This window comes from Gaetbulibacter sp. PBL-D1, from assembly GCF_050509525.1.
Lineage (GTDB): Bacteria > Bacteroidota > Bacteroidia > Flavobacteriales > Flavobacteriaceae > Gaetbulibacter_B > Gaetbulibacter_B jejuensis.
Genome location: NZ_JBNWKB010000019.1, coordinates 1 through 57671 on the forward strand (window position 1 = coordinate 1; position 57671 = coordinate 57671).

The window sequence follows — 57671 nt, forward strand, 5'->3', positions numbered from 1 at the left end:
TGGAAACTCTTAGCTTTAAAAAAATTGTATCCATTTCAACCGTTTGTAATGAAATTATCACGTTTTTAAAGAAGTTTGAAGAGTATTATCCTACTTTATCCACTCATGCGTCCCACATTGAAGTTACTAAAGAGTTAATCAACCAAATCAATGTAATTGTTGATCGATTTGGTGATGTAAAAGATAAAGCATCACAAGAGCTCTACACCATTAGGCAATCTATAAACAATGTAAGAGGAAAAATAAACCAAAGTTTTACTAGTGCGCTTAACAGTTACAGTGCTTTGGATTATCTAGATGATATCAGGGAAACCGTTATTGAAAACAAACGTGTACTTGCTGTTAAAGCTATGTACCGACGTAAAGTAAAAGGTAGTATTCTTGGTAACAGCAAAACAGGAAGTATTATTTACATGCAACCTGAAGCAACGTTTCAACATACCAGAGAGCTCAACAACCTTGAGTTTGAAGAACAAGAAGAAGTTGAAAAAATACTAAAAGCACTTACTGAAGCTACACGACCTTACGTTCAACTTTTGGAGCAATACCAAACCTTTTTAACTAAAATTGATGTGGTTGCTGCTAAAGCAAAATATGCACAAAGTACCAATGCGTTGTTGCCAAATATCAATACCAATAAAACCTATATTGCTAAAAACGCGTACCATCCACTACTCTATTTATCTAATAAAAAGGAAGGTTTAAAGACTTTTCCGCAATCTATAGAACTGCAACCTGAAAACAGGATTATTGTTATTTCAGGTCCAAATGCTGGTGGAAAAAGTATCACTTTAAAAACCATAGGACTGCTTCAAGTTATGCTGCAAAGCGGGATGCTTATTCCTGTTCATGAAAAAAGTGATGTGTGTTTGTTTGATAGAATTCTTACTGATATTGGTGATAATCAATCTATTGAAAATCATTTGAGTACCTATAGCTATCGCTTAAAACAAATGAATTACTTTTTAAGAAAGTGCAATAAAAACACCTTGTTTTTAATTGATGAGTTTGGTACAGGAAGTGATCCTGAACTTGGTGGCGCTTTAGCTGAAACCTTTTTGGAAGAGTTTTACCATAGAGAAGCCTACGGAATTATTACAACACACTACTCTAACCTAAAAATTTTGGCAAACGAATTACCGTTTATGCAAAATGCCAATATGCTGTTTGATGAAAAAACTCTGGAACCGATGTTTAAACTGGTTTTAGGTCAAGCAGGAAGTAGTTTTACGTTTGAAGTAGCGCAAAAAAACGGAATTCCGTATAGTTTAATCAACAGAGCTAAAAAAAAAATTGAACGTGGTAAAGTACGTTTTGACCGAACCATTGCTAAGCTTCAAAAAGAACGTAGTAAACTTGAAAAGACAGAGCGTTCATTAAAAGAAAACGAACAGAAAAAGCAAAATGAAGCTGATAAGCTAGAAGAAATCAATGCTAGAGTTCAAAAGAAACTAGAGAACTATCAAGAGTTATATGATAGTAACCAGCGCTTGATTTATTTAGGACAAAAGGTAAACGAACTTGCTGAAGGTTATTTTGAAAACAAGCGTAAACGTCAACTTATGGACGAACTTTTTAAGCTTGTACAGATAGAAAATTCTAAGCGCAAGAAGATTTCAGCAAAGCAAAAACGTGCTGAAAAGAACAAAGAACAGCAAGTTAAAAAGGAAGTTGAAAAGAAAGTAAACGTTATACGACAAAAGAAAAAAGCAGCTAAGAAAAAGGAAGTTGTGGTTGAAAAACCAAAACCTGTTTTAAAAGTTGGCGATAGAGTTCGTATGGAAGATGGTCGTGCTATTGGTAGTATTGATACTATTGAAAAAGGGAAAGCAACCGTTAACTATGGTATGTTTACTACCAATGTAAGTTTGGACTTATTGGAGTTGGTAGAAGCTAAGAAATAATAAAATACTGTCAATTCGAGTATGCCAACACTTAGTGTTGGTATGTATCGAGAATAAGGATTTTACGTTTAAAGAAGTTCTCGATACAATTTTTTCAAAAAATCACTCGAACTGACTTTTGGAACATAGAGTGATTTAACTCAATTTTTTAAATTCACTACTGTAAGATATTGTACTTTTGTATTGTGAAATACAACTTACCAGAACATAAACAATTAATTCTTTTTGATGGTGTTTGCAACCTTTGCAATAGTTCCGTTCAATATGTTATTAAACATGATAAACACAATACGTTTATGTTTACTGCATTGCAAAACAATACAGGACAAGAAATCATAAAGGATTTTAATATAGATACGTCTAAGATAGATTCTATTTTATTGTTTTCACACGAAAAAGGACTGTATTACAAATCTACTGCTGCTTTAAAAATAGCATCTCAATTGGGTTTTCCTAGAAACTTGATGGCTGTGTTTTTAATCGTTCCTACGTTTATTCGTAATTGGGTTTACGATTTTATTGCCAAAAACCGTTACAAATGGTATGGCAAACAAGAGGCTTGCATGATACCTACTCCAGAGTTACAATCTAAATTTTTAAAATAAAAAAAAGCCCACTTAATCAAGTGGGCTTTTTCTAACAATTAACAACTAATTAAAAACTAATTTAACTCTAAAAATTACTTTAATAACTAAAGGGAATCAATTATAAAAGTTTGATTTATAGCACATTATTTTAATATTGTAAATGTATACGTTACGTGTTAGGGAGCATAAAAATATCGATATAAAGCCTAAAAAATTTGTTCAAAAAGGCATAATTGTAAATAATGTCTATGAACTGCATAAGTTTAATTATCTGTTTGTTAACTAACTCAAAATAGGATTATACTCAAAGAAAGAAGCCTTAAACTCAATAGAGGTTTTAATTTTCGTGGTGTGGTAATAGTTTTACTTAACAAAACTAAATCATCTACAATCATGAAAAACATTCTACTATTATTCTTTATAGTTTCAACTCTTGGCTATGCTAACAAGAAAAATACGTCTTCCACTATTAAAGAAGTCACAGTGTACTTAAATGGAGCACAAATAACACGAACAACTACTGTTAGTCTTCCTGTTGGTACAACCGAATTTGTTTTGGATAATCTCTCACCTAATATTCAAGAGAGTAGCATTCAAGTTTCTGGACTAAAACAAGCCTCTGTACTTTCTATTAATTATGGCATCAATTATTTAACCAAAAAAAATTATACCAAGACGATAGATTCATTACAAACCCAAAAAGATGTATTGTATGATAAAATTCAAATAGAAGACCAATTGATTTCTGGGTATAACGAAGAACTTTTTATAATTCAAAATAACCGAAAATTAAGTAGTGATACTGAAACAGTAAGTTTGGAAAAAGTTAAGGCTTTTGCTAATTACTATCGAACTCGTATTACAGAGATAAATGCGCTTATTTATAAATCTGAAAAACAAAAAAAAGAATACAATGCGTCAATTTTATTAATTCAAAAGCAATTACAAGAGCTTAATGTAGATGATAAAGTGCAAACAGGTGAAATTAGTTTAAAACTCAACTCAGCAGTAACAGAAAAACTAAATTTGATAATTAAATACAATGTAACAAACGCAGGATGGTTCCCTATTTACGATTTAAAAGCTGAGAAAATTGATGCGCCAATTAACCTGCAATATAAGGCTCATGTATATCAAACAACTGGTATTGATTGGGATGATGTAAAACTTACACTTTCTACCAGTGACCCAACAACAAACAATTTAAAACCAGATGTAAACACTAAATTTTTAAATTTTATAAGTCCTTATAGTAATTATCAAAATCAACGTGCAACAAAAAATTATAATTACAAGTACAACCCAATGGTAAAGACTATTTCAGGTACCATAACTTCTTCTTCAGATGGTTTACCACTTCCAGGAGTTAGTGTTATTGAACAAGGTACTACAAATGGTACTCAAACTGATTTTGACGGAAACTACATGTTGAGGGTTACAGGAGAAAGCAATGCTGTTGAATATTCATATGTAGGTATGCAGAGCGAAGTCTTACCAATACATTCAAGCACGATTAATGTTTCAATGCAAGAAGATGTTGCTCAACTTGATGAAATAGTAGTTACTGGTTATGCAAGTACAAGAATACGAGGTAATAATTCGGTTAAAAAAGATAAAGATCCTCTATATATTGTTGATGGAGTTCCAATGGACGCAAAAGACTTTAATCAGCTAGACCAAAACAGTATTTCTAATATTAATATTTTAAAAGATGCAAGTGCTACAAGTATTTACGGTTCTAGAGCTGCAAATGGTGTTGTACTAGTTACCACAAAAAGAACGACTAGTAATGGTGATTTTATTGATGAAGGTATTACAAATACACGATTTGAAATTCAAAAAAATTATAGCATTACTTCAAATGGAGATATAACAGTTATTGAGATTGACACGTATTCAATTGATGCAACATATTCTTATTTTACTGCTCCTGTGATAAACGAAAACGTATTTTTAACTGCAAAAATTGGCAATTGGGAACAGTATAATCTTTTACCTGCTGAAGCCAATGTGTATTTTGAAGGTAGCTATTCAGGAACAACCAACATTAACCCTTACGCTACAACTGACAGTCTTACAGTATCTTTAGGAGTTGATCCTAATGTTGCAATAAAACGTTCTCAAAATAAAGACTTTAAAAAGAACGCTTTTATAGGCAGTAACAAGATTATCACTAAAAATTATGATATTGAATTAAAGAATAACAAACCTACTTCAATTGATATTGTTGTACTTGATAGAATTCCAATAAGTCAAAACAAAGACATTAAAGTAGATGATATTGAAACAGGCACTTCAAATTATGATAAGGACAAAGGAATTATGGAATGGAAGCTTAAACTGTCTTCAAACGAATCTAAAAAGCTGAATTTTGGATATACTTTGAAATATCCAAAGCATAAACGCATTAATATGTGACAAAAAATAAGCCTCAAAACGAAGCGACATCAGTTTGAGCCTAACTTCAGTTAGTTGGGAACTGCTCAAATTCTTTTGTAAGGCATGTCTAACCTTACACAGGTATTAGGGAAACTAATAGATGTTTTTGTTTTGAGGCTTTACTTCAAACTTTTTAAAATAAAATCTAGGTTTTTATTAGCGACATCATCGTTAAGATAAGCATCAGTAAAGTGTTTTGAGGTATTAGCTAAACCTAATTCTTGAAGTTTTTTTATGGTATCAATATATTCTAAAGACACTTTTCCTGTTAATAATACATCCAAATCCTTACCAGCTTTAGCGTATTTATATACTTTTTCTAAACCTGTTAAATATAAATGGTCTTTAGTAAAACCTCCTCCTCTATGCACTCGCAAGGTTATTGAAAAGGCTTTGTTTTTGTTGAGTTTATATTGACTATAAAGTAAATCGAACGTATCAGCAAACGAATAGCCTTTTATCAAGCTATCTACAGCAATAATTCTATATGCTAGTTCCTTTAGTCGTGTCAAGGTTAAACATCCTGACTTGTATTCAGAAAACACTGCTAAACCTTCTTGGGTTTCAACATTGTTTGGCAATCCGTTAGAAAAGACTTTTAAAGGTTGGTTTAACCCATTAAAAGTGGTTACCATGTGTACTCCAATTTCGTGGTTTGCCAATACTTTTAATTGATTTTTGCTGAACTTATGGTTTTTACGCAACACTAACGTTTGTGTATTGTTAATCACCATTGCTGCTGCTGAAATGTTAGTTGACAGCTTTAAGTTGTATTTAAAATCATAACGCTTTGCAAAGTCTTCAAAATACGCTTTTGCTTCATTGGCATCGTACATAGGAAGCATATCTTCTTCAAAGTCGGTATCATCAAAACGCAGAATAAATTTAGCGTTGTCAATATCCTTTTCAGTTGGTGTTCCAAAACTTTTTAAGCTGTTGAAATAGAATTTTCTACCTTGGTTAATGGTTTCAATACATTCAATCAAACCAGAATATTCATAAATTATATCTTCATATAATTGACGAATATCATCATCTTCAATACGCTCTAAACGCTGTGAGTAAAATAAACGATGTAGCTTGTAACCATTAAACTTTAATTTTGGGTACTTAAAGTTAGGTTCATACTTGTATTTAGAAGCAAAAAACTGTTTTTTTTCACTTTCAATATTCAACGGATTGATATAATTGAGCAACTCTATTTTTTTAACCAAGCGGTTTAGGTTTGCATCAATATCAAAAAGACTTTGGTATTCTTCAATTAAGGTATCGTCAAGCATCATTTAGAATAAGTATTATAAAACTCTGCAGCATGTTTTGGTAATCTGGTTTTAAGCTCTTGTGCTACTGTCGAAACAACTTCAGGATAAATAATTTGGTCATACTCATCACAATACACCTTGGCTATTTCGGTTGCCAAAACTAAGGTATTTTTAAAGTTATTGGTAATATATTTTAAGAAATATCCATTGCCTTGAAACGTGTCGTTGATTTTAGATGTAGATGGGATATTCTTAGGAAATTTAATTTCTGAAAGACTTTGTCTCCAAGCTTCAATAGATGGTTCAAAACGATTATTGTCCACATTACTTGTACCCAAATTCCAAGTAGGCACTTCCCTATCCCAACGTTGCCAGTTGTAACTGTGCATGTCGTAAACCACACAAACACCAAATTTTTCTTCGAGCTTATTGATAAGCGCATGTACTACTTTGTAAAAAGCAGCATGCTTATTCAAACTTTTAGTTTTTTGGGCTTCAGGAAGTGGTGTGTTCCATAGTTGTTTTCCCCAAGCAGTTTCAAAAACAGCGTCTTCTGAAGTTCTATTCAAATCATATTCAAATCTAGAGTCGCAACCAGCAATAACAATTGGATGTGAAGCTATCATGTTTTTAGTTTCAGGATCTTCTTCATACCATCGTTCATATTCGGTATGTAAACAATTGTCCCAAAGTTCTTTTCTGAACTGATGTCCATCGTGTACAGCTCCACAAGCGTAATGCACATATTCATCAATTTTTATGGTGAAAGAATAATCTTCTGCTACAGCATGAAAACACTTTTCAAGATTGATATTTTCAATGATTTTTTCTACAGATAAACGTTCCATATTATTCGTCTTCGGTTAAACTTCCCCATTCAGTCCAAGAACCATCATAAATTGATAGGTTTTTATATCCTGATAATTCTGCTCCAAGAGCCAAAACACAAGCTGTAATACCAGAACCACAAGTAAAAGTAGTTTGCTTATGTTCGCTTAAAACAGCCTTGAAAATAGCCTGTAATTGTTCAACATCTTTAAAACAACCGTTTTCAAGTAAAGACGTATAAGGTATGTTGAAAGAACCAGGAATATTGCCACTTCTTAAACCAGCTCTAGGTTCAGGTTCTTCACCACTAAATCTAGCATGTGAACGTGCATCAACGATAATATGGTTGTCTTCACCAACCTCGTTAACTACATCGTCAAAAAACTTTATAAATCCTGCATTGTAACTTGCTGTAAAATTTCCAGGTTTGCCTGAATAATCAGCTTTTGTTTCTAGTGGATAATTATGTTTAATCCATTCTGGTAGTCCACCATCTAAAACCGCAATATTATTAAAACCAAAAGCTTTAAACATCCACCAAACACGAGCGCTTGAGTAAATACCTTTGTCATCATACACTACAATACAACTATTATTATGTATTCCTAATGCTTGTGCTTCAGTAGTAAATTGCTCTACAGAAGGAAATGTATTAGGAAACGACGCATTAGTGTCGCTAAATTTTTGTTTAATATCAAAAAAACGTGCAGAGACAATTTGTGTTGAAGAATTACTATCAGAATTTGCTTCAGTAACTTTTCCAATAGTAGCATCCAAAACAATAAGATTTTCATTCGCTAAATGTTGGTTTAGCCAATGAACAGACACTAAAGGCTTTGGAACGTGTAGCATATACTAAGCGTCTTCTACAGTTTTTCTTAATCGCGAACGACGGTTAAATGCCTCCAGATTATCGAGGACTTTACTCTCAAGGAAATCAATAACCTTTTCTTCAACTTTGGTTTTGTTTTTATACACTTTATTGATGTAAGTTATGCCTCCAGGAGACATCACATTTACTTCAACTAGTTTTCCACCAATAACATCAATACCTACAAAGTATAAACCGTCTTTAACTAGTTTTGGTCCAATTTGTTTACACAAAGCTTTTTCAGCTTTAGTAAGTATATGTTTTTGAACGCTTCCACCAGCAGACACATTAGAGCGATGATCGTCGGTTCCAGGAACGCGTTTCATGGCTCCAACAGGTTCTCCATTGAGCATTAAAATTCTAACATCTCCTTGATCTGCACCTTCTATATAATCTTGAAGAATGACATAGTTTGAAGTTCCATCAGAATTTGAAATATAGAAATCTAACAATGAATTGATATTACTCATTGCTGATCTTTCAATAAGAATAACACCAGAACCACCAAATCCATTTAGTGGTTTTAATATCATTTTATCGGCTTTTGATTCCTTGATTTGCTTAATTAAATACCTTTTGTTTTTTGATACGTGTGTATTAGGAATAATGTTACTATGCGCATCACCAAAAGCAGCAGTATATAACTTGTTATTTGCTTCTCGCATACCTTCTAAAGAGTTAATGATAAACACATCATCTTTAACTGAATCCAAGAAGTTAAGCATTATAGGATCCAAAGGCGGATTCGCTCTAAAAAAGATAGCATCAAAACCTGCGAGTGGCAACATTTCTTCTCGTAATTCGGCTTTTTTATAAAATGCTTTTAATGATGAGGGCACTTTATCCATTCTACCTACAACTGTACAAAAAGCATTAGTAACACTATTTCTAATCGTTAAATTTGCAGGCGAACACAAGGCAACACCATGACCACGTTTTGCACATTCTTTTATTAAAGCTAAGCTTGTATCGTTTTCTGGATCAATATTTTCCCATGGATACATTAAAAAGCAAACATTCATAGTTTTGATTTTGGTAAGTTAGACTATTTTAAAAGTAGCTATTTTATTTAACATGTTCGTAATGGTCGTCCCAATTTTTAGGCTTAGGCTTGTGCAATTTACCTAATGACTTAGCAACCATCATTGAAACAGTAGCGTCTCCTGTTACGTTTACAACTGTTCTACACATATCTAAAGGCCTATCAACAGCAAAAATAAGCGCTAAACCAATAGGTAATAATTCAGCAGGGAAACCGACAGATTCCAATACAATTACTAACATTACCATACCTGCACTTGGTACAGCTGCACTACCTACAGATGCAAGTATTGCAGTAGCGATGATTACTAATTGATTGGTTATAGTTAATCCTTCAGGCCATACAACTTGCATGATAAAAACTGCTGCAATACCTTGATACAAACTAGTTCCATCCATGTTTACAGTTGCACCAACAGGCAATACAAAACCTGACACCTCTTTATCTACTCCAATATGCTCTTCAACACGTTCCATAGTAACTGGAAGCGTTGCAGCACTACTACTTGTTGAAAAAGCTAAAAGTTGTGCTGGTGACATCTTGTTTAAAAACCAGATAGGTGATTTTTTAGTGTAAAGTTTTACTAATATCAAATAGAAGACAATCATGATAAATAACCCAACAATTACACATAATGCATAGTTGAGAAGTTTAAGCAAAATTTCGGTATCATCAAATGCAACAATTACATTTGCCATTAAAGCTAAAACAGCATAAGGAGCAAATAGCATAATTAAATCTACCATTTTCATGACTACTTCGTTGAGTGAGTCAAAAAACCGAACCAAAGGTTTAGCTTTCTTTTCAGGTATAAGTAGTAAACAAATACCTACAAACAACGCAAAGAAAATTACCTGAAGCATTTTAGCTTCACCTAAAGCTGTAAAAATATTACTCGGAAATATATCTACAAGCGCTTGTAAAGGACCAGCATCTTGTTGTGCTGAAGCTTTTGTTAGTTTATCAGTGACACCTGCGTCATTTTCGTATTTGAGTTTAATTTTTTCGAGCGTATCGGCAGACATTCCTGCTCCTGGTTTTACCACATTTACAATAGACAAACCAATAACAATGGCTACTACAGTTGTACACAGATAAATAGCAATTGTGCGTAATCCCATAGATTTAATCTTAGAGATATCTTTTAAATCTGATACACCTTTAATTAATGATGCAAGTATTAACGGAACAGCAATAAGTTTTAATAAGTTGATAAAAATAGTTCCAAAAGGCGCAATCCAATCGGTTACAAAATCTTTTCCTCCTGAAATGGAATTCATAATAAATCCGAGAATGACACCTAAAATCATTCCTATTATAATCTTCCAGTGTAATGCTATTTTTTTCATCTTATTCTTCTTTTTTATCAGTAAAAATTACCAATTCACAATTACAACAATAATTGAAAACAGTAAAATATAAAAAGCCAAACCACAAGCCCTTGCCTCAGCTGATTGTTTTATCTTTTTTTCAAACCCAAACTTTTGAAACCTTTCTTCCTCAACTTTGTTAAAAGTATTAGTATCTAACGCACTTTTCTTCGATTGAAATGGGAAAAAGAAAAATGTGAGCCATTCTTCTCTTGTTAAAGGAGTTGTTTTCCTTTTTTCTTTATAATTTTCCTCTAGGTCTTTCAACTTTAATTTCTAATCAAAATCATTATGAGACTCCTGCTTTCGCAGGAGTGTATAATCCGCCAACACCAATGCAGCCATGGCTTCAACAATTGGAATTGCTCTTGGAACTACACAAGGATCATGTCTTCCTTTTCCGTGCATTTCTACCATTTCACCTTCACTATTAATGGTGTCTTGATTTTGCATTATAGTTGCAACTGGCTTAAAAGCAACTCTAAAATAGATATCCATTCCATTGCTTATTCCACCTTGGATACCTCCAGATAAGTTGCTTTTTGTGCTTCCATCAGCATTAAATAAATCATTATGCTCACTCCCTTTCATTTTTGTGCCACAAAATCCACTTCCGTATTCAAATCCTTTTACTGCGTTTATGGATAACATGGCTTTACCTAATTCAGCATGAAGTTTATCAAACACAGGTTCTCCCAAGCCAACAGGAACATTTTGAAGCACACAAGTTACAGTGCCACCAATGGTGTCACCTTCTTTTCTTATGGCTTTTATTTTAGTAATCATTTGTTCTGCAACAGCATCGTCAGGACAACGCACTGTATTACTTTCGGTTTTACTAAAATCTAAATCCTGATAAGGTTTTTCTAAATAAATATCACCAACTGAAGATGTGTAAGCATTTATTTTTATGTCTTTTAAAATTTGTTTTGCAATAGCTCCTGCTACTACTCTACTTGCAGTTTCTCTAGCAGAACTACGTCCTCCACCACGATAATCTCTTGTGCCATATTTTTGGTCGTAAGTATAATCGGCATGACTTGGTCTGTAAGTATCTTTTATATGCGAATAGTCTTTTGATTTTTGATTGGTGTTGTGAATTGTAAAACCAATAGGAGTTCCTGTAGTTTTACCTTCAAAAATACCTGATAAGAACTCTACAGTGTCAGGTTCTTTACGTTGGGTAACAATGTCTGATTGTCCTGGTTTTCTTCGGTTTAATTCATTTTGAATTGCATCAAAATCTAAAGTTAAACCTGCTGGACAACCATCAATAATACCACCTATTGCTACTCCATGAGACTCACCAAATGTGGTAAGCTTAAATAATTTTCCGAAGGAATTTCCTGCCATATACATTTATTTTACGCTAATGTAAATGTAATATTACAGAAACAAAAATTGAATTTCATAAAGACTGCCTTTAGCTAGGGAAATTTAATAACATTCTCTTAACCATAAACTCACGGTTAATTAATTGGCTCTTAAACATTAAGTAATATATAAATGTGTTATTTGCATTTAAAACCTAGTATTTGCCTTGAAGATTAAACGAAAAGTAGAAGTAGCTGTAATTTCTGATGTACATCTAGGAACTTATGGCTGTCACGCTAAACAATTACTTACCTACCTTAACAGCATTCAGCCTAAAAAGTTAGTGCTAAATGGCGATATTATTGATATATGGCAGTTTAGTAAACGTTATTTTCCTAAGTCACATCTAAGAGTGATCAAAAAAATAATTGACATGGCTTCAGATGGTGTAGAAGTTATTTACATTACAGGGAACCATGATGAAATGCTACGTAAATTTAGCGATACCAAAATTGGAAAAATTTCTATAGTTGATAAAATTGTATTAGAGCTTGACGGAAAAAAAGCTTGGATTTTCCATGGTGACGTATTTGATGTGTCTATTCAAAACGCAAAATGGTTAGCGAAATTAGGTGGTTATGGTTACGATTTATTAATTCTTCTCAACCGCTTTACTAACTGGTGTTTAGAACGAATGGGTAAAGAAAAATACTCATTATCTAAAAAGATTAAAAACAGCGTTAAACGTGCTGTAAAATACATTAATGATTTTGAAGAGGTAGCTTCAGATTTAGCTATTGAAAACGGTTATGACTATGTTATTTGTGGTCATATTCATCAACCTAAAATGATTATTAAAGAAAATAAACACGGTAAAACTACCTATTTGAATTCTGGTGATTGGGTTGAGAATTTCACCGCTTTAGAGTACCAATTTAAACGTTGGAAAATATACAATTATAGCAAAGACAAACTCTCTCCATTCTTTGCTGATGAAGACATAAAAGACATGGAAGTAAAAGACTTAATAGCTGCTATAACTATCGTTGACCAACACAGTAAAAAGTAGTTTTATTTTAATAAAGCTTCTTTTAGTATAGTTACCGGATGTAATGCTTCTCGAGAAGTTCCATCTTTTATTTGATGTCTACAACTAGTTCCATTAGCTGAAATAATCACATCTTTAGACGCTTTTTTTACAGCAGGAAACAAGGTTTGGTTACCAACTTGCATACTCACTTTGTAGTGCTCTTTTTCATAACCAAAACTTCCAGCCATTCCACAACAACCACTAGGAATAATAGTGACTTTATAGTTTTTAGGGAGATTTAAAACTGTAAAACTAGAAAGTTGATTTGCCAATGCCTTTTGATGACAATGTCCATGAAACTTTATGGTTTTTGCTTCTAAAGTAAATTGCTCAGGTTTTATATTACCCAATTCTACTTCCTGTTGGATAAACTCTTCTACTAAAAAGGTGTGTTTTGCAATTGCTTCAGCAGATGTTTTATCGTCCGCTAATTTTATATATTCATCTTTAAAAGTTAATATAGCTGAAGGTTCAATGCCTACTAAAGGTGTGCTTTTAGTAATTAATGAATTAAAGTGTTTTATGTTTCTATTAGTCAATATTTTAGATTCTTCTAAAAACCCTTTTGAAATATAGCTTCGTCCACTTTCTAAAGTGTCGATTATAACCACTTTATAATTCAAAGTTTCTAAAAGAATTTTAGCATCAAGAGCGATATGAGATTCTAAGTAATTAATAAATTCATCTACGAAAAGATAAACCGTTTTTATAGGTTTATTAGTAGTATTCGTTTGATGCTGTTGTAGCTTAGAAAACGGCTTGGTAACTTTTGGCAAACTTCTATCTGCATGAACACCAATGCTCTTTTTAATGATACTTGATGTGAATTTCTGCTGAAATAATGCATTGGATAACTTAGGAAATTGAGCAGCTAGTTTATTGTACTTAGTGGATTGTGCAAAAAAACGGTCTTTAGATTTAAATCCGTTTGCCTTTTGATATTGATACTGAAACTCAGCCTTTAGAGTAGCTACGTCCACGCTACTTGGACATTCACTAGCACAGGCTTTACAGCTCAAGCACAAATCGAACACTTCTTTCAATTCATGATGATTAAACTTATTTACTTTATCCGATTGTGTTAAAAACTCACGCAACGCATTAGCTCTAGCTCTTGTGGTATCTTTTTCGTTTTTAGTAGCACGATAACTTGGACACATTGTTCCTCCAAATTCAGGTAATTTTCTACAATCACCAGAACCATTGCACTTTTCAGCTTCTCGTAAAATGCCTTCTGATGCTGAAAAATCCATTAGTGTTTCAACCATTGGCTCTTTTCTGTCAGGAACATAACGCAGAGATTCGTCCATTGGATACGCATCTACAATTTTTCCAGGATTAAAGATATTATTTGGATCAAAAACAGATTTGATACGTTTTAATAACTGGTAGTTGTCCTCGCCAATCATCATCGGGATAAATTCAGCTCTTACAATACCATCTCCATGCTCTCCACTCATAGAGCCTTTATATTTCTTCACTAATTTTGCTACATCAGTGGTTATTTTTCTAAATAAAATAACATCTTCAGACTTTTTAAGATTTAAAACTGGTCTCAAATGCAATTCTCCTGCTCCAGCATGTGCATAATAAATAGCTTTTTGTTTATAGCTATTCATTATTTGTGTAAACTCACTAATGTAATTTGCTAAATCGGGAAGCGCAACAGCAGTATCTTCAATACATGCAGCTGACTTTTTATCACCAATCATATTACCCAACAAACCTAAACCTGCTTTTCTAAGTTCGTTGGCTTTATCAATAGCGTCATCCATTAGAATAACATTAGCATAACTTAAACCTGTTAATTCTATAGTTTTTATTAGAGCTTCTACTTGTTTTTTAGCTTCATCAATGGTATTTGCTCTAATTTCGCACATTAATATAGCCTCAGGATCATCTTTAATAAACTGCCTGTTAGCTTGTTGAACTTTGTTATGCTTTGTTAAATCCAATATGGTTTTATCTAGCATTTCGCAAGTGTACAAGTTATGGTTCATAGTGGCTGCAACTGCATCAAGACAACTGTTTATAGTACTAAAATGTGCAGCTACCATTATACTTTTGGTTGGTGGTAGCTCGTCAAGTTTTAAAGTGATTTGCGTTGTGAATGCCAAAGTACCTTCACTACCCGAAAGTAATTTACACATATTAAAAGGGTATTCGCCTTCAAAAAGTTCGGTATTTATAAGTTCGTCAATAGCATAACCAGTATTGCGACGATGAATTTCTGGTTTTGGGAAATTAGCTTTTATATTGGCTCTAACAATTTCAGGTTCTAATTCAGAGAACATACTTTTGTAAATATGACCTTCTAAAGTATTTAATGTCATTTTAGTGTTAAACTCATTTTTGGATATATCTCCAAAAACCACTTCGCTTCCATCACTCAACACAGTATGTAATTCTACAACTTTATCTCTTGTAACTCCATATTGAATAGAGGTTGTCCCTGATGAATTATTACCAACCATTCCTCCTATCATACAACGATTGGATGTTGATGTATTAGGACCAAAAAAGAGTCCGTAAGGTTTTAGATAGTTGTTAAGCGCATCTCTAACCACTCCTGGTTGAACAGTAACTGTTTTGTTCTCTTTATCAAGAGAGATAATTTTTGTGAAATACTTGGATACATCAACAACAATACCTTTGCCAACACATTGTCCTGCTAATGATGTTCCTGCGGTTCTAGGTATTAATGAGGTGTTATTTGTATTGGCATAAGCAATAAGTGTTTTAATGTCTTGTACTGTTTTTGGGTATGCAACAGCAGAAGGTTTCATGCGATAAACAGAGGCATCAGTAGCATAAATAGACGTTGTTAAATCGTCTAAAAACAACTCACCATCTAGTTGGTCTTTTAGGCTCTTTAGCATATTCTTAACATCTTAATATTTATTTTTATCGTATATATACTATGCATGCTCTTTTTGCTTATATTTATTATTCAACTAAAATAAACATTAAGTAGCTGCGTTAAAACTTTAAAACTTTAAAATTTATGAAAAAATTATTTTTATTAGCCATTGCATTTATTGGCTTTACTACATTATCGAATGCGCAAGATATTTCTCCAAACGCTATAGGTCTTAGACTAGGTGATAGTGACGGATTTGGAGCAGAAGTTTCTTACCAAAGAGGATTAGGTGATAATAACCGATTGGAGTTTGATTTAGGTTGGCGAAGCGGAAATGGATACGACGGTTTTAAACTTGCTGGTTTATACCAATGGGTTTGGAATATAGATGGTGGCTTTAACTGGTATGCTGGTGCTGGTGGTGGAGTTGGTTCATACAGCTTCGATAACAATGATTTTGATGATGAAACGTTCATCTTTGCTGCTGGTGATATAGGTATTGAATATAATTTTGATATTCCTTTACTATTGTCACTTGACTTTAGACCAGAGTTAGGCTTTGGAGACTATAGAGACGATGTTGATTTTGATATAGCCTTAGGTATTAGATATCAATTCTAATAATTAAGAAACTACTTTTATAAAAAAACCACCTTGCAAAAGGTGGTTTTTCTTTTTTACAGTACCATACATTTTTGCAAGGTATCTTTATATATTGCTTCGTATTGCGGAACTATTTTATGAATATCAAACTTGGCAGCTTCTTCCCTAGCGTTTTGCTTAAATATTGCTAAGCGTTTTTCATCACTTAAAATATGAACTGCATTTTTACTCATACTTTCCACATCATTTACATTACTTAAAAACCCTGTAACTCCTTCAATATTTACCTCTGGAATTCCACCTGTATTACTAGAAATAACAGGAACTCCAGACACCATAGCTTCAAGAGCAGCTAACCCAAAACTTTCAGTTATTGAAGGTAGCAAGAACAAATCACTAAAACACAAAATTCTATCAACTTCGTTACTGTTACCGAAGAAAATAACCTTATCACTTATTCCTAACTGTTCGCATAATTGTTCAGCAGGTTTACGCTCAGGACCTTCTCCTACCATCATTAGTTTAGCAGGAATTTCCTTTTGAATATTATAAAACACCTTTACAACATCAGTAATTTGCTTTACAGGCCTAAAGTTACTAATGTGGGTAATTATTTTTTCGTCTTCATTAGCCATCATACCTCGTTGACAATCGGTAAACGTATGCTTGTATTTACCAACATCAATAAAGTTTGGAATAACTTCTATATCATTTTTTATATCAAATAATCTTAAAGTGTCTTCTTTTAAACTTTCAGAAACCGACGTTACAGCATCAGATTTATTGATACTAAATGTTACTGCAGGCTTATAAAATGGATGGTTACCAACAAGCGTAATATCTGTTCCGTGAAGCGTTGTTACAATAGGAACATAAATACCTTCTTCTTGCAACATCTTTTTAGCCATGTAAGCTGCATAAGCATGAGGAATCGCATAATGCACGTGTAGTATTTCAATACCATGAAGCTTTACCATATCTACCAACTTGCTAGATAATGCTAACTCATAAGGTTGATAATGAAACAATGGATATTCAGGTACATTTACTTCATGAAAGTGTACTTTTGTACTTAATAATTCTAATCGTACAGGTTGACTGTAAGTGATAAAATGTATTTCGTGACCACGTTTAGAAAGTTCTAAACCAAGTTCGGTAGCAACAACTCCACTTCCTCCAAATGTAGGATAACAAACAATTCCTATTTTCATTTTTATTCTATAATCGCTTCGTAAATTAAACGTTGTATTTCTGTTCTAATATTTTCTCTTAAAAGCAAGTTTTTTCCAGCTCTAGGATAGGTTCTATTTGCTAAAAAGATATAAACTATTTCTTCTTCAGGATCTGCCCAAGCATAGGTTCCTGTAAACCCTGAATGCCCAAAACTTTGTAAGGATAAACAACCACAGGTTGGACCTTCTTCACCTAATTGTGGTTTATCAAAACCAACACCTCTCCTGTTATCTCTATGACAATAGTAACATTTATTGAACTTATCTAAAGTTTCAGTTTTAAAGTATCGCTTACCTCCATAAAAGCCTTTTTGTAAAAACATTTGCATGATTTTGGCAACATCATTAGCATTGCTAAAAATTCCTGCATGACCACCTACTCCATTTTGCATTGCTGCTCCCATGTCATGTACATAACCATGTACTTCTTGATATCTGTAATAGTCGTCAATTTCAGTAGGAACTATCTGTGAATTACTAAAAAGTTGTGACGGATTGTATGTCGTATAATTTGCTCCCAATGATTGGTAAAAGTGTTCTTGAACTAGTTCATCAAGAGGTTTGTCATAATAGCTCTCAATATATTTCTTTAAAATATAATATGGTAAATCGCTATACCTATACCTTTGTCTTGATAGTAAATCGCTATCCTTTATGATTTTTTGTATAGAATCAGGATAATCGTGACGTAAATAAACTTCTTCTGCTACTTTAATACTAAAGTTAGGACTGTATTTTCTTCGGTAGTATTTAGCATCTGGTTTTTTTGTGACGCTATCTAATGTGGCTGCATAAAATGGAACCCAAGGTTTTAATCTTGCATAATGCGATAGCATTTCTTTTATGGTAATGTCAGATTTATTCGAACTTTTATACTCAGGTAATATTTTAGATAGTTTAGTATCTAACGATAGTGCTCCTTTTTCTTCTAACTCCATGAGCAATGGTAGTGTTGCCAAAATTTTGGTTAAAGAAGCTACATCATACAAATCTTCAAATTTTACTTTGTCATCTCCTTCGTATCTATGTTTTCCAAAGTTTTTGTTGTAAACCACTTTTCCTTTTCTGGCAACTAATAGCTGTATACCAGGAGTCATTTGATTGCTAATAGCATAATTAGCCACTGAATCTAGTTTTGATAACTTTTCAGAACTCATACCAACCTGCTCTGGCAAGCCATAACTCAAGGATTTTATACTGTTATAAGTAATTCCGTCGCCTACTTTAAAATGAATGCCTGTAGACACAGGTAATGCGCCTTTTGCAGCAACAGCTCCAAATACTACTTGAGCAGATTTTTGCTGAGCTATAGCACTGTTTTGGTAACTCACCACAATACCTTCAATGTTTTCAACAGTATGCAAATCGATTAAAGCATAAGGACGTGCGAATACGTCTAAAATAACTTTATTGGTTCTTGCAATTTCGTACAACCAAACCAACTCTTGATCTTTAAACTTATAGTCTTTCCAAGGCGAAGCATTAGACTTGTGCAACCCAACAATCACAGTGTTATAATTTTGAAGTTTAGTAAGTAATTCATCAAGCTTTTCGGCTTTAACATGGTGTACTTTAGTGTACTTTTTTAATTCCTCATAAAACGGAGTACCATCATCATCTCCAAAGCTTACATAAGCAATTTTCTTTTCATCAAGCTTTCGTAAAGGCAAGATATCTTCTTTATTACGCACAACCGTTATTGCATTCTCCATAAGGTTTTCGTACAGCAAATCATCTTTAAGTCTATTTAAGTCTTCAACCAAATTGTGGATTCCTATAGGAGAATACTTATTTAAACCAACTTTGTATTTTGCCATCAATATTTTTTTTACCGAATGCGATAATCGTTCTTCAGTAATAATACTATCAGTATAAGCAGTAGCAAATAGTTTTATGGCTTGTTCAAGGTTTTCAGACATTAGCATCACATCATTACCAGCTAAAAAGGCTTTTAAATCATTTTCACCTCCTTGAGGCATTTTTGTAGTACTGTTGCCATCTATACCTTTTTCAACATAATCAGCAACACCTTTCATTTCAAGCGCATCAGTAAAAATTAATCCTTTAAACTGAAGTGAGTCTTTTAAAATATCAGTAACAATGTGTTTAGATAATGACGAAGGATAACCTGGTCTTGGTTCTAAACTAGGTACGCTAAGATGTGCAACCATAACACTGCTTAAGCCTTCTTTTATTAGTTTTTTATAAGGATATAACTCTATAGAATCAATTCGTTTTTCATCAAATGTAATCGTAGGTAATGTTTTATGTGAATCGCTTTCGGTATCACCATGACCTGGAAAATGTTTAGCGTTTGCCAATACTCCAGCACTTTGCATTCCTTTCATAAATGCTAAAGCTTTTTCGGTAACGTTATCTCTATCTTCACCAAACGAGCGATTACCAATAATTGGGTTTTTAGGGTTTGTATTGATATCTACAACTGGTGCAAAATTAAAATGCACTCCAAGACGTTTGTTATGCTCTCCTATTTGATAACCTGTTTTTTCAACTAATGCATTATCTCTAATAGCTCCTAGTGTCATATTCCAAGGAAATGCATAAGTAGAATCTAAACGCATGCTTAAACCCCATTCTGCATCCATACCAATTAACAACGGAACTTTAGCAGCAGCCTGCAATTCGTTATTAAGTCTAGCTTGACGCACAGGTCCTCCTTTTGAATAAATTAATCCACCTATGTGTTGGTCTTTAATAAGTTTAACTATTTTGGTTTTAGTCGCTTTATCTTGACTAGAAAACACCTGAACCATAAACAATTGTCCTAACTTTTCTTCCAAAGACATAGCATTGTAAATGCTATCAACCCATTTTTGTTGTGCTTCAACATCTTTATGAAGCAATGGATTTGTTAAATCTTGCTGTGGTAATACTTGCTGTTTCTCTTCTTGAGCACAACTTATAGTAGTAAAAGAGAGGAATATGATAGATATAAGGGAGAAAATGCATCTCATACATTAAAGTTTTTGGTATAATGAATTAAAAACTATGCCAAAATACCATTTTTACAAAGAAGTTTGAAGCACTTTAAGATAGATTTATAAAGAAGATAATTAACAACTGCTAATCCAACAAGTCAATATGTCTATCGTGATAACCCAAGAGGTACAATACACCATCCAAACCAATACTAGAAATTGAACTTTGCGCATTGTTTTTTACTTTAGGCTTAGCATGAAACGCTATTCCCAAACCAGCAAGATTTAGCATTGGTAAATCATTGGCTCCATCACCAACAGCAATGGTTTGACTAATATCTATTCCTTCTTTTTTAGCCAATAACTGTAAGTATTCAGCTTTTTTGTTACCATCAACTATTTCTCCAAGATAACCACCAGTTAAGACACCATCTTTAATCTCCAATTGGTTTGCAAACACGTAGTCTATGTCGAGCTTTTTTTGAAGATAATCCCCAAAATAAGTAAAACCACCTGAAAGGATTGCAGTTTTAAATCCGTAGTTATGTAAAGTATCTATTAGTCGTCTTGCTCCTTTTGTAATTGGTAATCTTTCGGCAACGTCTTGTAGCACTTCTTCACGAAGTCCCTTTAAAAGTTTCATACGTCTTTTAAAGCTTTCATTAAAATCTATTTCACCTTGCATAGCAGATTCTGTAATAGCTTTTACTTCTTCTCCTACACCAGCAAGTTCTGCTAATTCGTCAATAACTTCAGTTTGAATTAAGGTAGAGTCCATATCAAAACACACCAAGCGTCTGTTACGTCTAAATATATTGTCTTCCTGAAAAGCGATATCTACATCTAAATCTTTTGAAACCTGCACAAATCTAGCTGTTAGCTCTTGCTTATCATCAATTTTTCCTCGTATTGATAACTGAATTGATGCTCTTGGGTATTCTTCTTCTTTAACTAAAGAGGTTCTCCCTGTTAAACGTTTTATAGAGTCAATGTTTAAATTTTTATCAGAAATGATTTTGGTGACTTCTGAGATTTGTTCTGCTGCTAATCGTTCACCAAGAATAGTCACAATGTAACGGTCTTTGCCTTGAAGGTTCACCCAGCTTTCATAATCTTCTAAAGAAATAGGTGTAAACTTAGCAGTGATATTAAGTTCATAAGCTTTAAAAAGTAAGTCTTTTAAAACCGCAGCTGACTTTTTGCCAGTACCTATTTCAAACAAAATACCTAAGGACAAAGTATCATGAATATTAGCTTGACCAATATCTAAAACTTTTGCACCATATTGTGCTAAAACACCTGTTAAAGCTGAAGTTAAACCTGGTTTATCTTGTCCTGAAATGTTAAGTAAAAAGATGTCGTTTGCCATTTGAACTATGTATCTCGTTAAAAAGAGAAGTAAAAATGACTAAACTATTTGAATTATAAAAGTTTTGGCGTGTAAAAACAAGGTTAATTTTTCAATTTAAAAATCGACTATGCCAACTCTCGCTTGCAGGTACTTCCCAACTGTCTTTAAACTCAGCAATGTTAGTCACTAAATTATTAAATACAATGGTGTTTTTAGACACAGCTTTGTCTTTAGCCATCTTTTTAAAGTCCATAAGTGGCTTGTATGCTATAAACTCTCCTTGTTTGTAAGACACATTCATTTTATCCATTAAATCTACATCGTACTGCTTTTCTAATTGCTGAATAAAATGCACTGAAGCATCAATACTGCATCCTGATGCTTGGTTAAAGTTTTGATTTAATGCAATTACTATAAATCGCTTATAAACAATTTTGTATCCTGATTGAAGATTGCTTCCGTGAGCAGTCCAGTTTTGAATAAACTGACTTAATTGTTCTTCTAATTGAGCAAGCTCATCGTCGTTAAATGAACGGTTGGCTTGGTATATCCAAACTCTAGATTCGTTTGGTAATGTATCAAAATCTACTAGCATTTTTTTGTTTTAATTTATTAAAGCTCTTCGCTATTTGCTATGATTTCAACGATATCAAATACTTTAATATCTGACTCGCGTTCTTTTGCTTTAACACCATCGGTCATCATTGTATTACAATACGGACAACCTGTAGCAATTATATTTGGGTTAGTTTTAAGCGCGTCTTCAGTACGTAGCACGTTAATGTCTTTATCTCCTTTTTCAGGTTCTTTAAACATTTGAGCTCCTCCAGCACCACAACATAAAGCAGTACTACGGTTGCGTTTCATTTCTACTAAATCAACACCTAAACTTTTAAGTAGATTTCTTGGTGCTTCATACACCTCGTTAGCTCTTCCTAAATAGCATGGGTCATGAAACGTAATACGCTTTCCGTTTAAAGTGGAGTCACTTTTTAGTTTTAAACGACCAGAACTCATCAATTCTTCAATAAATTGAGTATGATGTAATACTTCGTACACACCACCTAATTGAGGATATTCGTTTTTTAAGGTATTATATGAATGTGGACACGCAGTTACTATGCGTTTTACTTCGTAAGCATTAAGTATTTCAATGTTAGTCATTGCTTGCATTTGAAACAAGAACTCATTTCCTGCGCGTTTAGCAACGTCTCCAGTATTACTTTCTTCGGTTCCTAATACTGCAAAATCAACATTAGCTTTGTGAAGTACTTTAACAAAAGCTCTTGATATTTTTTTTGCTCTATCGTCATAACTACCAGCAGATCCAACCCAAAATAAAATTTCTGGTTGTTTACCTTCTGCCATATACTCTGCCATTGTAGGCACTTTTAGTTTCTCGCTCATACCCTAATATTATTCTTCGTTAGCCCAATTTAAACGGTCCATTTGGTTATATGGCCAAGGTGCTCCATTGTTTTCAATATTGGTCATCATATTGTTAAGCTCCATTGGAGCAGCACTTTGTTCCATTACTAAATAACGTCTCATTTCTATAATAATTGATAATGGATCGATACTTACAGGACACGCTTCTGTACATGCATTACAAGTTGTACACGCCCAAAGTTCTTCGGTAGAGATATAATCTCCTAAGAGTTGTTTTCCATCATCTTTAAACTCACCTCCATTAGCATCGATATTTTTACCAACTTCTTCTAATCGATCACGAGTATCCATCATGATTTTACGAGGCGATAATTTTTTTCCTGTTTGGTTAGCAGGACATTCGCTTGTACATCTACCACACTCAGTACATGTATAAGCATTAAGTAGTTGTACCCAGTTTAAATCTTGCACATCACTTGCACCAAACTTTGCAGGAACCTCGTCTTCTGCACCTTCTTCAGGTGCTGCAAATGGATCTGCATTTGGGTCCATCATCATTTTAACTTCGTTAGTAACTGCTTCCAAATTGTTTAACTGTCCTTTTGGATTTACTTTTCCGTAGTAAGTGTTTGGAAATGCAAGTAAAATATGTAAATGCTTTGAATAATATAAGTAATTGAGGAATACTAAAATTCCTAAAATATGTAGCCACCAGGCACTACGTTCTATAATATGCAATGTAGAATCTGCTAATCCAGAAAACATAGGTGCTATGTATTGACTAATCACATTACCCGAATTCATATCTTGAAAATGAACATCGGTAGCATTCATAACCAAAAATAAAGTCATCAATACCATTTCAAAATATAAAATGAAATTACCATCATTTTTTGGCCAACCTTTCATTTCAGATTTCCAGAAACGTTGTAGCTTAATAACATTTCTTCTAACCCAGAAGATTACAACTGATACAAATACTAATGCTGCTAATACTTCAAAAGTGCCTATAAGAACACCATATAATGTTCCCATTTTTGAAAATAGGCGATGCGTTCCAAAAAGTCCATCGATAATAATTTCAAGTACTTCAATATTGATGATTACAAAGCCTACATATACAATAACGTGAAGTACACCTGCAATTGGACGTTTTACCATTTTGCTTTGCCCTAAAGCAATCATGGTCATGTTTTTCCATCGTTGTGATTTATTATCGCTTACATCAACATCTTGTCCTAGTTTGATGTTACGAATAAGTTTTTTGACATTTTTTGCAAAAAATCCTATTCCAAGAATAAGTGCTATAGCAAAAAGTATGTTTGGTATAAATTGCATAGTAGAAATAATCTAATTCATTTGTTCTTCAGTAGGTGCTTGGTAAGGGATTTCCTTTTTAGATAAAATACGTCTGTATCGTGCAGGATGTAGTTTTATATCTAATAGTAATAACTCCATTTCTTTTGAAGCGCCTTCTAAATTTTTATATAATGCATCGTCTTTTAATAACTTACCAATAGTACCTTCACCATTATCTATACTAGCCAACACGCTATTGAGTCCGTTAACGGTTTGTTGTAAATTCTTTAAGGTTGCACCTAAATTGGCATCGGCAACTGAATCGGTTATTTTAGACAAGTTATTGGTTAAGTTTTCAGCATTGGCTAACGTACTGTTTAAACTTTCTTGATTGTCTTTTAATAATTTGTTTATGGTTTCAGACGTGCTTTTGAAAGTAGAAATGGTTTGGTTTAAACCAGCAATACTACCTCTTAAATTTGCTTTAGCTTCTTCATCAAACACATCATTTAAATTAGACAGTAACGAATCTGCACTCACCATCATAGTTTCAATTTTCTCTTGTAAAGGAGTTAAGCGCTGATTAACCAATTCAGACAAACCACCTTTAACACTAGACTCTAAATACGAACCGCTTTTTGCTATTTCGGCATTATCAAACGCTGGTATAATTGCTACTCCTTTTCCTCCTATTAAACCTAAATCGTATAACTGCGCTTTACTATTTTTAGAAAATTTAAAATCATTGTCAACAAGTAATTTTACCAATAATTTTCCTGATCCATCATCGGTAAAAGAAATATCTTGAACCTTACCTACACTAAAGCCATTAATGGTTACAGGCGTAGAAGGCGCAAGTCCTTCAACATTATCATAAACAGTATAATAGGTTCTTGAAGAATCTAAAAGATTTTCACCTTTTAAGTAATTGAATAAATAAATAAACAGAACAATTCCTGATATGACCAGTATAGCTGTTTTAACTTCTCTTGATATTTTCAATGTTCAGTGTGTTTGGTTACACAAAATTAATGATAAATATATAAAGAATGTTTCTAATTAGAGGTACTTTTAATAGCTTCTGAAACATCTATTTTGTTTCCGTCTCTATAAGCTACTATAAAGCAGGTAGTATAGCCTTTAGCTTTAGCTTCATTTTGAAGTCTTTGTACTTCATTATAATCTGAAGTATAACCATAATAATATTTATACAAGCCATCTTCCTTTTTTCTAGAGATATTATCTAGTCCCTTAAAGTTGTAAGGTTTAGGCTCTAGTTGTCTAGAACTTGCTGCTATTTGAACTTTAAACACAATATTTGGGAAGACTTCTTTAGTCTCTGGTATGGTTTCGTTTTCTATAGGTGGTTGTTTATCTGGTAATTTATCAGAAAAAATACTTTCACCTACATTTAATGATAATTCATCTTTATAACTTAAAATAGCATCTCTAATACCTATAGCCATTGATGTTTGACCACTAGAGGAATTTAAAAACTTTCCTTCAGGTTTATAGGTTAAAAAACCAACTTCAATTAACACACTTGGCATATAGGTGTTGTGTAACACCCAAAGGCTAGCTTGCTTTACGCCTCTACTTTTTCGTGACAATTTCCCAGAAAAATTATCTTCAATAAGTCTTGCTAGTTTAATACTATTTTCAGTATATACTTCTTGTATTACACCCAAGCCTATTGATGACTCAGGAGAATTAGGGTTAAACCCTTCATAGTGTGTTTCATAGTTAGCCTCTAAGAAAATTACTTCGTTTTCTTTTTTAGCAATTTCAAAATTTCGTTGTGTATTTGCTGCTCCTAAAACAAACGTTTCGGTGCCATTTGCACTAGAGTGATGTGCATTACAGTGAATAGACACAAACAAATCGGCATCTGCTCTATTAGCAATGGCTGCACGTTCACGAAGCTCAATAAAAACATCTGTTTTACGTGTATAAATTACTTTTATGTCTTTATGTTTTGATAACTCCTTACCTACTTCTAAAGCAATTTTTAAAGCGATATCTTTTTCTTTATAACCACTTCCTAAATTACCAGGATCATGACCACCATGACCAGCATCTAAAACCACTACAAAATGGTCTTTATCCTTTTGAAATGCGTGTGCAGGTGTTAAATAAACTATAAATAATACGATTATGGAAAATATGTACGTTCTCATATGTGTTTAAACGGCTGACTAACTTGGTTTATTTTAATTTTTAAATTTTGGTCGAATTAACTGTAATCACAAAAAAATATATGTAATTTTGGCAATTCAAAAACCGAGCCATACTTTTACAAAAATACATTTAAAAGCATTGCGTACAAACATCTTTCAAATACTTTTTACCCTAAGTTTTACAGTGTTTATTAACACTTTGGGCTTTTCTCAAGATTTACCAAAATCTACCGAACCCATTACTCCAAAAACTGAAAGAGATACTTTGTCGCTAGTATCGGACTCTTTATTTAGTCAACCTTTAAATTTAAAAGAAAACGACTCCATTACTTCTGATAGTATTCCTAAGAAAAAGGAGTTTTTATCCGGTAAGGTTAACTATAAAGCAAAGGATTACGTATCTATAAATCAAAAGGAAAACAAAATATATCTCTATAATCAAGCTGAAGTGTATTATGAAGATATGGAAATAAAAGCTGGAGTTATTGTAATTGACTACAACAAAAATCTGGTGTATGCAGGTCGATTAAAAGACTCAACAGGATATAGTCAAGCTCCTGTGTTTAAACAAGGACAAAATGTTGTAGAACCTGATTCTATTATCTTTAATACCGATTCTAAAAAAGCATTAATATTTAATTCGAAGACTGAGCAAAGCGGAGGGACTATTATTGCTGACTTAACTAAAAAGGAAAACGACTCAGTATATTTTATACGACGCGGTAAGTTTACCACTTCAGAAAATCTTGACGATCCTGAATATTACTTTTTAATGCGTAAAGCTAAAATTGTACCTGGTAAAAAAGTGGTAACAGGTCTTACCAACATGTTTATTTATGATGTGCCACTACCTATTGGTTTGCCTTTTGCTTACTTCCCAATGACTAAAAAACAAACGTCTGGTGTTATTTTTCCTTCGTTTGGAGAACAGAATGACAGAGGGTATTTTGTACAAAATGGTGGTTACTATTTTGCTATTAATGATTATGTTGATTTAGCTGTTTTAGGAGATTATTACACTAATGGTAGTTACGGAATGCGAATAGAATCTAACTATGCGTTGCGCTACAAGTTTAGAGGTAACTTGAGTTTTAGGTATGAAAACCTAATTAGTAGCGAACGAGGATTCCCTGATTATTCAAAAACTTCGGTTTACAACATAAGATGGTCACACTCACAAGATGGAAAATCTAACCCAAGTTCGCGTTTTTCGGCTTCTGTAAACTTAGGTAGTAGTAGATATTATCAGCAGTCTATTAATCAGTTAAACTCGTCTAACTTTTTAAATAACACATTATCATCCTCTATTTCATATTCGAAATCTTTTCAAGGCGAGCCACAAGTAAATTTGAATATGACTGCGACACACTCGCAAAACACCAACACTCAGCAAATCAACATGACATTACCTACATTTCAAGGTAGTGTGAGTAGAATTTATCCTTTTGAACCTAAAGTTGGAACTAAAAAAGGAATTATAGATAACATCAACTTTCAGTATAATGTAAGAGCTGAAAACAGAATTCAAACTACCGATTCGTTGTTCTTTAAAAAAGAAATGTTTGATGATGCCAAAATGGGTGTACAACACAGTATTCCATTAACCACAAACTTCAAAGTATTTAAATACTTTAGTATGAGTGCCAGTACAAATTTTGAAGAAAACTGGACCTTTAATACTGTTAGAAAATACTACGATGCAGCTCTTGAAGAAGAAGTAACTATTCAAAAAAACACCTTTGATAGTTTTAGAACTTATAATTTTAGCACAAGTATTGGTACAACTATTTATGGTATGTACGATTTTACCAAAGAAGGAAAGGATACAAAAATTCAGGCGATACGACATGTTATGCGACCATCAATAAGTTATAGTATTAATCCTGCTTTTGATCAGTATTATGATACTTATGAAATTGTTGCTGCAGATGGAACCACATCTAGTGAAGTAGAATACAGCAGATTTGAAGAATCTATTTTTGGATCTCCTAATAAGAACTACGCAAGCTCAATGGGAATATCTCTTTCCAACAACCTTGAAGCTAAAGTAAGAGATAAAGATTCAACAAAAACCGAACCTAAAAAGATAGTATTACTTAACAACCTTAACTTTTCTACGTCTTATAATTTTGCAGCAGACTCTATGAAATTGAGTCCTATACGTATGTCTGGTGGTACTCAAATATTTGATAATAAAATGAGTATTAACTTTGGTGCAACGTTTGATCCTTATGCGTTAAACAATAACAATCAAAGAATAGATAAACTCAACATCAATAATGGCGGAAGCTTGTTTAGGTTAACTTCAGCTAGTGTAAACATGAGTTATAGCCTTTCAAACAAGAGTTTTTCAGGAAAAGGTGATGACGATAATTCAAACGATAGAGCTATACAAGAGTCTCTAAGAAGTGGTGGTCGTGCCGATGACCTTTTTGGAAAACCAGAAGATTTTGCAGATCAACGTTTAACTGATGATGATAGAGATGACAGAGAAGAAAAACCAAGCGAATTATACAACTATGTCATCCCTTGGAACTTGCGTTTAGCCTACGCTGTAAATTACTCCAACTCTGCTAGACAAAACGAAATATCATCACACTCGTTAATGTTTTCTGGTGATGTAGAAATTTCTCCTAGATGGACCGTTGGTGCATCGTCTGGTTATGATTTTAAAAACAACGGATTTACTTATACGCAATTACGATTTGAAAGAGATTTATTGAGTTGGCGAATGAACTTTAGCTGGATTCCTTTTAGTACCAGAAGCTCATGGAATTTCTTTATAGGAATAAAATCTAGCTTACTTAAAGACCTTAAATACGATAAGCGTAAGCAACGTGACCAACAATTATAATAACTACGTTATGAAAACAATAATCAACACCACCAAAGCTCCTGCTCCTATTGGACCATACAACCAAGCTACAATTGTAGGAAACACTTTATATACTTCAGGGCAAATTGCATTGCATCCTGAAACTATGGAGTTGGTTTTAGATGATATACAAACCGAAACCAAGCAAGTAATGGAAAACATGAAAGCGGTTTTGGAAGCTGCTGATATGACGTTTGAAAATGTAGTGAAAACCTCAATATTCATTAGCGATATGAATAACTTTTCAAAGATAAATGAGGTATACGGAACTTATTTTAATCCAGACACTGCTCCTGCAAGAGAAACTGTAGAAGTTGCTAATTTACCTAAGTTTGTAAATGTGGAAATTAGTATGATTGCAGTGAAATAACACGAGGACTTTCCGGAAGGAAATCAACCGCAATGAGCTATAAACGTTGTTGTGAAACGTTTTTAATCATAAAAAGATATAAATACATTTATTTTGATATTCCAATTCGATTCTTCTTTAATAAATCTCATATCTGGATTATAGGTCTTAGGTTTATCCGTAATTTGATTTTTAGAAATTACTCCATCTATTAACGAAAGAGAAAAGAACTTGAAATTTATATCAATTGTATTTTCGTTGATTATCTTATGATAAGTTTCAATCATATAAATTTTTTCTTTTTTAGCGATTTTGTTTAGCTCATTCTTGGAAAGAAACTTAAATCTATTTGAAACATTCAATTTAGACAATCTTTTTCCTAAGCCATTTAATTCAATATAAGTCCAGCCATCTGATAAAATTAAATCAAAACGATTATTAAGAGCTTTAACATAAATACTATCAATTAATTTTTGCTCAAATTGAAATTCTTGACCAAATCCTTGGTATAACGAGAATAAAAATATTAAAATTTTTAAAGTAGATTTCATGATAATAAAATTTTCACAAAAGAAGGCAATTAAAAATTCTACTTATAATATCATTTAGTAAATGCGTCTTTTAACTTAGGGAAATGAAGCTTAAAATGTTTTACAACGGTTTCGGCTATGAGTAGTTACATGGGTTAGCACTTAACTTTTCAAGTACGCACCAAACTGAAAATCCGATTAGGAATTCAACCGCAATGAGCTATACACGTTGTTGTAACCAGTTTTTATTCACTTTCCTTGTCATGCAGTTTATTATATGCTTTTTGAGTATAGAATTTTTCCTTTAGAAACTTTCCATTTTCTACATCATACACCATTTTTTCCTTTTTAAATTTTATACCCCAAAATTTCAAATAGTCATCTTTCTTGAATTCTGTGATAATTTCATCGTATTCCAATTTCACTCGATAATTACATAAGTTGTTTGAATCTGGATTATTATAAATAGGTGTATGTATTTCTTTTATTTTTTTAAGCTTTTTCTTTTTGTTTAATGCTAAATAAATTAAAAGCTCAACAAATTCGTCAAATGCTTCTTCTACACCGTTTTGATAAACTTCGTATAAGAAAATTGTACAGTCTTTGAATTTTATTTTTATTTGTTCAACAGATGGATGAACTTCTTGGTTTTTTTGAAATAATTTTTTGACTGATTCATAAAACCTCTTAATGTTATAGCCAACATAAAGCTTTACTCCATCTTCGACGTAACTTTTAGCAAGTTCTAAAAGAGTTAAATCCTCACTTATTTCAATTATTAAATCATAAAGTCCTCCACCAAGTGCATCAGTTCTTTTTTTGGTTACTTCCAGATAATAATCTCTGTCGATTTCGCCAATGAAATCTTCAATTCCATTAAAGTCTTTTCCGTCTGGATAAGTCCAATATTTAATTTCAACATTTTTATATGGTGATTTCATTTAAGTCAAAGTTATAATTTGTTGTGAGCAGTTTTTTATTCAAAATCCGAAATTATTTTAACTACATTTATAACGTTAATAGTGCTTATCAGACATAGTTCAGCGAATCTCTTATCAGCGTCTAATTTGTGAGTCGTCTTATTCATTACATCAATTGAATCTGAAACAAGGTTAATGCTTGACTCAGCTATTTTCCTCAATTCCTTATTTGATTTTCCAGATAGTTCGCAAGAAACAAAAGTGTTCAATTGATTTTTAAATTTTCCTTTATGAACTTCTATTTTTGGGTCTTTGGGAATGTGTTTTTCTTTGTTAAATACCTCACGAGCTAACTTGTCCATTATACTTCGAGAAGTGTTTCCAATATTCTGATAGTCAATTGAGTCTATGCTCTTTTTTAGCGAGTCAATTAACTTTTTCTGAAGTTCATTAATTTCCTCCCATTCTGTTTTTACAAGTACAACATCAATTTGATTTACTTCAAGTTTAGACATGTCCAAAACCCAGTCAATAGAGTCGATTAAATAATCTGTTGATTTATTTATTCGGTCTTTAACTTCCTTTTGAAACATAAATTTCAAATCAAAATATTTATAGTAAATATCTGGCAAAGTATATATTTTTAAGTCATAAGCATTTGGAAATTGTTTATGATTCCGATGTTCTTTGAAAACAAATCTTGAGTTGTCGATAATTTCAATAGTTAGAGTTTCTTCTTTTGCTCTTGAAATCTCTTTAAGAATGTGTTTAATTTTAGTATTGGTAGATTTTCCTATCATCAATTCAAATTGCGTTCAATAATTAGATATGAATTGTTTTAATAATTTATATCGACAGTTAAACGAAGTTAGTTTTTTTATTTTTAAAACTCAACCTCAAAACTCCATTACATAAAACATAATATCAATAGCTGCTAATAAATTACTCATAACTCTTTATTTCTTCTTCTAATTCTTTTTTACGCTTTAGTAGTTTCCGCATTCTTGTCCTGTCTTGAACTTTCCATATAATGTAACTAATAAAACAAATTGAAGCAAATACAATTACAAAAAAGACTACTAAATCATAATACGACACATTTAATTCTGCATAAAGCGGTTTGTCTTTTCCATAATTTGGAGCTACAAAAGAGGCTAAAGTTCCAAAAACAATAAATCTGTTTAAATTTCTTTTAAAAAAATCAGCATCTCGCTTTATGCTATCAATCTTATTTTCGGTTGCCAAAAGTGCTTTTTCCTTATAATATTTAGTCATATTAAAAGCTAATCTATTTGTCGATTACAATATTTAACAATGACTAATATACATTTTATCAATCTAACTAATTGTATAAATTGTTAATAAGTCAACCAAAAACATCCACTTGAGTTTTGTATTTTTGATAGTAACCCAATTATATCCATTATGCGCATTGAATATGAAATAAAACTAGGTTTTAAAGATGTTATGATTCGACCAAAACGTTCTACACTAAAGAGTCGTTCACAGGTTAATTTAGAAAGAGAATTTACCTTTTTAAACAGTAAAGTCAACTGGAAAGGCATACCTATCATGGCTGCCAATATGGATACCGTTGGTACTTTTGATATGGCTTTGGCCTTGTCAAAACATAAATTGTTTACTGCAATACACAAGCACTACTCTATTACCGATTGGAATGTATTTTCATCCAACGCACCTGAAGGTATTGAAGATTACTTAGCGATTAGCACAGGAACAGGACAACAAGATTCTGAAAAACTAGCTTCAATTTTAAATTTTAATCCGCAATATAAATTCATTTGCATTGATGTAGCTAATGGTTATTCTGAACATTTTGTTGAGTTTGTAAAACGAACCAGAGACCAATATCCTGATAAAGTAATTATTGCTGGTAATGTGGTTACAGGTGAAATGGTTGAAGAACTGTTGCTCTCTGGAGCTGATGTTGTAAAAGTTGGTATTGGACCAGGAAGCGTTTGTACCACAAGAGTAAAAACAGGTGTTGGTTATCCACAGTTATCTGCAATTATTGAATGTGCTGATGCTGCTCATGGTTTAGGCGGACAAATTATTAGTGATGGTGGTTGTACCATTCCTGGTGATATTGCTAAAGCTTTTGGTGCTGCTGCCGATTTTGTGATGCTTGGAGGTATGCTTGCTGGACATAATGAAAGTGGTGGCGAACTCATAGAGCGCAATGGTAAACCTTATAAACAGTTTTACGGAATGAGTTCTTCTACTGCTATGGAAAAACATGTTGGTGGTGTTGCCGAATACAGAGCTAGTGAAGGTAAAACTGTTGAAGTTCCTTACAGAGGTAATGTAGAAAACACGCTACAAGATATTTTAGGAGGTTTACGAAGCACATGTACTTATGTTGGTGCTGAACGCTTAAAGGAACTTACTAAACGTACTACGTTTATTAGAGTTGCCGAACAGGAAAATCAAGTCTATAATCCTTAATTTCTATACATAAAAAAGCACTTTATTAATTTAAAGTGCTTTCATTAAAAGTTCTGCTGTTGCTGGATTGGTTGCTAATGGCACATCATGCACATCGCATAAACGCATTAACATAAGTACATCAGGTTCGTGAGGATGTTTTTCAAGAGGATCTCTAAAAAACAATACCATATTACATTGTCCTTCTGCTACTCTAGCAGCAATTTGAGCATCTCCACCTAAAGGACCAGATAGCAGTCTTGTAACTTCAAAACCTGCTTTTTTCACTTTTTTTCCAGTAGTTCCTGTAGAGATTAAATTTATTTTCTTGCTTAATAATATGTCTTTATGCTGATTTAAAAACTGAACCATTTCAGCTTTCTTACCATCATGAGCAATTATTGCTATTTCCATTGTATTACTAAATTATGAAGCATTTGTGTGGAAGTTAACCAAACCTTCAATTGGTCTTCTTTCAAAGTTTCCTACTTTAAAGTTTAACTCTTCAGCAACTTCTTTAATTTCATCTTGACAGAAAAATGCTATTGAACCCGCAAAATGTACAGGTGCAGTTTTCAATTCTTCTTTAAACTGAAGAATCATGTTTTTTGCAAATCTCCTAACACCTTTTTTTATTAATTCTTTTATGTATTCAGAATCTTTATTAAGAATCATAAACTCAGCAAAATTAGCTAAGTACGCGTTAGGGTTTGGTTGCTTATATAAATTGTATTTGATATAATCGGCTTCTAAATTATACTTATCTTGAAAAGCCACTTTTATTTGCTCTGGCATATGATTATAATAATAATCTCGTATTAATTCTTTACCATAATAATTACCAGAAGCATCATCCATTAAGGTGTAACCTAATGATTTAACACGTTGATGTAATTCTTTACCATCGTAATAACTACAATTAGAACCTGTACCCATAATGCAAACAACGGCAGCTTCATCTGGAGTATTAATAGTAGCTCTTACAGCAGCCATGGTATCTTCTTTTACCTCTACATTTGCTTTTAAAAACAAAGAGCGTAACACTTGGGTAAGTAGTAATCTAGGGTTTTCTGTACCACAACCAGCTCCATAAAAATAAATGTCTGTTACTTGATCTTTAACAGTCATTAATTCTTCGCTAGCTTTAATAATCTTAAAAAGCTTTTTTTCTTTTAATATTGCTGGGTTGAGCCCTTTGGTTCTTATCTTTTCGAGTAATTGGTTACCATTGTTATCTACTGCTATCCAATCGCATTTGGTAGAACCACTATCAACAATTAATATCATAAATTTTATGTGAAAAAAATTCCGTAAAGCACTATAAACTCTACGGAATTAAATTATTATTATTATAACGAGTGTACTTTTTGAGCTAAGTCAACAAGTTTGTTGGAATACCCAAATTCGTTATCATACCATGATACAACTTTAAAGAATTTTGAATTTAATTCAATAGCTGCATCAGCATCAAATATACTTGTACGAGCATCACTTACAAAGTCTTGTGATACTACTAATTCATCAGTGTAACCCAACACACCTTTCATGTCTCCTTCAGACGCTTTTTTGAAAACAGCTTTAATTTCTTCTAAAGAGGTTTCTTTTTGAGTACGAACAGTTAAGTCTACTACTGAAACATCTGCAGTAGGTACTCTAAATGCCATACCTGTAAGTTTACCGTTTAGTTTAGGAATTACTTTACCAACAGCTTTAGCTGCTCCAGTAGATGCAGGAATAATGTTTAATAAAGCACTTCTTCCACCTCTATAATCTTTACGTGAAGGTCCATCAACAGTTAATTGAGTTGCTGTTGTTGCATGAACAGTTGTCATTAAAGCTTCTTCAATACCAAAGTTATCGTCTAATACTTTAGCTAAAGGTGCTAAACAGTTTGTAGTACAAGATGCATTTGAAACAATCTTGTGGTCAGCAGTTAATTCGTTATCATTAACTCCCATTACAAACATTGGAGCGTCCTTACTTGGTGCAGAAATTACTACTTTTTTAGCTCCAGCTTCAATGTGATAGTTAGCTGTTTCTAAAGTTGTGAAAATACCTGTACACTCAGCAACGATATCTACTCCAGCTTCGTCCCATTTTAAGTTTTTAGGGTCTCTTTCAGCAGTAATTCTTACTGTTTTTCCATCTACAACTAAGTTTCCATCTTTAACTTCAATTGTACCATCAAATCTACCATGAACAGAGTCATACTCCAATAAGTACGCTAAGTGTTCTACGTCTAGTAAATCGTTGATTGCTACAACATCTACATCTGGTCTGTTAATAGTTGCTCTAAAAACTATTCTTCCTATTCTTCCGAATCCGTTGATTCCTAATTTTAAATTTGACATATTCTTATTTTAAGGTTTAAGTGGTCATGATATCTGACACACGTAGTAATTCTAAATTAATTTTTGATTGTCCTTTTATAGCTTGGTCTAATGGTGTAAGTGCCATTTTATCATTGAGTAAACCAACCATGTAGTTTGATTTTCCTTCTAAAAGGCTTTCTACAGCTTTTACTCCCATTCTACTTGCTAATACTCTATCAAAGCAAGAAGGTGAACCACCTCTTTGCATATGACCTAAAACAGATACACGCACTTCATATTCGGCTAAGTTTTCATCAACGTAGTCTTTAAGCTCAAATACGTTTTTACCTATTTTATCACCTTCGGCAACGACAACGATACTCGAAGATTTTCCTGAGCGCTTACTACGACGTAAAGACTCTAGTAAACGTTCTAATCCTAAATCTTCTTCAGGTATTAAAATTTCTTCTGCTCCTGCACCAACTCCAGCGTTTAGTGCTATATGTCCAACATCTCGTCCCATTACTTCAATAAAGAATAAACGGTTGTGTGAACTTGCAGTATCTCTAATTTTATCAATGACATCTACTACAGTGTTTAAAGCAGTGTCATAACCTAAAGTGTGTGAAGTACCAAAGATATCGTTATCAATAGTTCCTGGAATTCCCATTACTGGAAAATCATATTCACTACTAAAAATCATTGCTCCTGTAAACGTTCCGTCACCTCCAACAGCAACTAGCGCATCAACATTAGCTTCTTTAAGTTTTTCGTAGGCTTTTTTACGACCTTCTACAGTTCTAAATTCGTTTGACCTTGCCGATTTTAATATGGTACCTCCTTTGTTAATAATGCCTTTTACACTACGAGCATCCATTTCTTTAAAATCGCCTTCAATCATACCTTGATATCCTCTATAAATTCCTACACAATTTATATTATGATATGCACAAGTTCTAACTACAGATCGAATTGCTGCATTCATTCCTGGAGAGTCTCCACCTGATGTTAAAACAGCAATTTTTTTTATGTTTTTATTCATTAAATTCGACATTATAAAAAGTAAACTTAACAAAGATATAGCAATAAAAATAAGGTTTCTGCAAATTTTTATCGGTATGTTAAAATTCAAACGATTTCGTTAACAAAAAAATTAAAAATGTGAAAAAGTGAGTTGAAAAATCAGTCGTTATTTTGCGAATCTGACTTCAAATTGATGTAATCTGGGAAGTTGTCGTCTTTCTTTTTTGGGCCATTATCAGATGTCTTTTTTACATTCTTTTTCTTTTTATTCTTTCCAGAAAAAATAATGTTGATTAACTCTTTAAATGTATCAAATTCGACATTGTATGATAAACCTGCTCCTTGTGTGTATCCAATTTCTTCTCCAAAGTTTCTAATGCTGTTTTCTCTATTAAAAAACGTTGCCGAAAGCGTACCATCATCATTTAATAGTACTTCTATCTCAGCATCACCAGCAATTACTGTTTGGTTAACACCACCTATTGGCACACCAACCTTACCATTAAAGAATACTTTATCATTAATTTTAGTACTTAATGTAAAGCCTAATCTATCATCAGTTTGATAATCTGGAGTTTGCTCTCCAGGTTGAAGATTGACACCTATTTGTAATTTGCCATCTTCATCTTCAAACAAGCTATTAAATAAACTGTTTACTCTATCTGCAATGGTACCATAGGCTTGTTGACCCAAACTGATTTCACTAGCAAATGCACCAAAAGACAATAAGTTTAAGGCTTGAAACTCTCTACTTTCTCTTGTTTCTAATCGATATTCTAACTCTGATTTAATTGTAGAGTCTACATTAGGGAAACTAAATGCAAAATTAGGTTCAGGTTGTTCCAATTGTCCTGTTAGGCTTATTTCGACATTTACATCAATACTTCTGTTAATTGGATTATCTAATAATACTGAAGGATTAGCAGATGTACTATAAATTGCTTTTAGGTCTATTTGTGCTTTCATTGGGTCGCCTTCCCAACGAATACTTCCGTTTGGTTCAACAACAAGTTCTTTTTGTATTAAACCACCATAAGCAAAATTGTAAACACCTTTGTTTACCACAAAGTCTCCCCACATATTAAATTTACCATTGGTGTTAATTTCAAAAAGTAAGTTTCCGTTTCCTGAACCTTGAATAGTACTACCAGAATTACGGTCTATAACAATTTCAATATCAGCATCAGGAGTTACAAAAAGGTCAAAATTAAGTTCCAGTCCTTTTATTTCGGTTTCAACATACTCCTCTCCTTTTCTGCGTGCTTCCTTTTCTTCAGGACTTAAAAAGTGAATGTATGAGTTGTCTCCATAAGTTTCTAAGTCGTTAAGTGGTACTTTAAAGACGGTTCCTTTTTCGGTACTTCCATCAAAGTCAATTACCAACTGGTCTGTTGGTCCAGAAATGCTTGCAACACCTCTTGCAAATGCTGTTCCATAGTAAAGTGCTTCTTCGTCATCATCAGTATTTAAAACCAAGAAACGATTGGTTTCTAAATCTAACCCTAGAGTCCAATCAGAAAAACTATTATGACCAATAAATCCATTAAGTGTTGCTTTAGAGAAATATTCAGAATCAGTTAAAACCACATCATTGAATATAAATTTTTGCTCTTTGAGCTCTACTTCTGAATCAAAATCAAAACTGTAATCTACATTTAAATAAGGAATACTCAATCCTGCATTATCTAATAATAAACGTCCATTTATATCTGGATTTTTGAGATTACCAGTTACAGTTGCTCGTCCTGTAGCTAAACCACGAATATTAGTAATAACACCTTCTCCAAAAGGATCTAGCGGATTAAGTAAAAACTCATCAAAACTTAAGTTTAAATCTATATATGATGAGTCGCCAACATCAATATTACCATTAGCCACAAAGGATTTTACATTATCATTAATAAGTTTAACATCAACCTTATAATTGGTTAGAGATTGATTTCCTGTAATGTTAGCACTTAAAGACCCTAAATCATAATCATTTGCCTTAAGGTTAGTGATATCGAGGTTTGATGTTGGTAAGTACACACCATCTTCTTGTAGAATATTTACCTTTCCATTTACTAAACCTTCAAGGTTTAAACTATCAATTCTTGGTGTTATTTTTAAAAGGTCAACATCAGTAAATCCTAGATTAATATTTTTATATGTTGAGTCTCTAACCACACCTGACAACTCAATTTGCTCATTGTAATTATTCATTACAAGCTTTTCAATATCAAACTCTTTAAAGTCTCTATCAAAAACTATTTTATGCAGGTTGTCTTTTTCGTCATTAATATTCCAAGTGTTGCCTTTAAAAACGACATCTGATTTTCTAAATCCTATAACCGATTTGTTATTCTCATCAACAGTGTAATACATATTAAGGTCAAACTCATCTGTATTGTCCTTACCTCCTTTAAATTCAGATTTTACAAAAAGCGTATCGCGTTGTGTAACGTTAATTAAACTGAATTTAGACACATTATAATACTTTGTGTTGAGCGAATCGATTTCTACATAAGTATTAAATAAAGGGTTACTGTTATCGATACTCAACGAAATGTCGTTAGCAAAATAATCAAACAAACGTATTTGAGGCGACTTGAATGTTAGCTTAAAGCCTTTTTCATCACTCTCTACTCTACCTTTTACAAAAGTGTTTTTACCAAGTTCTAAATCGTGATAAAACGCTTCAACGACTTTATTGTAGATTTTAAAATTAAAGTCTATGTACTGGTTGCCTTCAATTTTATTAGGAACGTAGTTGGTATAAATACTTCCCACTGAATTTTCAACTAGCTTACCAATATCCTTAAACTTGAAATCTCCACTGATAGTACCTTCAATAATATCAGGAGAATTTATAGCTATTGTTCGTTTTTTATTTTGAAATGTAGATGAGATGTCAAAATCTTCAAAATAGTATTCGTCATTTTGATTGATGTAGGTGGTGTTTTTAAAATTTAAACTACCATAAGCATCATCAATCCCTGAACCTTTCATTGACATTTCAACATTTCCTTTAAATACTGAAATACTGTCGGACTTAATAAAGTTTAATGCATTGAGGTTTGCATATTCAACATTAGCCTTAAAATCTAAAGCTTTAATCTCATTTGATAAATCGGCTAAACCATCAAACGTGAATTTGAAATTTTTGTCGGTTGACTTTAAAAGACCATTATAAATATTATTACCCAACTCTCCTGAAACGGTTATGTGTTGGTAATTGTAGTCGTTAAAATCCAATTCGTAAATCTGACCTTCAATGTTGGTATATAAGTTTTTTAATGTAAATCCTTTTCCGTCCACATCAAGGTTAAATGAGGTGGTTTTTATTTCAGGATTATCTAGCAATTTTCCTAAATCAAAATCATTAAACACCACATTACCTTTATAACTGGCGTTGTCAATATCATTAACACGAGTCATTTCTAGATTGGAACTTATTTCACCCAAATCTGTATAAATATCTAAATCGGCATCAATAGTTGTAGATGTTATATAAGATGTACCATTTATGTTAAAATCTCCAAGCTTAGAAAATATTGAAGGAATAGACTCACCTAGTATATTTGGTAATAAAGCTCTTAAATCGTAGTAATTTGATGAAAGGTTGTCAAACTTTCCGTCCATTGAAAAGTTATCATCTTCGCTATTAAACAAGTTTTTAAAATTGATGTTTCCGTAAATTCTGGTACGCGAACTTGTATTAAGCTTTAGCTCTTCAGCATAAAGATTGTTAAGTGTTCCTGACAAATCAACAGTAAAATTCGCCTTTTGAGAAACACCAAACTCGTTATAAAATGTATTAAGGTCGTTTAAGAAAATATCAGAATCTTCAAAATTTGCAGTAACATTAACCTTATCGGTAAACTCCTTAAAATCTTCACGTTTATAATCAAATCGCACATTTCCTTTAAGGTTTGAGTTTTCAGTTTTTATACTCAAATCGCTAAACGACATATGGTCTAATGTGTACTCAAAATTTGTAACCATATTTTGAATTGACAATCCTCTACTATCTCTAAACGACAAAGTATTGATTCGAGCACTTACATCACTTGCATCAATTAAAAAGTCAGTTGCATTAATGTTAAGGTTATCAAATTCAAGTATTTTTTGGTTTTCCTTGTTTTCATCTAGCATTCTAAACGTACTATTATAAATAGACACGTCACTAGATGAAAGTAAAAATCCACTTTTTTCATTACTAGGATTTTCTTCATCAAACCTTGCAACAAACACATCTAAATTAGTTTGGTCTTCACCTTTGTAAGTTTTTATATTAAAGGTAAGGTCAATAATATCAATATCTCCAAAGGCAAGTTTACCATTGTAAAGATTTCTAAAATTAATGATTGATGTATTTAATTCGGCAATATTAATGAGCGTATCTTTTTTGTAGTCTTCAACATAAATATGCTTTAACTCTACATCTCCATTAAACTGCAATCCTACTTTTTCAATATTGATATTTGTACCAAATTCTTCATTAACCAGTTTTGTTGCATGTTTCCCTAAACGCGTTTGTACAGCAGGAATAGAAAGTATCAACACCAAAATGATGAACAATAGCAAAAGAATTGCCAAGAGCTTAGATACTATTTTTAAAAATTTTTTGATACGTTTTAAAGTTATAACTTTGAAGCCAAAATTAACAATTATTGTGCCTAATTTATATTAATGGCTTCACAAAATATTTACATACTAGCAATTGAGTCATCTTGTGATGATACAGCAGCTTCGGTTATGCTTAACGGAAGGATTTTAAGCAATGTTGTTGCAAACCAAAAAATTCATGAAGAATATGGAGGTGTTGTACCAGAATTAGCCTCGAGAGCACATCAACAAAATATAGTTCCTGTTGTACAACAAGCACTACAAAAAGCAGGTGTTGAAAAATCTCAGCTTAATGCTATTGCTTTTACTCGTGGTCCTGGTTTAATGGGTTCGTTACTTGTAGGAACCTCTTTTGCAAAGTCATTGGCTTATGGTTTAAACATCCCTTTAATTGATGTTAACCACATGCAAGCGCATATTTTAGCTCATTTTATTGATGAAGAAGATTTTAATAAGCCTGAATTTCCGTTTTTAGCAATGACCATTTCTGGTGGACACACACAAATTGTAAAAGTGTCTAACTACTTTGACATGGAAGTTATTGGAGAAACTATTGATGATGCTGTTGGTGAAGCTTATGATAAAAGCGGAAAAATATTAGGCTTAGGTTATCCTGCTGGTCCTGAAATTGATAAAAGAGCACAACAAGGAAACCCAAAAGCGTTTAAGTTTACCAAACCTAAAGTTGACGGATTAAACTTTAGTTTTTCTGGACTTAAAACTGCAATTCTTTATTTTATTCAAAAAGAAACAAAAGCAAACCCAAATTTTATTGAAGAAAATCTCAATGATATTTGTGCGTCTATACAATATACTATTATTGGTATTTTAATTGATAAACTGAAATTAGCCAGTAAAGAAACTGGTATCAAACACATTGCTATTGGTGGTGGTGTGTCTGCAAATTCTGGCATACGAAAAGCACTAAAAGATGGTGAGAAAAAATTTGGTTGGACCACTTATATTCCAAAATTTGAATACACCACAGATAATGCTGCAATGATTGCTATTGTTGGATATTTAAAGTTTTTAGAGGGTGAATTTTCACAAAACAATGTTGTTGCCTCTGCTCGATTGAAACTATAAATCATGCAAGCTACTTTCAGGATTTTTGAACTTTTTGGTTTTGATTAGTTTAAAATAAAAAGTGGCTCAAAATCAAGTTATAAACAATCAATTCTTAAAAACTTAAAACCTAAGACCTTTTATGTTTCAACAATAGGTTTAATTTTGAACTGAAACCATAACAATCCTACATTATGACAAAAAACTTACTGTGTATTGCATTTGGCTTTTTTACAATGATTGCTGTTGGGCAAAATAGCATCGAAAAGAAATTAGATTCTATTGAAGATGAAACGCTTGCTACTAAATTTATTGAAAGCAATAAAGCGCTTAAAGGAAAAATTATAACCTTCAATAAAGAAAAACATAATACTAGGTTAGCCAAAGATCTTTTTAAGCTTAAAAAAGGAGGAAAAAAAGTCTATAAAAACGAAATGGATAAAACCCATTATAAGGTTATTGAAAAACAAGAAATCCCGTATTATAGAGTGAGTTATATTTTTCTTGATGGCAATAAAAAATCAATGGAAGATATTGATGACTTGAGAGCTGATATTATCTCAAAATACAATGAAGGCTACCGTTTTAAAGACCTTGCAAAACACTACTCAATGGATGATAGTGCAAAACGTGGAGGTGATTTAGGTTGGTTTACACAAGGTGATATGTTTCCAGAATTTGAAGATCAAGTTATTAATGGAAAGCATAGTGTAAATGATATTTTTTCAGTTGATGTGCCAACTCAAAACGCTTATTACGTAGTCGTAAAAACGCATGACACTAAGCTTATTGAAGAAATTAAAGTGCTTAAAATTACCGAACCAACATACTAACAATGCAGTTATTTTATAATCCTGAATTAACTGAAGACGCTGTTCAAATTACATTTCCAAAAGATGAAAGTCGCCATATTATAAAGGTATTGCGAAAATCGGTTGGAGATGAACTGCATATTACCAACGGAAACGGTTATATATTCACTGCCAAAATACAGTTTGCAGATATAAAAAACTGTATGGCAGAAATTACATCTAAAACCCTACAGCAAAAGCATAATTACAATTTACATTTAGCGGTTGCTCCAACAAAGATGAATGATAGGTACGAGTGGTTTTTAGAAAAAGCTACCGAAATAGGAATAGACACCATCACTCCTATTATTTGCGACCATAGCGAACGTAAAGTCATAAAATCAGAGCGTTTTGAAAAGATTATTCAATCTGCCACAAAACAGTCGTTGAGTGCTTTTATGCCAAAATTAAATAACGCTATATCGTTTAAAAGCTTCATTTCTCAAGAGTTTAACGGACAACAATTTATTGCACATTGTGAGGAGCTTGATAAAAAATCTTTAAAAGATCTTTTAAAACCAACTCAAGACATCATTATACTTATTGGGCCAGAAGGTGATTTTAGTGTTAAAGAAATTGAAATGGCACTTCAAAATAATTTTATTCCTGTAACTTTGGGAGACACAAGATTGCGTACAGAAACCGCTGCAATTGTAGCTTGCCATTCTGTAGCTTTTGTAAATCAATAATATGAAGCACCTAATTTTAATCATCGCTTTTCTATACTCTACTTTGGGTTTATCTCAGGAATTAGCTGTTTTAAAATATAAAGGTGGTGGCGATTGGTATAGTAACCCAACAGCATTACCTAATCTTATTAACTTTTGTAATAACAACATTAATACTAGAATAAATCCAAATCCACAAACTGTTGAAGTCGGTAGCATTGATATTTTTCAATATCCATTACTGCACATGACAGGACATGGAAATGTGTTTTTTAGTGATGAAGATGCCGAAAACCTTAGAAACTATCTTATTTCAGGAGGTTTTTTACATATTGATGATAACTACGGAATGCGACCTTATGTTACTGAAGAACTTAAAAAGGTATTTCCTAACGCACAATTGATTGAATTGCCAAAATCACACGATATATTCAATATTGCTTATAAATTTCCTGACGGTTTACCAAAAATTCATGAACACGATGGTAAACGTCCACAAGCTTTTGGTATTTTTTATGAAAGCAGATTGGTTTTACTATTTACTTTTGAAAGCGATTTAGGCGATGGTTGGGAAGACCCAGAAGTTCATAACGACCCACCAGAGGTAAGAGAAAAATCTTTAAAAATGGGGGCAAACATTGTAAAGTATGCTTTTGAGAATTAAAAGGATTATTTTATGAAAAACCTTTTTCACATTATAATGCTTTCACTCCTTTATCTTTCCTGTCATCAAGACAAGAACATAAATGATATAAATAAATATATTATTAATGTTGAAAATTCTGAAGAATATCAAGAAATAGAACAAAATTATTCATCTGACCATATTGATGGAGATTCTAATGGAGGTGATTTTAATATTTTAACCTTAATAGACGATAAAGAGAATATTATAAGAATGAAAGTTAATATAATGCTGTATGATAAATCTTCATATAAATATCTTTTTTATTATTACAATAATAATTTGGTTTACTCCAAAATATTCAAACTTACTCCTAATGTTTCTTCCAACAACCTTGACACTATTGTTAATAGCACTTATTTTTGGAAGGATTCAGAGTTAATACATCAAGTGAATATGACAAATGAGTGGGAAGAGCATTTAATAATTAAGGATTTACAAGAGTCTTATTATGAGATAGCTTTTGGGTTAGAATAATTTTATGCTTCTATTTTTATATGCTACAACATAAATTAAAATAAACTACTTGCAACTCAATCATTACAATACCAATTTTAAGCCACAACAATTCCCGATAACAATTGTTTGCGATAACATTAACAACGCACCAAATATTGGCAGCTTGTTTAGAACAGCTGATGCTTTTGGAATAGAAAATATTGTGTTTTGCGGAGAAGGCATTACCATTGGCAGAAAAGTCACTAAAACTTCACGCTCAACCGAAAAGTTTGTAAACTACGAGTTTGCAAAAAACACGCTTGAGGTAATAACTTCTCTAAAAGCCAAAGGCTATCAAATAATTGCTTTAGAGATTACATCTAGCAGTAAACCAATACATAATCATCAATTTGTGCAAAATCAACCTATCGCTCTAATCATTGGAGATGAAAATTTTGGTGTTTCAGAGTCACTTTTAAAACAGTGTGACCACGTATTGCATATTAATATGTTTGGACAAAACAGCAGTATGAATGTGGTACAAGCCACAACAATTGCTTTATATGAAATCACCAAGCAATTAATGTAGTAGATTTTATATCTTTACTTTATGAATTCAAAAACTATTTCCAACGGAATTTTACGCGCATTAGCTATTGTTTTAGGCATAGTGCTAACATTGTTTTTTTTGTATAAAATTCAAGCCGTAATAGTTTACATTGCTATTGCAGCTGTTATTTCATTAATCGGTAGACCTATAGTTTTATTTTTAAGAAAAAAATTAAAATTCAATAATACTGTAGCTGTTATTACTACAATGGCTATTTTTTTAGGACTTTTAATTGGGCTCATAGGATTGTTTATTCCTTTAATTACTAAGCAAAGTCATAATTTGTCATTATTAGATATTGATCAGCTACAAAGTAACATTCAAGATTTATACCATCAGGCACTCACCTATTTTGAAATTAATAATATTGATGTTGAAAAATCTATAAAAGAATCTAATCTTTTAAATAAGATTGATTACGCACTAATTCCTAATTTTTTAAACTCGCTAGCTAGCGGATTAGGTAGTTTTGGCATTGGACTGTTTTCGGTTTTATTCATTTCGTTTTTCTTCTTAAAGGATAGTCGTCTTTTTGAAAACGGAATTATGACCTTTATTCCAGATGATAAGGAAACCAGATGGAGCAATTCTTCAACCAAAATTAAAGACTTGCTTTCGCGTTATTTTGTTGGCCTTATATTTCAAATTTTAATTCTGTTTATAATTTATACTATTGGATTATTAATAATTGGTGTTGAAAACGCTGTAGTTATTGCTTTTTTATGTGCTTTACTTAACCTTATCCCTTATGTTGGTCCTTTGGTTGGAGCTGCTTTAATGATTACACTAACAATGACAAGTAATCTTGGTGCAAGCTTTAGCGAAGTGATTATGCCAAAAACGTTTTGGGTACTTCTAGTTTTTATTATAGGACAACTGATTGATAACTTTGGAAGTCAGCCAATAATTTTCTCAAAAAGTGTAAAATCACATCCGTTGGAAATTTTCTTGGTTATTCTAATTGCTGGAATCCTTTTTGGTGTTGTGGGTCTTATCATTGCAGTACCTGCTTACACTGCTATAAAAGTGATTTTAAAAGAGTTTCTTTCAGAAAATAAGGTCGTAAAAAAACTTACTAAAGACTTATAGTTTTACTTTGAATAAAAATATTTTAAATACTATAAATCAAGAATTTATAAATGAAAACATAAATTCTAACACTGCCGATTTATTATTAAAAAAGAATCATCATTCTGATGTTGACATAAAACTACTAGTAGAGCAAATAGAAGCAAAACAACGCTGTAAAACAAAGCTCCCAACATGGTTTAATACCGAAAAAATATACTATCCAAACAAGCTAAATATTGAGCAAACTTCTTCAGAAGTAACTGCTAAATATAAATCGAGTTTAATAACTGGTGATTCTATCATAGACCTTACAGGAGGTTTTGGAATTGACTGTTATTATTTTTCAAAAAAATTCAAAGAAGTTACTCACTGCGAAATTAACAGTGAGCTTTCTGAAATTGTCTCGCATAACTATAAAGAACTAGGAGTTAATACTATTGAAACCATAACTAATGATGGAGTTTCTCAATTATTAAACAATAATAAACAATACGACTGGGTTTATATTGATCCGTCCAGAAGACACGACACAAAGGGTAAGGTGTTTTTTTTAAAAGATTGTCTGCCTGATGTACCAAAACATCTTAACACTATTTTCAATCATACTAATAATGTAATGATAAAAACCTCTCCATTATTAGATATATCTGTTGGAATTAGTGAACTTAATTATGTAAAAACTATACATATTATTGCTGTTAACAACGAGGTTAAAGAGCTACTTTGGATTTTAGAAAAAGGGTTTGAAGCAGAAACCACTATTAAAACAGTAAACATTAATAAAACTGCTGAAGAAACATTTGATTTTAAATTAAATGAAGAACAAGCAATAACAACCAATTTTAGCGAGCCACTAACCTATTTGTACGAGCCCAATGCAGCAGTATTAAAATCTGGTGGTTTCAAATCTGTTTCAAAACAATTAAATGTTTTAAAACTTCATCAACATACTCATTTATACACTTTACAAGAGTTAGTTGAGTTTCCAGGAAGACGTTTTAAAATTGACCGTGTATTACCATATAACAAGCAGCTCCTAAAAAAGGAGCTGCATGAAAAAGCTAATATAAGTACTCGAAACTTTCCTGAAGCGGTTCAGCAAATTCGAAAAAAATTCAAAATTAAAGATGGAGGCGACACTTATGTCTTTTTCACAACAAACCTTCATAATGAAAAAATTGTGATTATTTGTAAAAAAATATCTTAAAGTGATTCAGGTGTTGCTGTTGTTAGCAAGTTATCTGGTCCAATCTCCATATCAAATTCCATACAAGCGCTCATGTTATAAGCAACTTTTAAATCGTTTATGTTTGGATCTTCATTGGTGATTGAAAAAATAATATCTCCTTGATCAAAAGTTTTCCATGAAGAACTTTCTCCTGGAGCTAAACTATACTCGCTATCCAATAATGTTCCATCAATTGTAAGTATTTCAAAATCGACAATAACAGTTCCATTGTTTGTTATTCTAGCTGTTGGATTAGAACCACTACATGTAGTAGATTCTGTTACAGTTTGAATCTCTTCTTGAACTATCAATGATTCTGATTGTGAATTGTCTATAGATTCTATAGAACAATTAAAAAATGTAGTACATACTATTGCAAAAGCAATAGCTTTGTTGGTTAAGTTAGGTTTCATTCGATTTGGGGTTTAAATGAAAATATTTGCAGCAAATATATGTTAAAAAAGTTTTCAACCAATCAAAATATTCGATAAAGTGTTTAATTTATTCGACAAGTAACCATTTTTTAAGCATTTGATTACCATTTTTTAACATAAATAAGTAGTTTAGCGTTCTCTTTTTCAATTAATTATAAGTCATAATTAACACAAAAACTTAGATTAAACGAGTCTGATTGATGACTAAAGCTATAATCATCATTATATTCGCAAAAAAATTGACAACATGCTAAAAGCTGTATTATTTGATATGGATGGTGTAATTGTAGACACCGAACCTTTACACCATAAAGCTTACCATTCTATGTTTTCAGACTTTGGTTTAAATGTTACCACTGAACACTACGAATCTTTTACAGGACAATCCACAAAAAATGTATGTAAAGCTTTATGTACTCATTTTGGTTTAGATGAAGATCCAGTTGACTTAGAACTTACTAAACGTAAACATTTTAACAACTTATTTGACACTGACGATAGCTTACAATTGTTAGATGGCGTTTATGAGCTTATTAAGGATTATCATGACAATGAGATCACTTTGGTTTTAGCCTCTTCAGCATCTAGAAGCACTATAAACAAGGTATTTGATAAATTTGACCTTAACAAATATTTTAAAGCAAAAATTAGTGGTGCAGAACTAAAAGCTTCAAAACCACATCCTGAAATATTTTTGAGAGCTGCTGAACTTTCTGGTCATGATAAAAAAAACTGTATTGTTATTGAAGATTCGACAAACGGTATTTTAGCAGCAAATGCAGCTAATATTTTTTGTGTTGGATACGATAGTAAACATTCAAAAAATCAGGACTACTCTAAAGCTAATAAAGTGATTAGCAGTTTTAATGAGATAAACTATGAGGTTTCGAAATATTTTTTTGAATAAAAAGTTTAAAAAATAGTTGCGTTCTTTATAATGAAAAGTTACATTTGCATCCGCATTTAAGGAACGTTCTTTATATAATGCATTGGAGAGGTGCCAGAGTGGTAATGGAGCAGATTGCTAATCTGTCAACGCGTAAGTGTTGCCGGGGTTCGAATCCCCGTCTCTCCGCAATTTTCGGGGTGTAGCGTAGCCCGGTTATCGCGCCGCGTTTGGGACGCGGAGGTCGCAGGTTCGAATCCTGCCACCCCGACTTGATTCAGAATCGATTAGATTCTTGAAGGGTCGCGTAGCTCAGCTGGATAGAGCATCTGCCTTCTAAGCAGACGGTCACAGGTTCGAATCCTGTCGCGATCACAAAAAAAGCCATATCAAACGATATGGCTTTTTTTTATTCAGGATATTCTATTCTTAAATGATAAATGTTTGCGAGTTTACTTTTAAGGATTTTTTTAATAGATTGAATTTCCTTGAAAGTAATGTTAGCATTTAAAAACTGACCACTTTCCATTTGCTTACTTATAATGTTTTCGACAAACTTATCTATTTTAGTAGATGTAGGTTCTTTTAAGCTCTTTGAAGCAGCTTCAACACTATCGCACATCATAAGTATAGCTGTTTCTTTGCTGAATGGTTTTGGCCCAGGGTATCTAAAATCATCTTTTTCTAAATCTTCATTTAATTCTCTTTCTTTTAAATAAAAATAGTACACCAAGCTTGAACCATGATGTGTTCTAATAAAATCAATAACTCTATCAGGAAGATTATTTTTTTTAGCAATTTCTATTCCATCAATTACATGGTCAATGATAATTTTAGCACTTTCTTTAGGCGATAATTCGTCATGAGGGTTAATTCCTGTTGATTGATTTTCTGTAAAGTAAGTAGGATTTTTCATTTTTCCTATATCGTGATATAATGCTCCTACTCTTACCAACATTGCGTTGGCTCCTATCTCGTTTGCACACGCTTCGGCTAGATTTGCAACGTTTAAGGAGTGATGAAACGTTCCTGGTGCTTTATTTGAAAGCTCTTTCAGTAATTTTGTATTTGTATCAGATAATTCCAATAGCGATACGTCAGATACTAAACCAAACACTTTTTCATAGATATATATTAACGGTTGCACAAACAAGGTTGCTAGTCCGCATAAAATGAATAAACCAAATGTTTCTGGTTGAATATTGGTTATACTTCCTTCATGAATTACAAAAAAAGCGAAATATGCTATAATGTATATGAAGGTAATTTGACCAACAGATATGAATAGATTTGCTCTTTTATACAATTCAGAAACTGTAAGTATAGTTACAATTCCTGCAATAATTTGCAAAAACATATATTCATAACTATTAGGAACTATAAAACCTAATAATAAAACTGTTAGTACATGAGCAAATAAACCTAAACGTGCATCAAAAAATGCTTTTAAAACCAGTGGTAAAACACATAACGGAACTACATAAACATATTTAGCATTGTAATTAATTATCAATGTTGTGAGCAATACCATTAAAATAATATTGAAGAAAATAAATGTCACCTTAGTGTTATCTAAAAACACCTTCATTCTATATTTTCTTAAAAACAGTAACAGCATCAATAAGGCTAAAGCAACTAGTAAAGCATAGGCAAAAACTACCCAATTATAGTTAGACTCACTCCAAACTTGAGATTCATATTCGGACTCTAAAGATTTTAAAACATCATATTTTTTACCCTCAACAAGTTCTCCTTTTGATATTAACAGAGTTCCTTTTTCAACACTTCCCCTTGTTGGTGATATTCTATTTAGTTCTTCTTGAAGTGCATTATCAGTTATAGAACTATTTAAAGTTAAATTTGGCTTTACGATATCAAAAAACAAGGACACAAAATTTGTTGTATAACTTGCGTTATTAGAGTTTTGTAAAGCCTTTTCTAATATAGACCTAAATGCATCAGTTTTTGTGAGTTCAGAATAAAAAGTGGTAGCAACTTGTTTTTGATTATTAAGTAAAACTACTTTTTTATTAGAGTCATAATTATATTCTTCATCTAAAACACCAAATGAGTAAATTTGATTTAAAACAGACTCTCCTATTGAGTATAATGAAGTATTCGCCCTAGAAATACTGTCGGAAAAAACCTTGTCAAACTCTTCATTATAAGCTTTATAAACATCTTTTTTAGTAGTTTCATTTATATTAAAATAAACAGTACTATTACTTTCAATTGTAGCTTTTTCTTCATTTAACTCTTCTGCAGTCTTTTTAATTGCAAAATTGAAAGGCGCATATAAATTTTCTGACTGCCAAGGTTTTCCCTTATCAAAATTGTATTTAAATTTTCCACTTTTAGGAAACAAATACACTATTAAAAATGTAGTACTTAAAAATAAAAGCACCTTATAGATAAGTGCGTGATTTCTATACCATTTGTTTATCAATTCCTTCATAAAGCCTTTTTACTATGCTACCAAATGTAATAAAATTTGAAAGTAATATTAGTTTTATAATAGTGTTTTCATTCTTAACTCTACAAAAAAATGATTAATTTTACACCTATAAAAAACAAACGTATATTATAATGAGTAAAGAGGTAGTAATTGTATCTGCAGCAAGAACTCCAATAGGTAGTTTCTTAGGTAGTTTATCTACAATACCAGCTCCAAAACTAGGAGCTGTAGCAATAAAAGGCGCACTAGATAAAATAAATTTAAAACCTGAATTAGTTGATGAAGTTTTAATGGGAAATGTTGTACAGGCAGGAACTGGTCAAGCACCAGCAAGACAAGCCGCAATTTTTGCTGGAATTCCTGATTCTGTTCCATGTACTACTGTAAACAAAGTTTGTGCTTCAGGTATGAAAGCTGTTATGCAAGCTGCTCAATCTATAGCTCTAGGTGATGCCGATATTGTTGTTGCTGGTGGAATGGAGAACATGAGCTTAATACCTCACTATTTACATGCAAGAACTGGTACTAAATTTGGACCTACCTCATTAGTAGATGGTATGCAAAAAGATGGTTTAGTAGATGCATACGACCAAAATGCAATGGGAGTTTGTGCTGATGCATGTGCTACTGAATACGGTTTCTCACGTGAAGACCAAGATGCTTATGCAATTCAATCTTACACACGTTCTGCTGCTGCTTGGGAAGCAGGAAAATTTGATAATGAAGTTGTTCCTGTTGAAGTGCCTCAACGTCGTGGAGATGCAATAGTTATTAGTAAAGATGAAGAATTTACTAATGTAAAAATGGAAAAAATACCTGCATTACGTCCTGCTTTTTCAAAAGATGGAACTGTAACAGCTGCTAACGCATCAACCATTAATGATGGTGCTGGAGCAATGGTATTAATGAGTAAAGAAAAAGCTGATGCTTTAGGTTTAAAACCTTTAGCGACTATTAAGGGTTACGCTGATGCTGCACAAGAACCAAAATGGTTTACTACAGCTCCTGCAAAAGCTTTACCAAAAGCTTTAGATAAAGCTGGTATTGCTATTGACGATGTTGACTTTTTTGAATTTAATGAAGCATTTTCGGTTGTTGGTTTAGCTAACATTAAACTTCTTGGGTTGAATGATAGTAATGTAAATGTAAATGGAGGTGCTGTATCTTTAGGTCATCCATTAGGATGCTCTGGTGTTAGAATTATAATTACACTTTTAAACGTATTAGAACAAAACAATGCAAAAATTGGTGCTGCAGCTATATGTAATGGTGGTGGTGGTGCATCGGCAATTGTAGTTGAACGCAACTAAATACATTTAATGCAATACGGAATTTGTAATTTAAGCATTATCCCTCTTAGACTTGAGCCATCAGATAAAAGTGAGTTGGTCTCTCAAGTGTTGTATGGAGAATTCTTTAAAGTTTTAGAACAACGTAAGTTTTGGAGTAGAATTCGTCTAGCTCATGATAAATATGAAGGATGGATTGACAATAAACAATATGTTGAGATTGATAATGAATCTTACTCAACACTAGAAAGTCAAACCCCTATCCTTTCTTCTGATTTAGTTGAATTCGTAGAAGATGATGCTAAAAACCTTTTTACTATTCCTATAGGTTCTTGCTTAAACGGACTATCCATTCTTAATCATTCGCATGACGGAAATGTTATTGACAAAGTAATTCCTAAGGAAAATTTAATTTCAACAGCATTTACATATTTAAACTCTCCTTATTTATGGGGAGGAAAAACACCCTTTGGTATTGATTGTTCTGGATTTACCCAAATGGTTTATAAGCTAAATGGTTATAAACTATTAAGAGACGCTTCTCAACAGGCAACACAAGGTCAAGCTTTAAGCTTCATTGAAGAAAGTGAACCAGGAGATTTAGCTTTTTTTGATAATGATGAAGGCAACATTGTACACGTAGGTATTATTATGGAAAACAACTACATTATCCATGCTCATGGAAAAGTAAGAATTGACAGGTTAGACCATAGTGGTATTTATAATACTGATAGACGCATTCACACACATAAACTAAGAGTTATTAAAAAGATTATATAAAAAAAGCCGCTAATTAATTAGCGGCTTTTTTATGTTTATTACTGATGTTTAGTTTCCACTCTCAAGTTTCTCAACTAAAGCTTTCATTTCTTTAAACTTCACAGTATTATCAATTGCGCTGTAAATTTGCATTAATGTTTTAGCAGCATCAATATTTTTTGGTTTAAGCTTTAAAGTAGCCTCTAAATAAGGAACAGCTTCTTTGTAAATGCTTAAACGTGCTTCTTTAAGTTCATCATATCTTTTATTATCAGCAGCAGAACTTCCTAAAGAGTTCATCTCTTCAATAATTGATTGCTCCTCACCTAATATTGCTACAGCCATGTTATTATTAGCGTCAACATAACCTGGGTTTAATGCAAGAGCTTTAGAGTAATATTTTTTTGCAGCATCTATATCTCCAGCATCAGCAGCGATAACACCTAAATTATACTGTAACTCAGCATTATCAGGATCTTTTAAAGTTGCTTCTTCTATCAGTGTTTTAAATTCTTCCTTGTTTCCCATTTTTAACTGAACGTTTGCTGCAGTTAACAAAAGACTTAAATCATCTGGGTTTTCTTTTCTTGCATCTTTTATTGCAGTAGCAGCTTTTTCATTATCACCATTATTTACATAAATTAATGCAATGTTTTTAATGATCTCTGCAGATTTTGACTCAGTTTTTTTAACTCCAGGCTTAATATGAGAACCTGCTCTTACAGAAATATCTCTCAACGTAGCTGTGTCAAAAGTTTCTTCTTCATTGGTCTCTTTGTTAACTGCAACATATCTTGTTTCAACACCAGAATACCCTAAATCTCTTAGCTCTTCATAATACTTTAAAGATGTTTCATAATCGTTTGCAGTTACAGCTGTAGATGCAGCGTAATACAAATAAAGCGTGTCTTTTGGAGACATTTTGTATGCTTTTTCAAAACCTTTAGATGAGCTGATATAATCTTTCTTTTCTAAGGCACTGTTAGCTGCACTTAAAAATTTCGATAACATAGATTGCTTGATTTCATCTACATCGCCTGAGTATTTTGATTTTCCAGATTGTTCTTCAATGGTTTTAACCATATCAAAACTCTCAATTGCAGCATCCATATCAGCATCTGAACTATTACCATTAGCATACAATGCTTGACCTTTTATAAAGTAAAATTTAGCCTTGGTCTTATCATCTGCATTTGCTATTAAAGCTTCTGCAGAATTAATAGCCGATTTAGCATCAGCATAATTACCAGATTTAATTGCCTTTTCAGCTGCTTTTATTTCATCCTTTTGTGCATATGTAAAAGAACCTAGTAAAAGTGCTAAAGCAACTACTATTTGTTTTTTCATTTTTAGTTAATGTTTAGTGTTATTAATTGTTTTCGTCTTGTGAATTATCAAGAGTTGTGCCATCTTCAGTTTGAGCTTCTGAATTCTCAACTTCAGAGTCAATTTCTTCTTCGTTTTCATCTTTCATTACTTTGGCAACAGCAGCGATAGAGTCATTCCCTTTTAAGTTAATTAACCTAACACCTTGAGTTGCTCTACCCATAGTTCTTAAGTTAGAAACACTCAATCTAATTGCTATTCCTGACTTGTTGATAATCATTAAGTCATCATCATCAGTAACTGTTTTAATTGCTACTAAATGACCTGTCTTTTCAGTAATAGAAATTGTTTTAACTCCTTTACCTCCTCTATTGGTGATTCGGTAAACTGCTTCTCCGTCTTCAGGATCATCAATGTATGTACGTTTTCCGTAACCGTTTTCAGAAACAACAAGAACTGTTTCTTCCATAGGGTTTTCAATAGCAACCATACCTATTACTTCATCTTTATCGTTAGCCAAAGTAATACCTCTAACTCCAGATGCATTTCTACCCATTGGTCTTGTTTTAGCTTCTTCAAAACGAATTGCTTTACCAGACTTTAAGGCTAGCATAACTTGACTGTTTCCTGTAGTTAATTTTGCTTCTAGCAATTCATCATCCTCTTTAATAGTAATGGCATTGATACCATTAGTACGAGGTCTAGAATATTGCTCTAAAGCTGTCTTTTTAACCTGACCATTTTTAGTCGCCATTATTACATAGTGACTATTAATGTAATCTTCATCTTTTAAATCTTGAGTACAAATGAAAGCCATTACTTTATCATCTTGCTCAATATTTATTAGGTTTTGAATTGCTCTACCTTTAGATGTTTTACTGCCTTCTGGAATTTCATAAACCCGCATCCAGAAACATTTTCCTTTTTGGGTAAAGAACAACATGTATTGGTGGTTAGTACCAACAAAAAGGTGTTCTAAGAAATCTTCATTACGAGTGGTTGAAGCTTTTTGACCAACTCCTCCTCTATTTTGAGTTTTGTATTCAGTAAGCGATGTACGCTTAATGTAACCAGCATGAGAAATAGTTATTACTACTTGCTCATCAGGAATCATATCTTCGATACTTAAATCTCCTCCTGCATATTCAATTATTGAACGACGCTCATCACCATACTTTTCTTTAACAACAAGAAGCTCTTCTTTAATGATATCCATACGACGCTCTTTTTTATCAAGAATATCTTTTAAATCTTCAATGGTTTTCATCAATTCATCATACTCAGAGCGTAACTTGTCTTGCTCCAGTCCTGTTAATTGACGTAAACGCATTTCTACGATTGCTTTAGCTTGTATTTCAGAAAGCTTAAAGCGTTCAATTAACTTTTCACGAGCTTCATCAGCATTTGAAGATGCACGAATTAATGCAATAACTTCATCAATATTATCAGAAGCTATAATTAATCCTTCTAAGATATGAGCACGCTCTTCTGCCTTACGCAATTCATAAGTAGTACGACGTACAACTACATCGTGTCTGTGCTCCACAAAATGATGGATTAACTCTTTTAAGTTTAATAATTGCGGTCTACCATTTACTAGTGCAATATTATTTACACTGAAAGAAGACTGCAACGCAGTGTATTTATAAAGCTTATTTAATACAATATTTGGAATAGCATCACGCTTAAGTACATAAACGATACGCATACCATTTCTGTCGGACTCATCACGAATGGTTGAAATACCATCAAGCTTTTTATCATTTACAAGATCAGCAGTTTTTTTAATCATATCTGCTTTATTCACTTGATAAGGAATTTCAGATACAATGATACATTCTCTACCTTGAACTTCTTCAATATTGGCTTTACCACGCATTACGATACGGCCACGACCAGTTTTAAAAGCTTCACGAACACCATCATAACCATAAATAGTTCCTCCTGTAGGGAAATCTGGTGCTTTAATATGAGTAATTAGTTCATCAATTTCTATATCATTATTATCTATATAAGCTACAGTACCATCTACAACTTCACTTAAGTTATGTGGAGGCATGTTTGTAGCCATACCAACTGCAATACCAGATGCTCCATTAACTAAAAGTCCTGGTATTCTTGTTGGAAGAACCGTTGGTTCTTGTAGAGTATCATCAAAATTTAATTTATGATCTACGGTTTCTTTGTCAATATCTGCCAACATGTCCTCAGATATTTTACGCATACGTGCTTCAGTATAACGCATTGCTGCAGGACTATCTCCATCTATAGAACCAAAGTTTCCTTG

At 32.5% G+C, this 57671-nt stretch carries 48 protein-coding genes and 3 tRNA genes (1 of these 51 running past the window's edge); 22 read left to right on the plus strand and 29 right to left on the minus strand.

Translation table 11 applies throughout. The features are described from left to right. From ACQ0RB_RS13970 to ACQ0RB_RS13980, 3 genes are all read left to right on the plus strand, one after another. Positions 1-1904, plus strand: a 1904-nt coding sequence (locus ACQ0RB_RS13970; protein ID WP_430499197.1) for an endonuclease MutS2, incomplete at its 5' end; no start/stop codon positions are given. A gap of 185 nt (positions 1905-2089) precedes the next feature. Continuing rightward, positions 2090-2509 (plus strand): thiol-disulfide oxidoreductase DCC family protein, encoded by a 420-nt coding sequence (locus tag ACQ0RB_RS13975; RefSeq protein ID WP_335976036.1) that lies wholly within the window; start codon positions 2090-2092, stop codon positions 2507-2509. Positions 2510-2884: 375 nt separating this feature from the next. Then, a complete protein-coding gene (locus ACQ0RB_RS13980; protein WP_430496427.1) occupies positions 2885-4909 on the plus strand; it encodes a mucoidy inhibitor MuiA family protein in 2025 nt (674 codons plus the stop codon). Positions 4910-5049: 140 nt separating this feature from the next. Here ACQ0RB_RS13980 and ACQ0RB_RS13985 read toward each other — a convergent pair whose 3' ends face one another. Genes ACQ0RB_RS13985 through aroC form a run of 7 tightly spaced genes read right to left on the minus strand, consistent with a single transcriptional unit; the run spans position 5050 to position 11656 of the window. Beyond that, a complete protein-coding gene (locus tag ACQ0RB_RS13985; RefSeq protein WP_131506641.1) occupies positions 5050-6210 on the minus strand; it encodes a flavohemoglobin expression-modulating QEGLA motif protein in 1161 nt (386 codons plus the stop codon). Next, a complete protein-coding gene (locus ACQ0RB_RS13990) occupies positions 6210-7040 on the minus strand; it encodes an N-formylglutamate amidohydrolase (RefSeq protein WP_430499198.1) in 831 nt (276 codons plus the stop codon). Before ACQ0RB_RS13990 ends, ACQ0RB_RS13985 begins: the two co-directional genes overlap by 1 nt. Position 7041: 1 nt before the next feature. Further along, positions 7042-7872, minus strand: a complete 831-nt coding sequence (locus ACQ0RB_RS13995) for a sulfurtransferase (RefSeq protein WP_430499200.1) — start codon at positions 7870-7872, stop codon at positions 7042-7044. A gap of 3 nt (positions 7873-7875) precedes the next feature. Beyond that, the gene (gshB, locus tag ACQ0RB_RS14000; RefSeq protein WP_430499202.1) at positions 7876-8913 is read right to left on the minus strand and encodes a glutathione synthase; all 1038 of its coding nucleotides are present in this window, start codon (positions 8911-8913) and stop codon (positions 7876-7878) included. A 43-nt stretch (positions 8914-8956) separates the two neighbouring features. Then, complete coding sequence (locus ACQ0RB_RS14005; RefSeq protein WP_262732865.1) at positions 8957-10282, minus strand: dicarboxylate/amino acid:cation symporter; 1326 nt, start codon at positions 10280-10282, stop codon at positions 8957-8959. A 27-nt stretch (positions 10283-10309) separates the two neighbouring features. Then, the gene (locus ACQ0RB_RS14010; protein WP_131506637.1) at positions 10310-10570 is read right to left on the minus strand and encodes a hypothetical protein; all 261 of its coding nucleotides are present in this window, start codon (positions 10568-10570) and stop codon (positions 10310-10312) included. Between the two features lie 9 nt (positions 10571-10579). Beyond that, on the minus strand, positions 10580-11656 hold the full coding sequence (gene aroC, locus ACQ0RB_RS14015; protein WP_262732867.1) for a chorismate synthase: 1077 nt from the start codon (positions 11654-11656) through the stop codon (positions 10580-10582). A gap of 187 nt (positions 11657-11843) precedes the next feature. Here aroC and ACQ0RB_RS14020 point away from each other — a divergent pair, with 187 nt between their 5' ends. Continuing rightward, a complete protein-coding gene (locus ACQ0RB_RS14020) occupies positions 11844-12686 on the plus strand; it encodes a UDP-2,3-diacylglucosamine diphosphatase (RefSeq protein WP_129760027.1) in 843 nt (280 codons plus the stop codon). Between the two features lie 2 nt (positions 12687-12688). Here ACQ0RB_RS14020 and ACQ0RB_RS14025 read toward each other — a convergent pair whose 3' ends face one another. Continuing rightward, on the minus strand, positions 12689-15586 hold the full coding sequence (locus ACQ0RB_RS14025; RefSeq protein ID WP_430499205.1) for an FAD-binding and (Fe-S)-binding domain-containing protein: 2898 nt from the start codon (positions 15584-15586) through the stop codon (positions 12689-12691). Positions 15587-15711: 125 nt separating this feature from the next. Between ACQ0RB_RS14025 and ACQ0RB_RS14030 the strand changes: the two genes are divergently transcribed. After that, positions 15712-16188, plus strand: a complete 477-nt coding sequence (locus tag ACQ0RB_RS14030; RefSeq protein WP_134198907.1) for a hypothetical protein — start codon at positions 15712-15714, stop codon at positions 16186-16188. 56 nt (positions 16189-16244) lie between these two features. Here ACQ0RB_RS14030 and bshA read toward each other — a convergent pair whose 3' ends face one another. The 8 genes from bshA to ACQ0RB_RS14070 all read right to left on the minus strand — a co-directional run bounded on the left by bshA (position 16245) and on the right by ACQ0RB_RS14070 (position 26557). Then, positions 16245-17381 carry an N-acetyl-alpha-D-glucosaminyl L-malate synthase BshA gene (bshA, locus tag ACQ0RB_RS14035; RefSeq protein ID WP_430499207.1) on the minus strand — a complete coding sequence of 379 codons (1137 nt, stop codon included), beginning with the start codon at positions 17379-17381 and terminating at the stop codon, positions 16245-16247. 2 nt (positions 17382-17383) lie between these two features. Further along, positions 17384-20377 (minus strand): glycoside hydrolase family 3 N-terminal domain-containing protein, encoded by a 2994-nt coding sequence (locus ACQ0RB_RS14040; RefSeq protein WP_430499209.1) that lies wholly within the window; start codon positions 20375-20377, stop codon positions 17384-17386. A gap of 109 nt (positions 20378-20486) precedes the next feature. Then, complete coding sequence (gene serB / locus ACQ0RB_RS14045; protein WP_129760021.1) at positions 20487-21710, minus strand: phosphoserine phosphatase SerB; 1224 nt, start codon at positions 21708-21710, stop codon at positions 20487-20489. A 91-nt stretch (positions 21711-21801) separates the two neighbouring features. Further along, entirely contained in the window at positions 21802-22287 is a 486-nt protein-coding gene (locus ACQ0RB_RS14050; protein ID WP_430499211.1) for an ABC transporter ATPase, read from the minus strand. A gap of 17 nt (positions 22288-22304) precedes the next feature. Beyond that, positions 22305-23099 (minus strand): (Fe-S)-binding protein, encoded by a 795-nt coding sequence (locus ACQ0RB_RS14055; protein ID WP_129760019.1) that lies wholly within the window; start codon positions 23097-23099, stop codon positions 22305-22307. 9 nt (positions 23100-23108) lie between these two features. Continuing rightward, positions 23109-24419, minus strand: a complete 1311-nt coding sequence (locus ACQ0RB_RS14060) for a 4Fe-4S dicluster domain-containing protein (RefSeq protein WP_430499213.1) — start codon at positions 24417-24419, stop codon at positions 23109-23111. Positions 24420-24431: 12 nt separating this feature from the next. After that, positions 24432-25382, minus strand: a complete 951-nt coding sequence (locus tag ACQ0RB_RS14065; protein WP_430499215.1) for an MlaD family protein — start codon at positions 25380-25382, stop codon at positions 24432-24434. 53 nt (positions 25383-25435) lie between these two features. Then, complete coding sequence (locus ACQ0RB_RS14070) at positions 25436-26557, minus strand: N-acetylmuramoyl-L-alanine amidase (protein ID WP_430499217.1); 1122 nt, start codon at positions 26555-26557, stop codon at positions 25436-25438. Between the two features lie 88 nt (positions 26558-26645). On the opposite strand from ACQ0RB_RS14070, the gene ACQ0RB_RS14075 reads away from it, so the two are divergent. Together ACQ0RB_RS14075 and ACQ0RB_RS14080 are read left to right on the plus strand one after the other, a co-directional pair. Further along, on the plus strand, positions 26646-29411 hold the full coding sequence (locus tag ACQ0RB_RS14075; RefSeq protein WP_430499218.1) for a putative LPS assembly protein LptD: 2766 nt from the start codon (positions 26646-26648) through the stop codon (positions 29409-29411). 10 nt (positions 29412-29421) lie between these two features. Then, positions 29422-29802, plus strand: coding sequence for a RidA family protein (locus tag ACQ0RB_RS14080; RefSeq protein ID WP_430499220.1), 381 nt, complete (start codon positions 29422-29424; stop codon positions 29800-29802). A gap of 62 nt (positions 29803-29864) precedes the next feature. On the opposite strand, the gene ACQ0RB_RS14085 is transcribed toward ACQ0RB_RS14080, so the two are convergent. The 4 genes from ACQ0RB_RS14085 to ACQ0RB_RS14100 form a co-directional block, all read right to left on the minus strand. Beyond that, positions 29865-30332, minus strand: coding sequence for a hypothetical protein (locus tag ACQ0RB_RS14085; RefSeq protein ID WP_430499222.1), 468 nt, complete (start codon positions 30330-30332; stop codon positions 29865-29867). Positions 30333-30556: 224 nt separating this feature from the next. Continuing rightward, a complete protein-coding gene (locus tag ACQ0RB_RS14090) occupies positions 30557-31252 on the minus strand; it encodes a hypothetical protein (protein ID WP_430499224.1) in 696 nt (231 codons plus the stop codon). A gap of 35 nt (positions 31253-31287) precedes the next feature. Further along, entirely contained in the window at positions 31288-32031 is a 744-nt protein-coding gene (locus ACQ0RB_RS14095) for a hypothetical protein (protein ID WP_430499225.1), read from the minus strand. 142 nt (positions 32032-32173) lie between these two features. Then, on the minus strand, positions 32174-32506 hold the full coding sequence (locus ACQ0RB_RS14100) for a hypothetical protein (protein ID WP_131506625.1): 333 nt from the start codon (positions 32504-32506) through the stop codon (positions 32174-32176). Positions 32507-32656: 150 nt separating this feature from the next. Here ACQ0RB_RS14100 and guaC point away from each other — a divergent pair, with 150 nt between their 5' ends. Then, positions 32657-33697, plus strand: a complete 1041-nt coding sequence (gene guaC / locus ACQ0RB_RS14105; protein WP_129760011.1) for a GMP reductase — start codon at positions 32657-32659, stop codon at positions 33695-33697. Positions 33698-33727: 30 nt separating this feature from the next. Here the strand turns inward: guaC and ACQ0RB_RS14110 are convergent, their stop codons facing one another. From ACQ0RB_RS14110 to ACQ0RB_RS14130, 5 genes are all read right to left on the minus strand, one after another. Continuing rightward, positions 33728-34090 carry a methylglyoxal synthase gene (locus ACQ0RB_RS14110; protein WP_131506624.1) on the minus strand — a complete coding sequence of 121 codons (363 nt, stop codon included), beginning with the start codon at positions 34088-34090 and terminating at the stop codon, positions 33728-33730. 12 nt (positions 34091-34102) lie between these two features. Then, the gene (locus ACQ0RB_RS14115) at positions 34103-34963 is read right to left on the minus strand and encodes an N-acetylglucosamine kinase (RefSeq protein ID WP_430499228.1); all 861 of its coding nucleotides are present in this window, start codon (positions 34961-34963) and stop codon (positions 34103-34105) included. A 62-nt stretch (positions 34964-35025) separates the two neighbouring features. Then, positions 35026-36027 carry a type I glyceraldehyde-3-phosphate dehydrogenase gene (gene gap, locus ACQ0RB_RS14120; RefSeq protein WP_134198891.1) on the minus strand — a complete coding sequence of 334 codons (1002 nt, stop codon included), beginning with the start codon at positions 36025-36027 and terminating at the stop codon, positions 35026-35028. Between the two features lie 16 nt (positions 36028-36043). Then, positions 36044-37030 carry a 6-phosphofructokinase gene (pfkA, locus tag ACQ0RB_RS14125; RefSeq protein WP_131506622.1) on the minus strand — a complete coding sequence of 329 codons (987 nt, stop codon included), beginning with the start codon at positions 37028-37030 and terminating at the stop codon, positions 36044-36046. A gap of 140 nt (positions 37031-37170) precedes the next feature. Beyond that, positions 37171-41589 carry a translocation/assembly module TamB domain-containing protein gene (locus tag ACQ0RB_RS14130; protein ID WP_430499231.1) on the minus strand — a complete coding sequence of 1473 codons (4419 nt, stop codon included), beginning with the start codon at positions 41587-41589 and terminating at the stop codon, positions 37171-37173. A 93-nt stretch (positions 41590-41682) separates the two neighbouring features. On the opposite strand from ACQ0RB_RS14130, the gene tsaD reads away from it, so the two are divergent. The 8 genes from tsaD (at position 41683) to ACQ0RB_RS14170 (ending at position 48214) form a co-directional block, all read left to right on the plus strand. Next, positions 41683-42705 carry a tRNA (adenosine(37)-N6)-threonylcarbamoyltransferase complex transferase subunit TsaD gene (gene tsaD / locus ACQ0RB_RS14135; protein WP_430499233.1) on the plus strand — a complete coding sequence of 341 codons (1023 nt, stop codon included), beginning with the start codon at positions 41683-41685 and terminating at the stop codon, positions 42703-42705. A gap of 173 nt (positions 42706-42878) precedes the next feature. After that, positions 42879-43517, plus strand: coding sequence for a peptidylprolyl isomerase (locus tag ACQ0RB_RS14140; RefSeq protein WP_131506620.1), 639 nt, complete (start codon positions 42879-42881; stop codon positions 43515-43517). A gap of 2 nt (positions 43518-43519) precedes the next feature. After that, the gene (locus ACQ0RB_RS14145) at positions 43520-44224 is read left to right on the plus strand and encodes a 16S rRNA (uracil(1498)-N(3))-methyltransferase (RefSeq protein ID WP_430499236.1); all 705 of its coding nucleotides are present in this window, start codon (positions 43520-43522) and stop codon (positions 44222-44224) included. A 1-nt stretch (position 44225) separates the two neighbouring features. Further along, the gene (locus ACQ0RB_RS14150; RefSeq protein WP_430499238.1) at positions 44226-44867 is read left to right on the plus strand and encodes a DUF4159 domain-containing protein; all 642 of its coding nucleotides are present in this window, start codon (positions 44226-44228) and stop codon (positions 44865-44867) included. Between the two features lie 36 nt (positions 44868-44903). Beyond that, positions 44904-45365: a hypothetical protein gene (locus ACQ0RB_RS14155; RefSeq protein ID WP_129760002.1), complete on the plus strand. Its 462-nt coding sequence runs from the start codon at positions 44904-44906 to the stop codon at positions 45363-45365. Between the two features lie 49 nt (positions 45366-45414). After that, positions 45415-45915, plus strand: coding sequence for a TrmH family RNA methyltransferase (locus ACQ0RB_RS14160; RefSeq protein ID WP_430499240.1), 501 nt, complete (start codon positions 45415-45417; stop codon positions 45913-45915). Between the two features lie 21 nt (positions 45916-45936). Continuing rightward, positions 45937-47025: an AI-2E family transporter gene (locus ACQ0RB_RS14165; RefSeq protein WP_430499241.1), complete on the plus strand. Its 1089-nt coding sequence runs from the start codon at positions 45937-45939 to the stop codon at positions 47023-47025. 7 nt (positions 47026-47032) lie between these two features. After that, positions 47033-48214: a THUMP-like domain-containing protein gene (locus ACQ0RB_RS14170; protein WP_430499243.1), complete on the plus strand. Its 1182-nt coding sequence runs from the start codon at positions 47033-47035 to the stop codon at positions 48212-48214. Here the strand turns inward: ACQ0RB_RS14170 and ACQ0RB_RS14175 are convergent. Continuing rightward, the gene (locus ACQ0RB_RS14175) at positions 48211-48648 is read right to left on the minus strand and encodes a hypothetical protein (protein ID WP_134198883.1); all 438 of its coding nucleotides are present in this window, start codon (positions 48646-48648) and stop codon (positions 48211-48213) included. The genes ACQ0RB_RS14170 and ACQ0RB_RS14175 overlap by 4 nt on opposite strands. A gap of 268 nt (positions 48649-48916) precedes the next feature. Between ACQ0RB_RS14175 and ACQ0RB_RS14180 the strand changes: the two genes are divergently transcribed. The 4 genes from ACQ0RB_RS14180 (at position 48917) to ACQ0RB_RS14195 (ending at position 49930) form a co-directional block, all read left to right on the plus strand. Then, positions 48917-49576, plus strand: a complete 660-nt coding sequence (locus ACQ0RB_RS14180) for an HAD family hydrolase (RefSeq protein ID WP_430499245.1) — start codon at positions 48917-48919, stop codon at positions 49574-49576. Positions 49577-49660: 84 nt separating this feature from the next. Next, positions 49661-49744: transfer RNA gene (locus tag ACQ0RB_RS14185), tRNA-Ser, on the plus strand. 7 nt (positions 49745-49751) lie between these two features. Beyond that, positions 49752-49826: transfer RNA gene (locus ACQ0RB_RS14190), tRNA-Pro, on the plus strand. A 30-nt stretch (positions 49827-49856) separates the two neighbouring features. Then, positions 49857-49930 (plus strand) — tRNA-Arg (locus tag ACQ0RB_RS14195). Between the two features lie 34 nt (positions 49931-49964). Here ACQ0RB_RS14195 and ACQ0RB_RS14200 read toward each other — a convergent pair. Next, entirely contained in the window at positions 49965-52010 is a 2046-nt protein-coding gene (locus ACQ0RB_RS14200) for an HD family phosphohydrolase (protein WP_430499247.1), read from the minus strand. A 131-nt stretch (positions 52011-52141) separates the two neighbouring features. Here ACQ0RB_RS14200 and ACQ0RB_RS14205 point away from each other — a divergent pair, with 131 nt between their 5' ends. Together ACQ0RB_RS14205 and ACQ0RB_RS14210 are read left to right on the plus strand one after the other, a co-directional pair. Then, on the plus strand, positions 52142-53320 hold the full coding sequence (locus ACQ0RB_RS14205) for an acetyl-CoA C-acyltransferase (RefSeq protein ID WP_335976164.1): 1179 nt from the start codon (positions 52142-52144) through the stop codon (positions 53318-53320). A gap of 9 nt (positions 53321-53329) precedes the next feature. Beyond that, positions 53330-54079 (plus strand): NlpC/P60 family protein, encoded by a 750-nt coding sequence (locus ACQ0RB_RS14210; protein ID WP_430499249.1) that lies wholly within the window; start codon positions 53330-53332, stop codon positions 54077-54079. A gap of 48 nt (positions 54080-54127) precedes the next feature. On the opposite strand, the gene ACQ0RB_RS14215 is transcribed toward ACQ0RB_RS14210, so the two are convergent. Together ACQ0RB_RS14215 and gyrA are read right to left on the minus strand one after the other, a co-directional pair. Continuing rightward, positions 54128-55405 carry a tetratricopeptide repeat protein gene (locus ACQ0RB_RS14215; protein WP_430499251.1) on the minus strand — a complete coding sequence of 426 codons (1278 nt, stop codon included), beginning with the start codon at positions 55403-55405 and terminating at the stop codon, positions 54128-54130. A 22-nt stretch (positions 55406-55427) separates the two neighbouring features. Then, positions 55428-57671 carry the 3' portion of a DNA gyrase subunit A gene (gyrA, locus tag ACQ0RB_RS14220; RefSeq protein WP_129759972.1) on the minus strand. 312 nt of this gene lie beyond the right edge of the window, so only the last 2244 of its 2556 coding nucleotides appear in the window; the start codon falls outside the window, past its right edge — the gene reads right to left on this strand; it ends in the stop codon at positions 55428-55430.

Coding starts and splice junctions, on each gene's coding strand:
- ACQ0RB_RS13980 (WP_430496427.1), top strand. CDS start 2,885: ATGAAAAACATTCTACTATTATTCTTTATAGTTTCAACTCTTGGCTAT.
- ACQ0RB_RS13985 (WP_131506641.1), bottom strand. CDS start 6,210: ATGCTTGACGATACCTTAATTGAAGAATACCAAAGTCTTTTTGATATT.
- ACQ0RB_RS13990 (WP_430499198.1), bottom strand. CDS start 7,040: ATGGAACGTTTATCTGTAGAAAAAATCATTGAAAATATCAATCTTGAA.
- ACQ0RB_RS13995 (WP_430499200.1), bottom strand. CDS start 7,872: ATGCTACACGTTCCAAAGCCTTTAGTGTCTGTTCATTGGCTAAACCAA.
- gshB (WP_430499202.1), bottom strand. CDS start 8,913: ATGAATGTTTGCTTTTTAATGTATCCATGGGAAAATATTGATCCAGAA.
- ACQ0RB_RS14005 (WP_262732865.1), bottom strand. CDS start 10,282: ATGAAAAAAATAGCATTACACTGGAAGATTATAATAGGAATGATTTTA.
- aroC (WP_262732867.1), bottom strand. CDS start 11,656: ATGGCAGGAAATTCCTTCGGAAAATTATTTAAGCTTACCACATTTGGT.
- ACQ0RB_RS14025 (WP_430499205.1), bottom strand. CDS start 15,586: ATGCTAAAGAGCCTAAAAGACCAACTAGATGGTGAGTTGTTTTTAGAC.
- ACQ0RB_RS14030 (WP_134198907.1), top strand. CDS start 15,712: ATGAAAAAATTATTTTTATTAGCCATTGCATTTATTGGCTTTACTACA.
- bshA (WP_430499207.1), bottom strand. CDS start 17,381: ATGAAAATAGGAATTGTTTGTTATCCTACATTTGGAGGAAGTGGAGTT.
- ACQ0RB_RS14040 (WP_430499209.1), bottom strand. CDS start 20,377: ATGAGATGCATTTTCTCCCTTATATCTATCATATTCCTCTCTTTTACT.
- serB (WP_129760021.1), bottom strand. CDS start 21,710: ATGGCAAACGACATCTTTTTACTTAACATTTCAGGACAAGATAAACCA.
- ACQ0RB_RS14050 (WP_430499211.1), bottom strand. CDS start 22,287: ATGCTAGTAGATTTTGATACATTACCAAACGAATCTAGAGTTTGGATA.
- ACQ0RB_RS14055 (WP_129760019.1), bottom strand. CDS start 23,099: ATGAGCGAGAAACTAAAAGTGCCTACAATGGCAGAGTATATGGCAGAA.
- ACQ0RB_RS14060 (WP_430499213.1), bottom strand. CDS start 24,419: ATGCAATTTATACCAAACATACTTTTTGCTATAGCACTTATTCTTGGA.
- ACQ0RB_RS14070 (WP_430499217.1), bottom strand. CDS start 26,557: ATGAGAACGTACATATTTTCCATAATCGTATTATTTATAGTTTATTTA.
- ACQ0RB_RS14080 (WP_430499220.1), top strand. CDS start 29,422: ATGAAAACAATAATCAACACCACCAAAGCTCCTGCTCCTATTGGACCA.
- ACQ0RB_RS14085 (WP_430499222.1), bottom strand. CDS start 30,332: ATGAAATCTACTTTAAAAATTTTAATATTTTTATTCTCGTTATACCAA.
- ACQ0RB_RS14090 (WP_430499224.1), bottom strand. CDS start 31,252: ATGAAATCACCATATAAAAATGTTGAAATTAAATATTGGACTTATCCA.
- ACQ0RB_RS14095 (WP_430499225.1), bottom strand. CDS start 32,031: ATGATAGGAAAATCTACCAATACTAAAATTAAACACATTCTTAAAGAG.
- ACQ0RB_RS14100 (WP_131506625.1), bottom strand. CDS start 32,506: ATGACTAAATATTATAAGGAAAAAGCACTTTTGGCAACCGAAAATAAG.
- guaC (WP_129760011.1), top strand. CDS start 32,657: ATGCGCATTGAATATGAAATAAAACTAGGTTTTAAAGATGTTATGATT.
- ACQ0RB_RS14110 (WP_131506624.1), bottom strand. CDS start 34,090: ATGGAAATAGCAATAATTGCTCATGATGGTAAGAAAGCTGAAATGGTT.
- ACQ0RB_RS14115 (WP_430499228.1), bottom strand. CDS start 34,963: ATGATATTAATTGTTGATAGTGGTTCTACCAAATGCGATTGGATAGCA.
- gap (WP_134198891.1), bottom strand. CDS start 36,027: ATGTCAAATTTAAAATTAGGAATCAACGGATTCGGAAGAATAGGAAGA.
- pfkA (WP_131506622.1), bottom strand. CDS start 37,030: ATGAATAAAAACATAAAAAAAATTGCTGTTTTAACATCAGGTGGAGAC.
- tsaD (WP_430499233.1), top strand. CDS start 41,683: ATGGCTTCACAAAATATTTACATACTAGCAATTGAGTCATCTTGTGAT.
- ACQ0RB_RS14140 (WP_131506620.1), top strand. CDS start 42,879: ATGACAAAAAACTTACTGTGTATTGCATTTGGCTTTTTTACAATGATT.
- ACQ0RB_RS14145 (WP_430499236.1), top strand. CDS start 43,520: ATGCAGTTATTTTATAATCCTGAATTAACTGAAGACGCTGTTCAAATT.
- ACQ0RB_RS14150 (WP_430499238.1), top strand. CDS start 44,226: ATGAAGCACCTAATTTTAATCATCGCTTTTCTATACTCTACTTTGGGT.
- ACQ0RB_RS14155 (WP_129760002.1), top strand. CDS start 44,904: ATGCTTTCACTCCTTTATCTTTCCTGTCATCAAGACAAGAACATAAAT.
- ACQ0RB_RS14165 (WP_430499241.1), top strand. CDS start 45,937: ATGAATTCAAAAACTATTTCCAACGGAATTTTACGCGCATTAGCTATT.
- ACQ0RB_RS14175 (WP_134198883.1), bottom strand. CDS start 48,648: ATGAAACCTAACTTAACCAACAAAGCTATTGCTTTTGCAATAGTATGT.
- ACQ0RB_RS14180 (WP_430499245.1), top strand. CDS start 48,917: ATGCTAAAAGCTGTATTATTTGATATGGATGGTGTAATTGTAGACACC.
- ACQ0RB_RS14200 (WP_430499247.1), bottom strand. CDS start 52,010: ATGAAGGAATTGATAAACAAATGGTATAGAAATCACGCACTTATCTAT.
- ACQ0RB_RS14205 (WP_335976164.1), top strand. CDS start 52,142: ATGAGTAAAGAGGTAGTAATTGTATCTGCAGCAAGAACTCCAATAGGT.
- ACQ0RB_RS14210 (WP_430499249.1), top strand. CDS start 53,330: ATGCAATACGGAATTTGTAATTTAAGCATTATCCCTCTTAGACTTGAG.
- ACQ0RB_RS14215 (WP_430499251.1), bottom strand. CDS start 55,405: ATGAAAAAACAAATAGTAGTTGCTTTAGCACTTTTACTAGGTTCTTTT.